Origin of the sequence: Methylobacterium sp. 391_Methyba4 (genome assembly GCF_029691625.1) — a bacterium.
GTDB classification, from domain to species: domain Bacteria; phylum Pseudomonadota; class Alphaproteobacteria; order Rhizobiales; family Beijerinckiaceae; genus Methylobacterium; species Methylobacterium fujisawaense.
This window is the reverse complement of the sequence record NZ_CP121475.1, coordinates 5657237-5712391: the sequence shown is the minus strand read 5'-3', so window position 1 is coordinate 5712391 and position 55155 is coordinate 5657237. Positions and strand designations below refer to the sequence as shown.

The window sequence follows — 55155 nt, the reverse complement described above, 5'->3', positions numbered from 1 at the left end:
GTTCTTGTCCTTGAACACGTCGAGGTCGATGATCGGCTTCTTCGCCGTCAGCAGCCAGCAGATCGCCCCGAACACGCCGAGGAAGCCGATCGTCGCCATGATCCGTATGAACGGCGAGCCGAGCCAGCCGTCGTCCTCGCCGCGGTCGAACACGATTTGCAGGCAGCCAATGCCGATCACGATGAGGGACAGGCCGATATAGTCGATGCCGCGCTTGGTCTTGCGCTTCTCCTGCTCGGAGGGCGGGTCCTGCACCAGGATGCTGTTGGCGATCACCGCCAGGATCCCGACGGGGACGTTGACGAAGAAGATCCAGCGCCAGTCCAGGTGCTCGATCAGGTAGCCGCCGAGCGTCGGCCCGAGCACGGGCGCCACCACGGTCGCCACGGCGGTCACCCCGAAGGCCGCCCCGCGCTTGGCGGGCGGGAACGTGTCGAGAATGATCGCCTGCTGGCTCGGCTGCAGGCCGCCGCCGAAGAAGCCCTGCATCAAGCGGAACACGATGATCTGGCCCAGGCTCTGCGAGATGCCGCACAGGAAGGACGACACCGTGAACATCGCGATGCAGATCAGGAAGTAGCGCTTGCGCCCGATCGTGTCGGAGAGCCAGCCGGCGATGGTCAGGACGATGCCGTTGGCGACGAGATAGGCGGTGAGCGTGTAGGTCGCCTCGTCGCTCGAGGCGGCGAGCGACCCCGCGATGTAGGGCAGCGCCACGTTGACGATCGTGGTGTCGAGGATCTCCATGAAGGCGGCGAGCGTCACCGTGATGGCGATCAGCCAGGGGTTGTAGGCGGGTTTCCAGCCTTGGTTCGGATCGCCGCTCATTTCAGCAGCACCGTCGGCTCGACGCTGACGCCGAGGGGCAGGGGCTCGTCCTTCTTCAGCCCGGAATCGATCACGATCTTCACCGGCACGCGCTGGACGATCTTGATGAAGTTGCCGGTGGCGTTCTCGGCCGGGAAGGCTGAGAACTTCGAGCCCGAGCCGCGCTGGACCGAGTCCACATGGCCATGCAAGTCGAGGTCGGGATAGGCGTCCACCGTGATGGTGACCTGCTGGCCGGGCCGCATGCCGTCCAGCTCGGTCTCCTTGAAGTTGGCCGTGATCCAGACGTCGGTGGTGACGAGCGACATCACCTGCTGGCCCGCCGTCAGGTAGTCGCCGGCATTGACGTTGCGCCGGGTGACCCAGCCGTCCTGGGGCGCGCGCACGACAGTCCACTCGACGTTGAGGACGGCTTGGTCCAGCTGGCCCTTGGCCTGCTCGGCCTGCCCCTGGAGCTGGTCGACCTGCTGCTCGGACTGGCCGATATTCTGCTGGACCGGCATCGCCTGGATGACCCGGGCCTCGGCCTGCTCGACCTGCGCCTTCGCCTGCTGGTAGTTCGCGGCGGTCGTATCCACATCCTGCTGGGTGGTGGCCAGCTTCGGCAGGCTCTTCTGCCGGTCGTAATTCGCCTGCTGCAGGGCGAGGTTGGCCTTGGCCGAGGCGAGGTTCGCCTGCGCCAGCGCCAGCGCGGCCGGGAAGTTCTTCTTGGCGATCTCGACGCCGAGTTTCTGATTGGCGATCTGCGCTTTGCTCGCGTCGAGCTGACCCTGGGCCTGCTCCTGTCGGTAGACGTATTGCCGGGCATCGATGCGGAACAGCGGGTCGCCCTTGTGGACGAACTGGTTGTCGGTGACATCGAGGGAGATCACCTGCCCGGCGACCTGGGGCGCAATGCTGACGATGTTGCCGTCGGTATAGGCATCGTCGGTCGAGGCCTTGCCGCGGGTCGACAACCAGAAATAGAGGCCGCCAGCCACCATCAGAAGGACCACGACCGCGCCGATGCCGATCACGAGCGGTCGGCGCTTGCTGCGCCGTTCAGCATCCTGATCCCGGCCGCCCTGTTCCGCATTGCCGGTCCGCCCATCGCGGCCCGATCCGTCCTGCCCGTCCGATCCTTTGCCGCGGGGGTGCTCTTCGTTCTGCTGACGCCCGCGGCGATCGGCATCGGCCGATCGATCCGCGTCCCGACGCCCGCGATCTCCTACGGATTCGCCTCCGTCATCGTCCTGATCGTCATCGGGATAATTGTCCTGCGCTTCGTCCCGGGCGCGGTCGGAGCTGCGGCGGCTCGTCTCGAACGCCACGGACCTTGCACCGTCCCACCGTTCCTCGCGGTCGGATGCGCGTGCCGCGCGGCGCCCGCGATCATCGGCTTCGGAGCCGAGATCGATATAGTCGCGGCGGTCGCGCGGGCGGCCACCGGAGCGCGATCGACGGTCAGTATCATCGTCGGCCATGAATCGGATTCGCAACCCTATCGACCGCGCAGCCGAAGGAACACTCGATCACGCGGCCCACTTGCCTTAGACGCGGTCAACATAACCGAACCCGGCGGTTCGGATGTGCGAGGGTGGACGGAGCGATGTCAAGCGCCGCAGAGGTCGATCAGAAGGCCGCGCGTGGGCCAATCCCGCGCGGGGCGCGGCGCCGCGCGGAGATTGCCCAGGCTGCCGAGAAGGTATTCCTCGAGCACGGTTTCGCTGAGACGACGATGCAGATGGTCGCTCTCGCGGCTGGGTCGTCCAAAGAAACGCTCTATCGGCATTTCGGCAGCAAGGAAGATCTGTTCATCGAAGTGGTGGACAACCGGAACAACGAAGTCCGACAAGTTCTCGACTCAACTCTGGAGAGCGATGGGCCCATTCCAATCGTCTTGCAATCGGTCGGCATCGCACTTTTGGAATGCATGTGCAGCCCCATGGTGGTCGCGCTGGCTCGCATGATCGTGAACGAGACTCACAGGCATCCGGCGCTCGGGGAGGCCTTCTACGCGATGGCGCCGGGCCGTACCCTGCAGAAGCTCACGGGCTACTTGGCCGAGGCCCGGACCCGCGGGGAATTCACCGGCGACGATCCGGCGCGGGCGGCGGAGATCTTCACCGGCAGCATCATGGGCAAATTCGTTCCGCTGATGCTGTTCACCCCGCACACCTTCGCCATCGATCCCGATCAGATCAAGGACCATGTCGCCGAGGCGGTCTCTGTGTTCGCGAAAACTTATGTCGCAAAGGATCGCTAGCGGAGAGATTGTTTTTTGAACCAAAAAATCCAAGATTATTTGAAATCAACAAAACTATAAAACATTTCATCTAACATTATATTCAAGTATTTTCCAGACCGACTAGAGATTTTTCGGAATGCGCTGAGTCGGACGGCTGGGGTTCACACCGGGCATTTGGGCTGATTCATTGCGCGCTCCCTGTGAGGAGCACGGCATGGGCCGACCCGACAGCCAGGATCTGCGTGAGCGGGTGGTTGACGCGGCAGGCGCGACCTCGCGCCGGCAAGCGGCCAAGCACTTCGAGGTGGGTGCTGCGACCGCGATCCGCTTTATGACGGCACTGGCCACGACCCGAACGGTGGCGACCCGTCCGCAAGGTCGGGCACGCCGCTGCAAGCTCGATCCGCACGAGGCGTTTCTGCGGGCCCTGATCGCCGAGCGGGATGACGTCACCCTGGAGGAGATGCAGGTCCGCTTGAAGGATGAGCACGACCGAACGGTTGGGCTGCGCACGCTGTGCAGTTTCCTGACGCGCGCGGCCTGACGTACACAAAAAGACAGCCCACGCCACGGAGCACGACCGTCCGGACGTGAAGGCCGCTCGCGAGGCGTGGTTCGAGGGCCAGCCCGATCTCGACTTCGCCCGCCTCGTGTTCCTCGACGAGACTTGGCCCTCGACCGACATGGCCCGCACCTGCGGCCCCCCCGCGGCAAACGGCTTCGCTCGAGCGTGCCGCACGGTCACTGGAAGACCACGACCTTCGTGGCGGGCCTGCGCCTGTCGGACCTCGCGGCGCCGTTCGTGCTGGACGGTTCGATCAACCGCGACGCCTTCCAGACTTCCGTCGAGCGCGTGCTCGTGCCCGAACTCGCTCCCGGCGACACCGTCGTGATGGACAACCTCGGCAGCCACACAGGGCCGGCCGGCGCGCGGCTGCTCTTCCTCCCGCCCGGCTCGCCCGACTTCAACCCGATCGAGATGGCCTTCTCAAAGCTCAAGGCGCTGCTGCGCAAGGCCGCCGAGCGCACTGTCGAGGGATTGTGGGCAGCCATCGGTCGGCTCATCGATACGATCACGCCCGATGAGTGTGCCAACTTCTGCGCCGCCGCAGGATATGAGCCAGATCAAATCGAAAACGCTCTAGCGAAATCCATCGCCCGCCGGAACACACGCATTGGATGCGAGAGGGCATCCTCCTGCCTCATGTCTCAGCAGTAGATGCGGTTCAGCCTGTACAGGAGCGCGGCGGGTTCCAGGCCTGCCACGATCGGATCGCGAGGCATCGAATTGCCAGGGCGAACAGTCCTTATTTATCGATGACGCACGCGCCTCAGCGATAAATTATGATGAGATCGTAGCCGGAAACGCGCCCAAAAACGAAAATCTATGGCGTGCGTCACGGGACGACTGGCGGAGAGGGGGGGATTCGAACCCCCGATGCCCTTGCAGGCATGCCGCATTTCGAGTGCGGTGCATTCAACCGCTCTGCCACCTCTCCGCAAGGTGCCTCGATGAGACCGGCGGTGCCTAGCACGCGCGGCGCAGCTTCACAAGCGAGACGTCGCCCGCCTGCGCCGGATCAGACCACCACCGTGATCGCCTGCGCGGCGCGGGTCAGGCCGGTGTAGAGCCAGCGCGCCCGGTGCTCGCGGAACGCGTAGGATTCGTCGAACAACGTTACCCGGTCCCATTGCGATCCCTGGGCCTTGTGCACCGTCAGCGCGTAGCCGTAGGTGAATTCGTCCGTCTCGCGCCGCAGGAACAGCGGGATCTCCTCGTCCGAGCCGGTGATCATCGCCCGCAGCACCTTGATGTCGGTGGGCTTCCGGCGCAGGGCCGGATCGTCCTCCGGCACCACGTCGAGCCGGATCAGATCCGGCCGCGGCGGTGCGCGCAGCGCCTGGACCGTCCAGGTCGAGCCGTTGAGCAGGCCCTTCACCCGATCGTTGCGCAGGCAGACCAGCTTCTCGCCGATCGCCGGCATCGGATCCGTGTGGCCGGCGAGTTCCCGGAGCCGGGCATTGTAGAGGCGGCGCGTCTTGTTGAGGCCGACCAGCACCTGGTCGCATTCGAGCACCTCGGCCGGATCCAGGGTGCGGCGCGACACGACCCGGCTCTGCCCATAGCTGCCGAGTTCCAGCCGCCCGCCCTCGCGGATCGTCATCGCCATCCGGACGATCGGGTCATCCTTGGCCTGCCGATGCACCTCGGTGAGCATCACGTCGGGCTCCGCCTCGGTGAAGAAGCCGCCGCCGCGCACCGGCGGCAACTGCGCCGGATCGCCCAGGACCAGCACCGGCCGCTCGAACGACAGAAGATCGTTGCCGAGATCGGAATCCACCATCGAGCACTCGTCGATGATGATCAGATCGGCCTTGGCGGCCGGCCCCGAGCGGTTCAGCGTGAAGGTCGGCCCGCCCTCCTCCGCCTCCTTGGTGCGGTAGATCAGCGAGTGGATCGTAGCGGCGTCGTAGCAGCCCTTCTGGCGCATCACCGAGGCCGCCTTGCCGGTGAAGGCCCCGTAGACCACCGTGCCGTCGACATCCTCGGCGATCCGGCGGGCGAGCGTGGTCTTGCCAGTGCCGGCATAGCCGAAGAGCCGGAACACCTGGGATCCCCCGTCCCGCCGCCACGCGGCGATCGCCTTCAGCGCCGCGTCCTGCTGCGGGGCGTAGGCGGCCGGCAGCCCCGCACTCACGGCCAGCGCACGGTCGGCGGCATCGAGGAGAGGATCGAGGCGACGTTGCCGCCGGTCTTCAGGCCGAAGATCGTGCCCCGGTCGTAGAGCAGGTTGAACTCGACGTAGCGGCCGCGCCGCACCTGCTGCTCGTGGCGGTCCGCCTCGGTCCAGGGCGTGGTGACGTTGTCGCGCACGATCTTCGGATAGGCCTCCAGGAAGGCCTGTCCGACGTCGCGGGTATAGGCGAGGTCGGCCTGCGGATCGCCGCTCCAGAGATAATCGTAGAAGATCCCGCCGATACCGCGCGGCTCGTTCCGATGCTTGAGGTGGAAATACTCGTCGCACCACGCCTTGTAGCGGGCGTGATCGATGCCGTGCGCCGTGCAGGCCCGCGCCAGGCAGGCGTGGAAATGGCGGCTGTCCGGATCGTCCTGATTGCGGCGCCGGTCGAGCACCGGCGTCAGATCGGCCCCGCCGCCGAACCACGCCCGCGTCGTCGCGACGAACCGGGTGTTCATGTGCACCGTCGGCACGTGCGGATTCCACGGATGGGCGATCAGCGAGATGCCGGTGGCGAAGAAGCGCGGATCCTCGGCGGCGCCGGGCATCTGGGCCCGGAATTCCGGCGCGAACTCGCCATGCACCGTCGAGATGTGCACCCCCGCCTTCTCGAAGACGCGGCCGCGCAGCATCGCCATGACGCCGCCGCCGCCGGGCCGGCCGGTATGGTCGGTCCGGTTCCACGGGGTCTTCTCGAAGGTTCCGGGGCCCTCGGGCGCATCGGGATGGAACGGGCCCGTCGCCTCAGCCTCGATGGCCTCCAAGGCCGCGAGGATGCGATCGCGCAGCGTCTCGAACCACGCCGCGGCCTCGGACTTCATGGCCGCCACGTCGGCCTCTGAGGGAGGCGCAGCCAGGGCTGCGCGCGCGTCATCCGGCATCGTCATGAGACAGGCTTTTCCACCGTGCCGGGCGCACGTCAATGCGGGCGCGGCCCGACGTGACCGCGCAGGCGTCCGGAGCCGCCACCCGCCGCGGCGGCGCGGGCGGCCTACGCCGGTCCCGGCCGCTCGCCGACGGGCTTGAGCAGCCCCGTGGCCGTCGCCACCAGATCCCCCGCCGCATCCCGGATCTCGGCCTCGCAGAAGATCACCGACCGCCCCGCCCGGGTCACCCGCCCCTCGGCGATCAGGACACCGCGCCCGGGGGCGAGGAAGCGGGTCTGCATGTCGAGGGTCACCACGGGGCGCCCCGCCTGCAGCCGGGCCGCCGTCCCGAGGGCGACGTCGAGCAACGTGCAGAGCGCGCCGCCATGGGCGATGCCGAGATTGTTGGCGTGCTCCGGCTGCAGGGCTAGGCGCAGGCGCGTCCGGCCGGCGCGCACGTCGAGGGCCTCGATGCCGCAATGATCCACGAACGGGATGGTGGCGCCGAAGACGGTGCCCGGTTCCGATTGCTGGTCCACGTCGATCGCCCCGGATCCCGTCTCACCCGGACGTTTATGGCCCAGATGCGCCCGAGGCCAGGACCGGCCACGCGCAGATCACGTGACAGTCCGGCCGAAACGTTCATCCCGCGTCGATGCGCTGACGGGACATCGCGGCGGGCCGCCGCGTGAAGTTCCGGGCGTCTCATCAGACCCGAAACGGATCTTCGCAGAGGAAGCCCGCCGCTAGATCGCGACAGAAGGCATAATCGGCGCCCGTCCGCAGGCCGCGGCCACATCCAACCTCGCCTCCGGCATGTCGGTTTGCTCGACCAACGATTTCAGCTCGACCCACGGCTTCAACAATATGCGTGTTCATGACCGGGGCATTGTGTAGGGAAATGCTCGACGACGACTTGATTTTGCTGCACAGACGTTAGAACCGTCTCACCACGGTCGGATAGAGGGAATCATCGATGGACGACACCGCCACTGAGCAGCAGCAGACCTTTATCGAGCAGGCGTCGGACATCGTCTCGGCGTATGTCTCGAACAATTCGGTGCCCATCAGCGAGTTGCCCGGTCTGCTCGCCGGCGTTCACGCCGCGCTGACGAAGCTTTCGGCCCCCGCGGCGACCGTGACCGAGACGGCCGACAAGCCGACGCCGGCCCAGATCCGCAAGTCGGTGACGCCGGACGCGCTGATCTCGTTCATCGACGGCAAGCCGTACAAGACGCTGAAGCGCCATCTGTCGCGCAACGGCCTGACGATCGAGCAGTATCGCGAGCGCTTCGGCCTGCCGCGCGACTACCCGTCGACGGCCGCGAGCTACTCGGCCCAGCGTTCGGAACTCGCCCGCAGCCTCGGCCAGCAGCGCCGCAAGTCCGCTGCTCCGGCGCCGGCGCCGGCTCCGGAGCCCGTCGCGGAGGTGGCCGAGAAGCCCAAGCGCGTGAGCCGCCCCCGCAAGGCCAAAGAAACGGCCTGAGCCCGGCCCCTCGGCCGGGCCCCTGGATCCCGGCCGGCCCGCAGCCCGCGTGCCGGCCGGATCACGCGAAGTCGGCGAGATCGTCGGCCACGTCGCCCGCAGCGACGTCCGTCTCGGCCCTGTGCCGCTCGACCGCTTCGGCCTCTTCGGCCGTCCCGGGTCGCGGCACCGGCCGCTCGGTCTCCGGATGCGCCTTGCCGGCCGCGTCGTCGGTGGATTGATCCGTCACCCGACCCGCCATGCTGCGCGCTCCCCGAACTTGAACTGGGAAGCAAAGCGCCAAAGCCCGTGCGTGTTCCGCCCCGCGAACACTCCCGCGAACACTGCGGGTGACCCCGCCGAAGCCCGGTCCGGCGCTCGTTCGCCTTCCTGAAGACGCTCTCCAGATCCCGTCGAAGGACGAGGCCGAGGGCCGCGACGGCACCGGCCTCGACGCGGCCCGTGCGGGCTGCGCCCGCGGGGGACGGATCGCGATGCGCCGCGTTGCACGTCCGGGCCGGCCGATCAGGAGCGGAATTTGGGCACTCGCTACGGGCTGGAGATCCGCGCTGCCGCGAGTCCCGACGCCGCCGGGCTCGCGGCCCTGTTGGGTGAGGCGGGGATCGCGGTCAGCGCCGCGGACCTCGCGACCCGGCTCGACGCCCTGCAACAGGACGGCGGCACCGCCCTCGTCGCCGTGGAATGGGGACCGCCGAGCGGCCTCATCACCATGTCCCCCGTCCGGACCCTCGAGGCGCCGCGGCCCTTCGGCCTGATCACCAGCCTCGCGGTCGCGATCGAATCCCGCCGCCGGGGCATCGGCCGGGTGCTGCTGAAGGCGGCCGGCCGGGCGGCGCGACAGGCGGGCTGCGACCGGCTGCTCCTGGCCGCGGCGCCGGACCAGGAGGCTTTGCGCGCCTTCTGCAGGGCGGCCGGCTTCACCGATGCGGGGCAAATGCTCGCGCGGCCGCTGCTGAAGCGCGGCGCCGGAGAGGCCTGAAAGCCGCGACATCCTGGCCGCAGCCGACCGGGCCCATCGGGCGTTGTGACCGGAGACTGGAGTCCCCCCGATGACGCTGCGATCCGAGACCCCGCCGCCCCCAGCGAACCTGCCCTGCGATCCGCCACCGGATTCCGACGCGCCGACCGCCGCGCAGCTCAAGGGTGACATCGACAGCGGCCGCACCGCCGACAAGACCCCGCACATGGATATCGGCGCGGCCCCGCTCGGGACCTGCGAGGAGGCCGGCGGGACGCCGCCGACGCCCCAGGAGGTCCGGATCGCCCGGCAGAACGAGCGTGCCCCCTCGGAGCGGGCGGCGAAGGGCTACGTGCACCAGCGGCAGCCCTGGGTCCTGCCGCTCTATGTCGGCATCATCGTCGCGGCGGCCTTGGGGCTCGGCCTCGTTCTCTGGCTGACGCGCTGAGGCCGAAGCGGGGCCGCGCGCGGGCCACCATGATGCAGGACGGCACGGTCGCGGCGGAGGCGGTTTAAAGGTCGATTCACGTCGATGCGGTTAGCGTGACCTTACTGCAGTCTTGCGTAACCGATCCTCCATGCCCCCATCCGTCGATGCTCCGCCGGACCTGTCCGGGCTCCTCGAACTCTCACGCATCGAGAATCTCGATCTCAAGCCGGTGATCCTCCGGGTTCAGACCGACCTGTTCGTCCGGGCGGCGGCCCGGGACAGGACCGAGATCGAGATCTTCGAATCGCTCGCCTGCGGCCTGATCCCCACGGTGGATGAGGAGACCGCCCGGGTGGTGGCCCGCAAGCTGGCCCCCTGCCCCGAGACGCCGCCGGCAGTGCTGGAGGCGCTCGCGCTGCGCGGCGGCGAGGCCCGCGACGCGGTGGTGGAACTGGCCCCGACCCTGAGCCATCGCCTGATCGAGGCGGCCCTGGCCGAGGGATCGGATATCGCCGCCCGCATCGCCGCCCGGGCCGGGTTGAGCCGCGAGGCGGTGGACGAGCTCTCCCGCGAGGGCCGCCCCGAGATCGACCGCGCGCTGGCCGCCAATCTCGGCCACACCCTGCGGGGGGCAGCCCTGGCGCGGCTCGTGAACCGCGGCCGCGGCGCCCCCGACCTCGCCCGGCTCCTCCTGGTCCGGCCCGACGTCTCGGCCGCCGACCTCGTGCCCCTGTACCTGCACGCCGATCCGATCCGCCGCACGGTGATCGGCCGGGCCGTCGAGGCGACCGCCGCCCTGCGCCCCTGCCCACCGGCGCCCCGCGGCCTCGGCGAGACCCTGACCGGCCTGTCCGCCGCCCGCGACGTGCCGGCCTTCATGGCGGCCCTGGCCGACGGTCTCGGCCTGCCGCGCGATTTCCTGACCGTGGTCGCCGACGCCAGCGCCCGCTACGACCTCCTGACCCTGGGTTTGCGGGCTGCCGGCCTGCACGAGGAGGAGGCGGTCTACATCTTCCTGACCCTCAACCAGGGTGTCGCGCGCTCGGCCGAGCGGGTGGCCGACCTCGTCCGGCTGTTCCGCACCGTGAGCCGGCCAGCCTCCCGGGACCTGATCGCCGCGATCCTCGACCGGCCCCTCGCCGAGCGCGGGCGCGGCGAGGCCCATCAGCCGCTGCACGGCCCGGAGGCGAAGCTGCGCCAGGGCGCAGAGCGCGTCGCCGCGCAGCGCCCCTCCCTGCCGGTGCGCGCCCGGGCGGCGGGCGGCGGGGAGCCGGCCTGACGGGCCGGACGTCAGCGGGGATCCACGGGCGGATCGCGCTGCGGATCGGCGCCCCGCCAAGCAGGCTGCCGATCGGTCTCCTCGAGGGTGTCGGTTGAGGCCGTCGGCTCCGCGGCGCGGCGGCTCAGTTCGGCCATCAGGCCGCGGGCCAGGACGGCGCGCACCGCCCGCTCGCGGGCCTCGGCTGGCACCGCGTCAAGGGCCGCCGGCAGCGCCGCCTGGGCGCTGGGCACCGCGTCGGCGAGCCGTCTCGCCTCGGCGGCCGGATCCGTCCCGGCTCGCAGCAAGGCAAAGTAGGAGAGCACGCCGATCACCAGCGCGGCGCGCAGCAGGACGGTCATGAGACGATTCCTCCGCTCGAGATCAAGCGGAAGCATTCGACGGATTTCCTCAACCGGGCCTCAACCGACCCGAGCTTTTCCGCGCGATGGTGAATGAAGCTTGTCCGCAATCGGCTGGTTACCTCGCGGAAAGCATCCCGATCAATCGGACAAGTCCCGCAACACTCGTTTAAGCCGGCTCTGCGACCGTCCGGAAGTCGTTCGAAGTCGAACCGGAGGCGCGACGGATGCGGGAACGCATTCTGCGCGGCGCGTGCCAACCTTGACCATTAAGACTGTCCTGACGTCGTTGATCGACGACCGGCTCGCGGGTCTCGTCCACGAATCCGTGGCCGACAATGCGCCGGCCCGTGCGCGCCACCAGCGCTTCCTGGTGTCGCGGCTGGCGACCGGCGCCGTCATGATGGTCGGTCTGCCGCCCTATCTGCTCTGGCGCGGGGTGCCGTCCGGCTTCGAGGTCCTGGCGATCGCGAGCCTGCTGCTGCCGGTCTTCGCCGCCGTCCTGCTCGCCCGCACCGGGTCCCTCTGGATCGCCCACGCGGTCTCCTCGGCGGGCCTGACCGGCCTCGTCGTCGCCCTGGCGGGCGTCACCGGCGGCGCCACCTCGCCCGCCGCGGTCTGGCTGGTGGCGATCCCCCTGGAGGCGCTGGTCTCCGGCTCGCTCCGCGCGACGATCGCGGCCTCCGTCATGGCGGTTCTCGGCGTGCTGACCGTGGTGGCCCTCGGCGCCTGGGCCGGCGCCCTGCCGGTCATGGACATCTCGGCGGGGATCGCGCTCCCGGCCTTCGCGATCACCGCGATCGGCCATGTCGCCGCCCAGGCTCTGGAGCACATGCGCAACGAAGGCGTCTGGCGCGAGCGGCTGCGCGACAACGAGGCCCGCGACCGGCTGCTGCTCTCGGCGATCGACGATCTCGTGACCTGGCACGACCGCAACGGCCGCGTGCTGGAAGCCTCGGTCTCGGCCACGCGGCTGCTCGGCAGCGATCCGGCCCGGCTGCGCGGCCATGGGCTGCTGGAGCGGGTCCATGTCGCCGACCGGCCGGCCTTCCTCAAGGCGGTGAGCGACGTGGCGGCGACCGGGCGGCCCGCGACCCTGCCCCTGCGCCTGCACGTCGAGGCCGAGGCCGGCCGGCCCGACGGCGTGAGCCTGATCCACGCCGAGATGCGCGCCCACCGGATCGAGCACGGGCCGCACGAGGCCGCCATGGCGGTGGTGGCGGTCACCCGCGACATGACCGAGCACCACCGGCATGCCGTGGAGCTGGAGCGCGCCCGCGCCGAGGCCGAACGCGCCGACGCGATCAAGGGCCGGTTCCTGGCCAACGTGACCCACGAGCTGCGCACGCCGCTCAATGCGATCATCGGCTTCTCCGAGGTCCTGGCGGGCCAAGGCGCCGTCAGCCTCGGCCCGGACCAGGCGCGGGAATATGCCGGCATTATCGGCGCCTCCGGCCACCATCTGCTCGGCGTGGTCAACACGCTGCTCGACATGAGCCGGATCCAGAGCGGCAATTTCGACTGCGCCCCCGAATGCTTCGACATCGCAGGCCTGCTTCGGGCCTGCTGCGACCTGATGCGCCTGAAGGCCGACGCCGCCGGCATCGTCCTCACCGTCGCCCCGTCGGGCCCGGTGGAGATCACCGCCGATCCCGCCGCCTGCCGGCAGGTTCTGATCAATCTCATCTCGAACGCGGTGAAGTTCACCCCGCGCGGCGGCCGGGTCGACCTGTCCCTGCGCCGCGGCGCGGGCAGCCTGGACATCGTCGTGGCCGATACCGGCGTCGGCATCGGTACGGACGACCTGCCCAAGCTCGGGACCCCGTTCTTCCAGGCGGGCAGCGGCGGCTACAAGCGCCAGCACGAGGGGACCGGCCTCGGACTCTCGGTGGTGCAGGGCCTGGTCGGCTTGCACGGCGGCGCCCTGCTGATCGAGAGCGCCCCGCAGGCCGGGACCGTCGTGACCGTAACCCTGCCCCTCGTCTGCCCGGCTCCGGCGGCCGACCATGGGCCGGCCCCGATCCGCACCGCCGTGCGGGGCGCCCCGGTGTCGCGCCGCGTGGTGCGCCTGCCGCTCGGCCTGTTCGACGCGGAGCCGAGCGCCGCCTCGGTCCCGGCCGACCCGGTCCTGCGCCGCACCGCCTGATCGGCAGATCCCCCGGAAGGAGACATGATGTCAGGCTACCGCGAGATCACCGTACCGGGCGAACCCAGCCGCGCACGCCGTCCCGCGCCGCGCCGCGCCGCCGTCCAGGGCGACTGGCGTGCCGTCCTCGTCGGCGCGCTGAAGGCGACGGGCGCCACCTGCCGGACCAGCCCCGGCACCGTTCTCGGCAGCCTCGCGGCCCTCTGCGCGGCGGGCTTCGTCTGCGTCAACGCCCTCGGCTACCAGACCGGGCGCCATCCGGCGCCGATCCTGCCCAAGCTCGCCCAGAAGGCGCCTGCCGCGCGCGAGGCGGCCCCGGCCGCCAAGGAGCCCGTCCGGGAGGCGGCCCGGGATCCGGTGCGCGTCATCGATCCCGAACGCGTCGCCGCGCCGGCGCCCGCCAAGCCGGCGGCCCGGGACGCGATCGGCGAGCTGATCCGATCCGATGAGACCACCGCCTCGGTTACCCCGAAGGCGTCGCCGGTCCGCCCGGCCGCGAAGCCGGCTCCGAAGGAGACGAAGGACGCCGCCAAGACCGCCAAGCCCGAGAAGGACGGTGATCCGGTGATGCGGGCCCAGAAGGCGCTGTCGAAGCTCGGCTACGCGGTGAAGCCCGACGGCGCGATGGGACCGGGCACGCGGGCGGCGATCGAGAAGTTCGAGCGCAGCGCCAAGCTGCCGGTCACCGGCGAGGCGACGGGCCGGACCCTGCGCGAGCTGATGGCCCGGGCCGGCCACGGTTAGCGAGACAGGGCGGCACCCCCGCCGCGCTTGCGGCGCGGGTGCCGATCGGCGTGAGAGCGCGGAGGCGGGCCCTTAGTATTGCGTGCCGGTGAACCGGCAGATCGTCTTGCAGCGTGGACCGCCATTGGCCTGCCAGGACTTCGCGTGTCCGATCGATCCGGTCATGTCCTGCGTGGGATTACCCCCGGGTCGATGCACGACGATGTTGCAGCGATCCTGCGGCGTCCGCTGGTAGCGCGGGCAGGATGCGGAATCGCGGTTGCCCAGTAAATCCATGAGCGTCTCCGGACGGGCGTGGGCCGACGGCACAACACCGCACAGGCCGGCGACGATCAGCGCCGCAAGCGAGGTCATTCTCCACATCGGAGTGCTCCTTAAATCATCGTGAGATGCAAATTCGGGCGCCCTTTGCTCAGATAATCAGCGAACAATACTATAGATGTGCGTTGTCGCACATCGATCAATTCTATTTTAATCCCGATAAATACTCGATTTTCTGAAGGAATATTCCGCCGCCTGAACCGTTATGGAGATGCCGGGCCGTGCACCGGCGGTTGCCCGGACCGGCGCTTTCGCGCATGGCGGAGGACGCGCCACCCGGCGCTCGCAGGGTTCCGGATCCGGCTGATCCGCCGGGACACAGGCCCTGCGGCGAACGGATCCTCACAGGGCTACAGACGCATGCGCCTGCGCTCCGATTTCTGGGTTTCGGCCCATCTGCGGCGTCTGGATGTCGCCGGCATCCCGGCCGTGCTGCGGCGGCGCGGGTCCGCGGAGGCGGGTGCGATCTTCGTGAAGGTCGATCGGCTCGACGGCAGCGCCGACCTCTACGGACCGGCGCCGCAGGCCCTGTTCGAGGCCGAGGAGAGCGGCGACCGCCGTTTCGCCGGGATCGTCACCGGCGGCAGCCCGCTCGACGTGGAGGAGCGCCTGACAAAGGAGATCCGGTTCGATTCCGATCTCTGGATCATCGAGATCGACGACCGCCAGGGGCGGCATTTCCTGGACTTGGCGGAGTGATGGAGGGCCGCGCCCGGTCGGGCTGCGCCTGACGGAGGGCCCTCCCACACATCGCCCGCATCCTGAGGTGCTGCGCAGCGGCCTCGAAAGAGCCCTCCGGGGATCGCGCGGCTGGCTGTAACCCTCCTTCGAGGCCTCTGCTGCGCTCCGGCCCCTCAGGATGAGGGGAGGGCCGGAATGACCGAAGGCCAGAACGCCGTGTCCCGTGACGCGAGGCGCTCCGGGGGAGCGGCTCCAGCGCCCGCTCGCCGTCGTTGCGAACGCAGCGAAGCAATCCAGCGACGCCACGGCCGCCGATGTCGCGCGACCTCAATCGCTTCGCTGCGCCCGTGATACCGGGGCGGAGCGAAGCGACGGCGCCCGTCAGCCCTCGATGATGCGCTCGTCGAGCTTGCGGTCGACGGTCTCGACGGTGCGGTCGATCTCGGCGTTCGGATCACCGAGCTGGTGCGAGATCAGCTTCACCAGCAGGTCGACGCGCTCGATGTAGGGCGCACCGTTGGCGACCGCGCGCGCCGCCGAGGACGGCTTCAGCAGGCTCTCGGCCGCCTTGGCGTATTTCTCGAACGGCACCTGATCGGCCGGATCGGCGCCGAGCTTCCGGGCGATCCCGTCGACATGGTCGTAGATCGCCCGCGAGCGCGCGAGGTCGCCGTGGACGGCGTCGTGGATCGATTGCGGCGCGCCCGGGGTGATGCACCGGTAATTGCCGGTGAGCAGCATCGACCACTTGGCCAGCGGCACGAACAGCGAGTCGAACACCTTCAGCTTCACCGGCACGTCGTGCCCGTCGAGGCGCACGGCGTCGATGTCGGCCTCCAGCTCGCGGAGAAGCGTGTTGTGCGCCTCGTCGGCGAAGGTCGCGGCCTTGAAGTTGGTCGGCAGGCCGACATGGAGGACGTTGGCCTCCTCCTCCGGCGGCCGGAAGGCCTGCGGGTCGGGGGAGCAGAGCGACACCAGCCCCGGCTCGAACCGGTCCCAGACGCCGGCATTGGTGTAGGCATCCTCAAGATCCATGGCGGCGAGCGCCGGGATCCGCTTGAGGTAGGGCAGCGGCGGCATGTTCATGATCGACAGGCACGGCAGCTTCGCCGCCGCGATCTTGATCATCAGGACGCGGATCGTGTGGTTGTTGTACTGCGGCTCCTGCATGGCGAGGCCGACGAGGTCGTAGCGCGACACGTCGACGTCTTCCGGCGGCATGGCGTCGACCTTGCCGGGCAGGTCGCGCGAGTGGATCGCGCGGTGCTCCTTCTCGTCGCGGAGCTTGATGCGGACCTCGGTGCCCTCGCGGTTGATCAGGTCGGCGGTCTTCCTGCGGCAGACCAGGGTCACGTTGTGACCGGCCATCAGGAGCTTGGTCCCCAGGAGCGAGCCGTAGGAGGCCCCCAGGATCAGGATGTTTCTGGCCACGTCGTTCCTCCCCAGCATTGAAGACTGCTGTTGTGTTGTCTGGCTGCGGGGAACAGCGCGTCCACGCCACGGCCCCATCGCACCGCCGATGGATGGCAGCCGGGCGGGCGGAACGCAAGCCTTCTGGTATACCTAATCCCAAACCCGTTGTGACGCCCCGCCGGTGACAGGCGAGGCGAATCCTATCCCCACAGCTCCGGCGTGGGCGGGTGCATCAGGCTACCGTCGTAGCGGAGCGGCGGGTCGCGGTCGCGGGCGAGCAGCAGCGGCCCGTCGAGATCGACGAAGTCGGCCCCCTCGGCGAGGAGCGCCGCCGGCGCCATGCCCAGCGAGGTGCCGAGCATGCAGCCGACCATGATCGCGAGCCCCCTCCCCTTCGCCTCGCGGGCGAGCAGCACCGCCTCGGTCAGGCCGCCGGTCTTGTCGAGCTTGATGTTGATCGCGTCGTAGCGCCCGGCGAGCGCGTCGAGGCCGGCGCGGTCGTGCAGGCTCTCGTCGGCGCAGACCGGGACCGGATGCGCGATCTCGGCGAGCAGGGCATCGGCGTCGGCCGGCAGCGGCTGCTCGATCAGCGCGACGCCGGCCTTCAGGCAGGCGGCGAGGTTGGCCTCGATGGTCTCGGGCCGCCACGCCTCGTTGGCGTCGACGATCAGCCGGGAATCGGGCGCGCCGGCCCGGACGGCGGCGATGCGCTCCGGATCCCCTACCCCGCCGAGCTTGACCTTGAGCAGGGGCCGGTGGGCCGCCTTGCGGGCGGCCTCTTCCATGCTCTCCGGCGTGCCGAGGCTCAGCGTGTAGGCGGTGATGACCGGCTGCGGCGCCGGCAGACCGGCGATCGCCCAGGCGGGGCGGCCCTGGAGCTTCGCCTCGAGGTCGAACAGCGCGCAGTCCAGGGCGTTGCGCGCCGCCCCCGCTTTCATGCGGGTCATCAGCGCATCGCGCCCGATCCCGGCCGCGATCGCCTCCGCCTGCCCTTCGATCAGCGCGCTGACGCTCTCGACGCTCTCGCCGTAGCGCGGATAGGGCACGCACTCGCCGCGCCCGACCGTGTCGCCGTCCGTGAGCGTCGCCACCACGACGGCGATCTCGGTGCGGCTGCCGCGGGAGATCGTGAAGGCGCCGGCGATCGGGAAGCGCTCGACGGCGAGGCTCAGGCGACGGGCCATGTCAGATCTCCGGGAACTCGGCGACGATCCGGTCGACCAGCCCGTCGACGCCGAAGCGCACCGGGTCGGTGGCGGGCAGGTCGTGCTCGGACGCGAGCGTCTCGAGGAGCGCCCGCGCCTCGCCCTCGGCAAGCGCCTGGGTGTTGACCGCGATGCCCACCGGCCTGATCGCCGGGTTGGTCAGGCTGCCGAGCTGGACGGTCAGGTCGATCACCTGGCGGATGGTGGGGAGCGGGTGCTTCACGCCGCGCATCGTGGTGCGGGTCGGCTCGTGGCAGACCACGAAGGCGTCGGCCTGGGCGCCGTGCAGCAGGCCGAGGCTCACCCCCGCGAAGGACGGGTGGTAGAGCGAGCCCTGGCCCTCGATCAGGTCCCAGTGGTTGGAGGCCGCCTCCGGCGAGATCGTCTCGACGGCGCCGGAGATGAAGTCGGCCACCACGGCGTCGATGGCGACGCCCCGGCCGGAGATGAACACGCCGGTCTGGCCGGTGGCGCAGAAATCGGCGTCGAGGCCGCGTTCGCGCATGCCGCGCTCCAGGGCGAGCACGGTGTACTTCTTGCCGACGGAGCAGTCGGTGCCGACGGTGAGCAGGCGCCGGCCCGACCGCTTGGTGCCCTTGCCGGTGGGGAAGCGCTCGTCGGTGTGGCGGACGTCGTGGAGCTGGCGGTTACGCCGCGCGGCGGCCTCCGCGATGGCCGGAATCGTACCGAGCTTGACGTGCAGGCCGCTCGCCACGTCGAGCCCGGCCTCGATCGCCGCGACGATCTCCTTGACCCAGTGATCCGGCAGCACGCCGCCGGCATTGACGACGCCGATCACAAGGGTCCGGCAGCCCTTCGCCAGGGCCTCGGGCAGTGTCATGTCGGGGATGCCGAGATCGGCGGCGCAGCCCGGCAGGCGCATCTGGCCGACGCACCATTCGGGGCGCCAGTCCTTGATGCCGTAGGCGGTCTTGGCCGCCAGCGTGTCGGGCACGTCGCCCAGGAACATCAGGTAGGGCGTGGCGATCTGCATCGGTCGAGCAACCTTCTCCGGGAGGCCGGCGGACCGTCTATGCGGGATCGCGGGCGCCGGGCGCAATGCACGAGACCGGCCAAGCGGGTGGACGCGGCCGCCGTCGCGGGCATGACCGGGTTGCGCCATCCGGAAGGGACGCCCCTCCGACCCTCTCCGCAACCCGAGGTGCCGCAGCGCAGGGAGGCCGCGAAGGAGGCCTCCAGGGCTCGCGCGGCTGGCTCGAGGGCTCCTTCGAGGCCCGCTCACGCGGGCACCTCGGGATGAAATCGCGTTGGGGAAAGCCGATCTCACCCCTGCGGCGCCTGGTGTCCCCGTTCAGGCGGCGCGTCGTCGCGCCACCCCCGCCTCGTTGGCCACCGCGCCCACCGGCGACTGCACGCCGGTCGCCCGGACCATCCCCTCGACGCCCGCCAGAGCGCCCGCGCGCAGCTCGAGACCGAGGAAGCGCTCGCGCTCGAACGGCCCCGGCAGGGTCAGGCCCTCCGCGAGCGCCCGGTCGAAGCCGAAGCGGGCGTAGTAGGGCGCGTCGCCGACCAGCAGCACGGCGCCGTGGCCGAGGGCCTCCGCCCGGCCGAGGGCCGCCTGCATCATCACCGAGCCGAGCCCCTGCCCCTGGATCGCCGGATCGACGGCGAGCGGGCCGAGCAGCAGTGCCGGGCGAGCGAGCCCGGCCTCGACGTGCCACAGCCGCAGGGTGCCGACGAGGCGGCCGCCCCGAATCGCCGCGAAGGCGAGGCCGCGGGCCGGCCGACGGCCTTCGCGCAGGCGCTCCGAGGTCTTGGCATGGCGGTTGCCGGGAAAGCACGCGTCGAGCAGGCGCTCGCGCGCCGGGACGTCGTGGACATGCTCCGCGCGGATCTCGATCATGGCTGTGCCCTCCCCGGGCCGGCAAGCGGGAGAAGCGGTGGGTTCCGACGGACGGCCGAAGGCGATCCGTCGATGCGACAGCGGGAGATCGCCCCCGGCAGCGACACGCTGCCGGGAGGTTCTGCAGCAGGTCAGATGACGATCTGCTGAAGGGGCGGGAAGCCGTTGAAGGCCACCGCCGCGTAGGTGGTGGTGTAGGCGCCCGCACCCTCGATCAGCACCTTGTCGCCGATCGAGAGCGAGACCGGCAGCGGATAGAGCTGCCGCTCGTAGAGCACGTCCACCGAGTCGCAGGTCGGCCCGGCGATGACGCAGGGCTCGGTCGCGTCGCCGTCCCGGGCGGTGCGGATCGGGTAGCGGATCGCCTCGTCCATGGTCTCGGCCAGCCCGCCGAACTTGCCGATGTCGAGGTAGACCCACCGGACCTCGTCGGCGTCCGCGGACTTCTTCGACACGAGCACGACCTCGGCCTCGATCAGGCCGGCATTGCCGACCATGCCGCGGCCCGGCTCGATGATCGTCTCGGGGATCTGGTTGCCGAAATGCTTGGTCAGGCCCCGGAAGATCGCCTCGCCGTAGCTCTCCACGCCCGGCACCGCCTTGAGGTACTTGGTCGGGAAGCCGCCGCCGAGATTGACCATCGACAGGCCGATCCCGCGCTCCGCGCACTCGCGGAAGATCGCCGCCGCGGAGCCGAGCGCCCCGTCCCAGGCCTCGGTGTTGCCCTGCTGCGAGCCGACATGGAACGAGATGCCGTAGGCCTCCAGCCCCTGGCGATGGGCGTGCTCCAGCACGTCCGCGGCCATCTCGGGCACGCAGCCGAACTTGCGCGAGAGCGGCCAGTCGGCGCCCGCGCCGTCGCACAGGATGCGGCAGAACACCCGGATCTCGCCGGTCGGCACGTCCGTGGCCACGGCGGCCCGGGCGATCTTCTCGACCTCGGCCTGGCAGTCGACCGCGAACAGGCGGATGCCGAGCTTCAGGGCGCGGCCGATGCAGCGCTCCTTCTTGATCGTGTTGCCGAAGGAGATCCGGTCGGCGGTGGCGCCGGCGGCCAGCACCATCTCCATCTCGGCGACAGAGGCGGTGTCGAAGCAGGAGCCCATCTCGGCGAGCAGCCGCAGCACCTCGGGGGCCGGGTTCGCCTTCACGGCGTAGAACACGCGGGTGTCCGGCAGGGAGCGCGCGAAGGCGGTGTAGTTGTCACGCACGACGTCGAGATCGAGGACCATCACGGGGCCCTCGTCCTGACCGAGGTCGCGGCGCACGCGCAGGAAGTCACGGATGCGGTCGGTCATAGTCGTCTCCCGGCACGGGTTCGCGAGCGCCCTACGCGGGGCGCGCTGTCGAAGATGACGGCCAGGACTGGCCGTCGGCGTCAGGGGGCGATGCGTCGCGCGGACCCACGCGCTTTGGAGACGCGTGCGTCAGTGCGGGCGCAGAGCACCCGGAAGCTGCCGTGGATTGGAAGGGATGACCCCCACCGCACGCCGGGCAAAGAGAAACAAGCCTCTTCGGTGCCGGCCTGTGGAGGGCCGACGAGACCAAAAAAGCCCGTTCGTCGTTGCTTTAAGCTGCGTCCCCCGTGGAGAGCGGGGTTCGCCGGTTTCGCCTCCGGCTGCCGGTTGTTGTCGGGGTCCGGTGTTGCCACCTGGATGCCGGCCGTAGGGATCCACCCTTGCGACCATCGATCCTTTAAGACCCCTGGCGGCTGTCCGGCAGTTGACCGGATGCCCACCAACCGACACGCGGCCACAGGCACGTGCGAAATTGGGCACGGCGCATATACGGAGACAGGCCCGGCCCGGCAAGGGGAAGACGCCCCGGACCGCCCGCTTTTCCGCCCGGAATCCACACCCCGTGCGGCCCGTTGCAAAAACGACGCAGCCCGACCGGGCCGAAGGCGCCGTGCGGGCTTCCCAAGCGGGGCGGAAGCGGGCATCTGACCGGAGCGGGCAGAACACGCAGGTAAGCAAGCGATGGCCGGGCCGACCAGATCCACCGCGACGGCGCGGGCGTGAGCGCCCCCCTGCGCAACCCGGTCGGCGACGGGCTCCCCGAGCCGACGATCCGGACCGCCACGCTCGCCGATCTCGACGCCCTGGTCGCCCTGGAGCACGCCGCCTTCGCCACAGACCGGGCGGAGCGCCGGGCGATCCGCCACGCGATCCTGTCGCCCACCATGGACGTGCTGGCGGCGCTGATCGACGCGCCGGATGCGGACCCGACGCCGGTCCTCGTCGGCGCCGCGGTGCTGGAGCGGCGGCGCAGCAGCCGGATCGCCCGGCTGGCGTCGATCGCGGTGGCGCCGAATCGCGGCGGCCTCGGCCTCGGCGGCCGACTCCTCGACGCGGCGGAGGCGCAGGCCCGCAGCCAGGGCTGCGACCGGCTCCGGCTGGAGGTGCGCGCCGACAACGGCGCCGGCATCCGCCTCTACGAGCGCCGGGGCTATACCCGCTTCGCCGTGCGGCCGGACTATTACGAGGACGGGATGGAAGCCTGGCGCTACGAGCGCGGGCTGTAGGCGTCGCGCAGGGCTGCCGCCGATACGCGGGCCGCCTGCGGGCCGGCAGCCATCACGTTGACATCCGGATGCGATCGAAGCCGTCCCCTCCCGCGGCCCTGTTCGTCATCACGAGGGGACGCGGCGGCCCGACGGGCAGGACACCGAGCAGGACGCCGAGCAGGCGAGCGCCGCCCGAGACTGCTTCACCGCACGCTCCCGCAGGGCGCCGGCAGGCCGGCCGCGCTCGGCCTCGGGCCGTTCGCGGATGCGACCGCAGGGCGCCAGATCCGCCTCGCGCCGTTCGACCGCGGGGAGCAGCCCCGCCGCGCCGCCCAGGCCACGCTGATTTCAGCGCCCATAAATTCGGCACAACCCCCGTAAATTGACTCGCCCCTCAATCAAATTCGCGTTCTATTATAAAATCTGAATGAAAATATCATTATAAAATCGCAAGTATTCAACATATCATCAGACGATTGCCTGAAGAAACCTAACGTTTTAAGACAAAGCATCGCAGACCTTGAGACTTTACCCATGATTCGCTGGCTGGGGCGCTTCTCGATCCGGACGTTGTTGTCCCTGGTGATCGTCATCATGGCCTGCATGGCGCTGGTCAATGCCGTCAGGACCCTCGTCGACGAGCGGGCGCAGGCGATGGGTGCGGTCAGGGCGGTGACCTTGACGCAGGCGAGCCAGGGACTCCTCCGGACCATCCTGCCGCTGCGGCTGGAGCGCGGATCGACCCTCGCCCTCGGGGGTGAGGCGCCCGCGGACGCGAAGACCCTGTCGACCATCGCGGGCAGCCGGCAGGCGCTGATCGAGAATTACCGCCAGGCTCAGCGCAGCCTGAGCGATCTGGCCGAGCCGACGGTCAGCGCGACGCTCGATCGCCTGAACGCGGCCCAGGAGGCGATGGCGGCCCTGCGCCCCCGCATCGACGCGGCCCTCAGGCTGCCGAAGGCCCGTCGTGAGCCGGCGCTGCGGGACGCCGCGATGGCCGCCTTCCAGGACCTGCTCGAGGCCCTGACGGCCACGCTGAAGGCGGTCGACGCGGCCATTCCCCGGTCCGATCCCGTCCTGGAGCGCTATCTCGCCCTCAAACAGGCGGCCTGGGACACGCGCGTCGCCAGCGGCAACGTCGCGGTGCGGGTGCAGACCTCCCTGATCGCCGGAACGTCGTGGTCCCTGCCCGAGACCGTCGCGGCGGCTGAGGAGCGGACCGAACTTCTGTCCGCGTGGCGGCGCACGACCGAGGCCGCGACCGACGTCTCGGAGACGGTGCGGGCCGCGTTCGTGCGGGCGAAGGCCGACAATTTCGAGGGCGACACCAAGGCCATCGCGCAGGCGGTCTTCGACGCGCTCAGCACGCACACGCCCCCGCGCCACACCTTCGCGGAGCTGCGCGACCGCAACACCGAGAACCAGCGCTCCCTCGTGGCCCTCTGCGACGCGGCCCTCGACGCGATGGTGGCGCGCGCCGAGACTCTCGCCGACGCGGCCCGGACCGACGTCGTGCACAGCGTCGCGGCGCTGCTGGCGGTGATCCTGCTGGTGGGCCTCGGCCTGTGGACCCTGTTCGGCGGCGTGCTGCGCCCGCTCCGGGCGCTGACGGCGACGATGCAGGCGCTGGCGGACGGGGACGCCTCCGCCACGGTCCCGGCGCGCGCCTACCGCAACGAGATCGGCGCGATGGCGCGGGCCGTCCAGGTGTTCAAGGACAACCTGATCCGCAGCCGCCAGCTCGAAGCCGAGGCCGCCGAGGCGCGGCTGGCGGCGGAGGCGCGGCGCCGGTCCGACCTGCGGGCGATGGCCGAGCGCTTCGAGCAGACGGTCGGCGGCATCATCGCTCAGGTCTCGGACTCGGCCACCGCCCTGCAGGGTACGGCCCAGACCATGACGGCCACCGCGACCCAGACCGCGAGCCAGTCCAGCACCGTGGCGGCCGCCGCCGAGGAGGCCGCCGCCAACGTCAACACGGTGGCGGCGGCGGCCGAGGAACTCGGGGCCTCCGTGGAGGAGATCGGCCGGCAGGTCGAGGGATCGACCAAGCTCGCCCAAGGGGCCGTCTCGGAGGCGGGACAGACGGGCACGCTGGTCCGGGACCTGAGCGGCGCGGTCGCGCGGATCGGCGACGTCATCGGGCTGATCGCGGCGATCGCCGGGCAGACCAATCTGCTGGCGCTCAACGCGACGATCGAGGCCGCCCGCGCCGGCGAGGCCGGCCGGGGCTTCGCGGTCGTCGCCAGCGAGGTGAAGGCGCTGGCGGCGCAGACCGCGCGGGCGACCGAGGAGATCGCCGGCCAGATCGCTGGCATCCAGGGCGTGACCGGCCGGGCCGTCACGGCGATCGGCGCGATCACGGGGCGGATCGAGGAGATCAGCGGCGTGGCGAACGCGATCGCCGCGGCGGTGGAGGAGCAGGGATCGGCCACCCGGGAGATCGTCCGGAACGTCGGGCAGGCGGCCGTCGGCACCGGTGCGGTGACCAGCACCATCCTGGGCGTCGCCGGGGCCGCCGAGGAGACCGGCCGGGCCGCCGACGCGGTGCTGGCGGCGGCGTCCGCGCTGTCGCGCCAATCCGCGACGCTCACGGCCGAAGTCACGCGCTTCCTCGACACCGTCCGGGCCGCCTGACCGGACGGTGTCGGAGGCCCCGCGGGTCTCCGCCCCGATCTCGCCCGGTTAGGGGAGTCTTACGGCTCGCGCGCTACAGCGCGGGAACGGGCGGGGCGACCCCGCCGCGCATGAGACGCCGTCCATGGCCGTGATCGCCGCCTTCGTCATCAATGCGGGGCTCAACTTCGTCCTCGGCCTGCTGATCGCCAAGCTGCTGGGGCCGGCCGATTTCGGCCGGTTCGCCCTCGCGACCACCGGCGCCATCGTGCTGAACACGGTGCTGTTCGAGTGGCTGCGCCTCTCGGCGACGCGGTTCTACTCGGGACGGGTGCGCGTCGACGAGCCGTGGATCCGCCACGGGCTCGACCGGGCCTATCTGCGCATCGGCCTGCTGCTTCTGGCCGCCGCCGCCCTGTGCGGGGCCTTCGGCTTCGCCGGCGGCGCGGACGGGCGCGAGGCGGTGCTGTGCGGAACCGGCCTCGCGGCGCTCGGCATCGGCGTGTTCGACTACCACGCGGCCCTCGCCCGGGCCCGGTTCGACGGCAAGCTCTATCTCGGCCTCGTCGCGGTGAAGAACGTCCTGTCCTTCGCCCTGATGGCGGCGGCGGCGTGGTGGCTGCCCCAGCCGGCCTGGGTGCTGGCGGCGGCGGGGCTCAGCCAGCTCCTCGCGGTGCTCCTGCTGCGCCACCCCCTGCGCGACCCGCACACGCCCTTCGAACGGCCGCGCCTGTCGGCGACCTGGCGGGTCTTCGCCCGCTACGGCCTGCCGCTCATCGCCGCCAACACCGCCTATCAGTGCCTCGCCTTCGTGAACCGGGGCGCCATCGCCAGCCATGCCGGCTTCGCCGAGGCCGGCTACTTCGCGCTGGCCGCCGACGTCACCGCGCGCGCGATGACGACGCTCGGCACCGCCCTCGACCTGCTCCTGTTCCAGCTCGCCGTGCAGGCGGAGGAGCAGAGCGGCCGCGCCGCCGCCGAGGCGCAGGTCGCCGCCAATGCCGGCACGGTGTTCGCCCTGCTGGCACCCTGCGCGGTCGGTTTCTGGGCGGTGCTGCCGGCCCTCCAGGGACTGGTCGTGCCGGACGCCTATCGCGGGCCGTTCGAGACCTACAGCACCGTGCTGATGCCGGGCCTCTTCTGCCTGTCGATGATGTTCTACGCCCTCAACCCGGTCTTCCAGATCCGCCGCCGGACCCTGCCGGTGGTCGCCGCCGCCCTGGTCGGCCTCGCGGTGAACGGCGCCGGCCTTCTGATCCTGCCGGACCGGATGGGCGGGATCGGCGTCGCCCTGGCGCAGACCGCCGGGCTCGCCGCCGCGGGATTGTGGCTCGGCTGGCGCGCCCTCACCGGCGCCGAGCGGATCGTGCTGCCCTGGGGGGAGATCGGCGTCGCGGCCCTCGCCTGCGCGGCGATGGGCCTCGCGCTCGCCCCCTTCCGGCACCTGCCGCCCGCCACCGCGCTGGCGGTCCTGGTCCCGGCCGGGACGGCCCTCTACGGGGCGCTGGTCTGGATCTTCGACATCGCCGGCCTGCGCCGTCAGGTCCTGGCGCGTCTGCGTCCCGCGGGGACCCTGGCGGCGGAGCAGGGTTCCAGGCCCCAGGCAGGCGCCTTCGCGGCAGCCCCGCACAGGAAACCCGCCCGCTGAAACCCCGCGACTCCACCTCCGCTTGAATCCGCCGCCGGATCCGGCGACACCCGTCCTGGAATGGATACAAACAGGACCGGGACGGAAACGATGGGCGTGTACGAGCCCGGCACCGAGGCGGAGGCCGGGGAGATCGTGCGGGCGGCCGCCGGGCGCGGCGAGCGCCTGCGGCTCGCGGGCGGCGGCACCGCCGCGGGGCTCGGTCGGCCCGCGCAGGACAGCGCGACGCTCTCCGCGAAGGCGCTGACCGGCGTCACGCTCTACGAACCCGCCGAGATGGTGGTGGCGGCCCGGGCCGGCACGCCGCTGGCCGAGGTCGAGGCGCTGCTCGCCTCCCGGGGCCAGATGCTGCCCTTCGAGCCGATGGACCTGCGCGGCCTCTACGGCAGCTCCGGCGCGCCGACCCTCGGCGCGGTGGCGGCGATCAACAATGCCGGCCCGCGCCGCATCAATGCCGGGGCGGCCCGGGACAGCCTGATCGGCGTGCGCTTCGTCAACGGGCGGGGCGAGGCGATCAAGTCGGGCGGGCGGGTGATGAAGAACGTCACCGGGCTCGACCTCGTGAAGCTGATGGCCGGCGCGCACGGGACGCTGGGCCTGCTCACCGAGGTCACCTTCAAGGTGCTGCCGGCCTGCGAGCGCGTGGCGACCCTCGTCTTCTCCGGGCTGGACGATGCCCGGGCGGTGACGGCCCTTTCGGAGGCCCTCGGCTCGCCCTTCGAACTCACCGGCGCCGCGCATCTGCCGGCGGGGATCGGCGCCCCGGAGGCGCGGACCCTGATGCGTCTCGAAGGCTTTTCCGACTCCATCGACTACCGCACGGGCGAGCTGCGCCGCCTGCTCAAGCGCTACGGCCAGCCCGAGATCGTGGACGGCGAGGCCGGCGCCGCCCTCTGGCGGTCCGTGCGGGACGCCGCGCCCCTGGCCGAGCCCCGGGACGCCGCCCTCTGGCGGATCTCCACCGCGCCGACCCACGGGCCGGCCCTGGCGGCGGCGGTGGCGGCGGAGCGCGCCGCGCGTTGGTTCTTCGACTGGGGCGGCGGCCTGATCTGGCTCGCCACCGGTGCCGAGGGCGATGCCGGCGCCGATGCGGTGCGCCGGGCCGTGAAGACCCAGGGCGGCCACGCCACGCTGGTCCGCGCCCCCGACGCCGTGCGCGCCGCCGTGCCGGTGTTCCAGCCGCTGGCCGAGCCGCTGATGCGGCTCACCGCCGGCATCAAGGCGGCGCACGATCCCGCCGGGGTGCTCAACCCCGGCCGGATGTACGCGCAGGTTTGAGGTTCATCCCCTCCCCCCGCGGGGAGGGGCCAGGAACGGGGCGGCTGAGGACCGGGCGCAACGGTGCCTCCTGCGCCACCCCCACGCGGGATCCGCGATCCCGGAACTCCGCCCCGCAAGGGGGGCGGAGAGCAGGCAGGAAGAGACCGTGCAGACCAATTTTGCCCCCGCCCAGCTCGCCGATCCCGCCATGGCGGCCTCGGAGAAGATCCTGCGGACCTGCGTGCATTGCGGCTTCTGCACGGCGACCTGCCCGACTTACCTGCTGCTCGGCGACGAGCTCGATTCGCCGCGCGGCCGCATCTACCTGATCAAGGACATGCTGGAGGGCGGCAAGCCGGCCTCGCAGGAGGTGGTCAAGCATATCGACCGCTGCCTCTCCTGCCTGTCGTGCATGACCACTTGCCCGTCCGGGGTGCACTACATGCACCTCGTGGACCATGCCCGGGCCCATATCGAGAAGACCTACGCGCGGCCGGCCGGCGACCGGTTCCTGCGGACGCTGCTCGCCCAGGTCCTGCCGTACCCGAACCGGTTCCGCCTCGCCCTCGCCGCCGCCAAGCTCGGAAGCCCGGTCCGCGGGCTGGTGGCGCGGCTGCCGCGGGTCGGCAACCGCCTCGCCGCCATGCTCGACCTGGCGCCCGCCGGGATGCCGCCCCGCGAGCCGACCAACCGGCCGGGCCGGTTCCCGCCGACGGGCGGCCCGGCGACCAAGCGCGTCGCCCTGCTGCGCGGCTGCGCCCAGAGCGTGTTGCGGCCGGACTTCAACGCGGCGGCGATCCGGCTGCTCAACCGGCACGGGATCGAGGTGGTGCACGCCAACGAGGGCTGCTGCGGGGCGCTGACCCACCACATGGGCAAGGAGGATTCCGCCCACGCCCATGCCAAGCAGACGATCGACGCCTGGGACGCCGAGATCGCCAAGGGCCTCGACGCGATCTTGGTCACCGCGTCCGGATGCGGCACGACCATCAAGGATTACGGCTTCATGTTCCGCGACGACCCCGCCTATGCCGAGAAGGCGCGGCGCGTGTCGTCCTTGGCCAAGGACGTCACCGAGTATCTGGCGTTGCTCGATCTCGCTCCGGTGGCCGAGAACGACCTCGTGGTGGCCTACCACTCCGCCTGCTCGATGCAGCACGGCCAGGGCATCCGGCTGGAGCCGAAGACGCTGCTCAAGCGGGCGGGCTTCACCGTGAAGGACGTGCCCGAGGGCCATATCTGCTGCGGCTCGGCGGGGACCTACAACATCCTGCAGCCGGAGCTGGCTGCGAAGCTGCGCGCCCGCAAGGTCGCCAACATCGAGCGCGTGCGCCCCGACGTGATCGCCACCGGCAACATCGGCTGCGCCACGCAGATCGGGAAGGGCACCGGCATCCCGATCGTCCACACGGTCGAGCTGCTCGACTGGGCGACCGGCGGCCCGAAGCCCGCCGCGCTCGCCGGGGTGGCACCGCGGATCGCGGCGGCGGAATAGGATCCTCCCGGCCGGATCGCCGCCCCGGCATCGCGCGCACGCACCGGGCCCCGGGGATGCGCCACGACGGAGGACCGCGCACGCAGGGACGGCGGCGGCGCCCTCGCGCGCCATGACAGCCCCGTGACATCTATTCACGCTTGACCCTTGCCAAATCCGCACAGCGGTCTGTAATGATGAGGACCCCTCTCCGGTCCCGCCGGTCGCCGCAACGGCCCGCGGACGTGACCGAATTCCTTGCGAAAACGGTCGCGGTGTCGCGGCGGGCCGTTTCGGTCCGTCTGACGGCGACGGGTGTCGCCCGTGATCGGGCAGGTGTCACACGACGCGGCGGAGCTTCTCCGCCGCACCCCAGAATTCACGGCCGATCCCCATCGGCCGAGATTGTTTCGCGAGGTCGGGACCACGATGGACGGACGCACGGCCCAGCATAGAGCTGCGCGTGCCCCGGAGGCGCAAGAGGCGCGTCGCACCGGTCCGTCCCTCCTCCCGGCCTGTTTCAACCCCAGGCGCCCAGGGCGCCGAACGGCGGTTGACGGCAATTTCCCCTCGAACCCATCCGCCTCGGCGACGAGGCCGGCACCCCACCCGACAGGTTTGACGTCGGGCGAGGCGCCGCCGGGACCACGGGCACGGAGAACGACGTCGGCCGCCATGCCGAGAGTCCGACATGGCCAACAAAATGCTGATCGACGCGATGCACCCGGAGGAGACCCGGGTCGTCACGGTCCACGGGTCTAGGGTCGAGGAGTTCGATTTCGAAGCCGCCAACCGGCGTCAGCTGCGCGGCAACATCTATCTCGCCAAGGTGACCCGGGTGGAGCCGTCGCTCCAGGCGGCGTTCGTGGAGTATGGCGGCAACCGCCACGGCTTCCTGGCCTTCAACGAGATCCACCCCGACTATTACCAGATCCCGCTCGCCGACCGGCAGGCGCTCCTCGAGGAGGACGCCCGCGACGCCGAGGAGCACCGCGAGCGTGAGGAGCGCCGCCGCCGGTCGCCGCGCCGCTCCCGCGGCCGCCGCGCCGAGGCCCGCGCCCGCGGCGCCGACGAGACCGTGAGCGCCGAGGACGGGCACGAGGCGTCCCAGACCGAGGATCAGGCCGAGATCCGGACGGAAGCCGGTTTCGATCCGGCCGCCGAGCCCGATACGCTCGCCGAGCATCCCGAGGCCGTGCGGGAGGCCCTCGCCTCCGAGACCGCCGCCGGCGACATTCCCGTGGCGCAGGACGAGCCGGCACGGGACGAGCCGGCGCAGGCCGCCGAGCCGGCGGCCGAGGCGCCGTTCGGGACCGCTCCCGTCGAGGCCGCCCCTGCCGAGTCGCAGGCGGCGCCCGACATGGCCGGACCGGTCGCTGACGACGCCGCCGAGCAGGACGCCCCGGTCGAGGCCGAGGCCCGCATCGCCGTGGCGGGGGCGCTGACCGTCGCCGAAGCGCCGGCCGAGTCCCTCGCGGAGGAGACCGCCGAGCCGGCGGACGCCGATGAGGCGGATGACGCGTCCGACGAGGACGACGAGGAATCCGACGACGAGGATGAGGATGAGGACGAGTCGGAGGACGACGAGGACGAGTCCGACGAGGATGAGGACGAGTCGGACGAGGATTCCGACGATCCCGACGCCGAGCCCAAGATCGCCCAGGTCGGCGGCAACGGCGACGCCCTGGCCGAGATCCCCGAGCGGCCCCGCCACTACCGCCGCCAGTACAAGATCCAGGAGGTGATCAAGCGCCGCCAGATCATCCTGGTTCAGGTGGTCAAGGAGGAGCGCGGCACGAAGGGCGCGGCGCTCACCACCTACCTGTCGCTCGCCGGCCGCTACTCGGTGCTGATGCCCAATACCGGTCGCGGCGGCGGCATCTCCCGGAAGATCACCTCGGCGGCCGACCGCAAGCGCCTCAAGGAGGTCGTGCAGGATCTGGAGGTGCCCGAAGGGATGGGCGTCATCCTGCGCACCGCCGGCGCCTCGCGCTCCAAGCCCGAGATCGCCCGCGACTTCGAGTACCTGATGCGGCTGTGGGAGTCGGTCCGCGAGCTGACGCTGACCTCGATGGCGCCCGCGCTGGTCTACGAGGAAGGCTCGCTGATCAAGCGCGCCATCCGCGACCTGTACAACAAGGATCTGGACGAGGTTCTGGTCGCCGGCGAGGACGCCTACCGCGAGGCCAAGGACTTCATGCGGATGCTGATGCCCGGCCAGTCCAAGGTCGTGAAGCCCTACCGCGACCCGACGCCGATCTTCGCCCGCTTCGGCGTCGAGCAGCAGCTCGACGCGATGTTCTCCAGCCACGTCTCGCTGAAGTCCGGCGGCTATCTGGTGATCAACCCGACCGAGGCCCTGGTCTCGATCGACGTGAACTCGGGCCGCGCCACCCGCGAGCACGACATCGAGGACACCGCCCTCAAGACGAACCTGGAGGCCGCCGAGGAGGTTGCCCGCCAGCTGCGCCTGCGCGACCTCGCGGGCCTGATCGTCATCGACTTCATCGACATGGAGGAGAAGCGCAACAACCGCGCCGTCGAGAAGAAGCTGAACGAGTGCCTGAAGAACGACCGCGCCCGCATCCAGGTCGGCCGGATCTCGCCCTTCGGCCTCATGGAGATGAGCCGCCAGCGCATCCGCACGGGCGTGCTCGAATCCTCCTCGATCCCCTGCGCCCATTGCGGCGGCTCGGGCTTCGTGCGCGCCACCGCCTCGGTGGCCCTGCACATCCTGCGCTCCATCGAGGAGGCGCTGCTCAAGTCGGCGAGCCACAACCTCGTGCTGCGGACCCGCACCGAGGTCGCCCTCTACATCCTCAACCAGAAGCGCGGGCACCTGCGCGAGCTGGAGATGCGCTTCGGCGTGACCATCACGATCGCGGCCGACGAGCGGCTGGCCGCCACCGCGGCCTTCCAGCTCGACCGCGGCGAGCCGGCTCAGCGCGCCGAGGGTCCGGTGACGGGCGTGCGCGCCCAGGCGATCTCGCCCACCACGGAGTTCGAGGACGAGGACGAGGAGGCCGACGAGGTCGAGGCCGAGGTCGAGGCGGATGCCGAGGGCGAGGCCGAGGAGGGCCGCGCCGAGACGCGCGAGGAGGCGACGCGCGAGGAGGGTGAAGGCCGCCGCCGGCGCCGCCGCCGCCGCCGCCGGGGCGGGCGTCAGGACGGTCGCGCCGAGGAGGATCGCGGCGACGATGATCGCCAGGAGGGCGAGCGTTCGGACGAGGACGGTCGGGACGAGGACTGGGACGGCGAGGAGCCGGCCGCAGCCGAGGCGCCGGCCGAGGCCGTCGCAGCCGAGGCCGGGGAGACCGACGAGGCCGTGGCCGGCCCCGACGAGGCGGCCCGCGCCGAGGACGAGGGCGGACGCCGCCGCCGCCGCGGACGCCGCGGCGGTCGCGGACGGAGCGAGGGCCGCACGCGGGACGCCGCCGAGACGGAGGATGCTCCCGAGGCGGTGGGCGAGACGGTGGCCCTGTCGGCGGAAGAGCCGGTGAGCGCCCAGGCGGTGGCGGAGGCGGTCGAGGCCGCCCCGGCGGCCGGCCGCACCGAGACCGCCGTGGATCTGCCGGTGGCGGAAGCCGAAGCCCCTGTGCCGGCCGACCGGGAGCCCGCCGCTGCGCCGGACGCCGCGACCGCTGCCCCGGCGGAGGTCCCCGCGGAGCCCGTGGCGGTGGTTCTGACGCCGCCCGCCGATCCGGACCGTCCCAAGCGCGCGGGCTGGTGGTCGCGCACCAAGGCCGCTCTGACGGGCGAATGAAGCATTGCGCCTCCAGATAGATCCATATCTGGAGGCGCAACCTCTGGCAGCGCCGCCGATTGCACTTCCGCAGAGTGCTATATCGGCGGCGGGCAGATCCGGTTATCCTTCACCATTGATTGAAGGTTCTGTGCGAGGGTCCGCTTCGATTCGGATATCGGAGTGTCCCGCATGTTCAGTTTGCGTCGGCAGCGTCACGTTTCTGACGCGGTCGCAACCCCGGTCATAACGCCTGCGCCGTCCACGATTCCGGCGGCGGCGCTGGTCGTGGAACCTCTGCGTCCCGAACCCGAATTGACCGTCGATCGCGAGTGGCTGTCGCTCCTGGCGCGCCTGTCCGCCTCCGCCTCCGACGCCGGGACCTCCATCGGCTGGATGACCCACGACGCCTCCGGCACCGCCGAGCAGGCCCGTCTGATCGCGGCAGCGAGCGAGGAACTCGCCGCGACGACGGGGGAGATCGCCGCCCGCTCCTCCTCGGCGGCCGAGACTGCCGAGACGGCCCGGGCCGGTATCGTCACCTGCGTGGGCGACCTTCACCGCGCCACCGAGGGCATGCGCGGGATCGAAGAGGGGACTGAAGAGATCGGCAGCCGGCTCGACAGCTTCTCGACCGCCGCCCTGCGGATCGAGGAGATGGCCGGCACCATCGCGGCGATCTCGGCCCAGACCAATCTGCTGGCGCTCAACGCCACCATCGAGGCGGCACGGGCCGGCGAGGCCGGCCGCGGCTTCGCGGTGGTCGCCGCGGAGGTCAAGACGCTGTCGGCGCAGACCGCCAAGGCGACCGACGAGATCCGGGCGCGGGTCAGCGGCCTGCGCGAGGAGATGGCGGCGATGCAGGCCGCGGTGACCCGCAGCCGCAACGCGGTCGAGGCCGGCGCCTCCGCGATGATGCGGGCCAATGCCCGCGTCGAGGCCGAGAGTGGCGCCGTGGCGAATGTGGCGGCGCAGATGCGCGAGGCCTCGGAGATCCTCGGCCAGCAGATGCAGGCCACCGGCGACATCGCCCAGAATGTCGGCCGCATCGCGGAAGGCACCGACAAGGCGCGCCGGGAGATCGGTGACGCCCTGGCGCAGTTGAGTCGGATCGAGGATCTGGGGCGTACCCTGCTCGATCGCCAGATCGGGACCAGCGCGGATCAACAAGTGATCCGCCTTTCGGCGGATTGCGCGGCCTGGCGCCGCGCGATCGCGGCGACCCTGGTCGGGATGCGCTCGACCGACACGCCGCCGGAGGGGATCCCCGCCGATTCGACGCGCGCCACCGCCATCGAGCGGCCGCTGGCGCAGGCCCGCGAACAGGCAGCCGCCCTGATCCGCCACGTGCGCAGCCAGGCCTGGGATCAGGCGACCACGGCCTTCGTCGCCTTCGAGGCGGCCGTGAAGGAGGCCCGGTCGGCGATCGAGGCCTGAGACCCGGGCCGGTTCCGCGACCGCCGCGTCGTGGGTCGTCTCACGGCGTGATCAGGCGGTCCAGGCGCATCCGGGTGATCTGGGCGACCTCCTCCAACGCGGTCGCTTCCTCGACCGCCGGATCCCGGCCGAGACGAGCCTCGAAGATGGACCGGATCTCGGCCCGTCCCCGGCCTCGCACGGCGATGATGAACGGGAAGCCGAAGCGCGCCCGGTAGGCGGCATTCAGGCGGTCGAAGACTTGCGCGTCGGCCTCGCCCATGCGGTCGAGGCCCGCACTCCCCTGCTCGCTCGCGGAATCCGCGGTGAGGCTGCGGGCGCGGGCCTCGGGCCCGGCGAGTTCCGGATGGCCGTTCAGGAAGGCGCGGCGGGTTTCGACGGGGGCGGCACGCACCGCCGCCATCATCGCCGCGTGCAGATCCGCGATGTCGGCGAAGGGCCGCCGGGCCCAGGCGGCCCGAGCCACCCAGGGCGCATGCTCGAAGACGCTGCCGAGGAGCGCCTCGAAGGCCGGCGCATCCATGTCGTTCAGGGCGGCGAGACCGGTCACGCGACCGGTCCTGCGTTGGCACCGGGCCGGGCTCGGGCAGCGGGGACGGAGGGCTTCAACGGGGGCTCCTGTCGCACGGGTGAGCGGACGGCCCGTTGCGGTGGAGACCGGGCCTTCGGGGCCGAAGGTTTCTCACGGCGCGCGACCGCGCAAGGCCCAGCCCAGATCGCGCCCTGCGCGTTGCACGGCCATGCGGGCGATCCCCCGCGACCTTGTGGTGGTCCTCCGCCGATCTCGCACAAGCCGGCCCCGCCGACCAGATGCCGCGCCCCGGGGGCTGTCATCCCGCGCCGCCTGGTCGATGGCGGATGATGCCCCGGTCTCGCTAGACCGCCGCTCAGGCCGGCGGCGAACCGGATGCCGGATGGTTCGGCCGATCCGCGCTCTTCCGGCGCTCCCGCTCCTTGCGCAATTCCCGCTCGGCCAGCAGCCAGAACTCGATCTCGAAACCCTCCGGCCGGTGGTTGCGCTCCCAGAGTTCGTAGGCCCGCTCGCGGATCTGCTCGAACGTGAGGGCATCGGGCGACCGGGCCGGAGGCTGGGTTACAGCGTCGTCGGATCCGGACGAGGGCCCGGGCTCGACCGACGGCGTCGCCGCCGCCGGAAGCTCCGGGGGCGGTCGGAAATCGGGGGGCACGTCCACGATGCCACCGCGCTCAGGAGGCCGGCTTGTCGAGATAGGCGGCCACGCTCGTGATCCGGCTTCCAACCATGGTCACAGCCTTGCGCAGCCGCTCCTCGCTGACGCCGAAGCGCTGTGCCCACTCCTCGCGGATGGCGCGGTCATAGATGTCGATATGCGTCTTGCCTCTGAATTCGGTGGACATTCTGTGCCCGCTCCGGTTCGCCGTGAGCCGCGGACATGCCGGGCTCTCCGCAAGGACAACCGGGGTCGAAGCCTTCGGTTGCGGCCGGTCGCACGGCGAGCGCCGAGGGCTCGCGGACCGCGTATCCCGTACCGGGTGGACGAGGCCCTGTGACGGGCCGGAGCGGCCAGACGCCGGAGCGGGCGGGCTGTTCGGCGCCTGGGCATCGACCCCGTCGCCTGCTGCTTCAGCTGAAACAGGCCGGGATCGCGACCTTCACCGCGCGTCCGCTCCACGCCCCTCCGCCACCGCCTCACAGGCGAAGGGTGACGGCGGCGCCTCGACGCCGCGCCAGCGGCCATAGGCCCAGGGGCGGTACCACGCCGATCCCGCGGGCAGCTGCTCCGGCACGAGATCGATCCCGTGGGTTCCGAACGGGCCGCAGCGGCAGATCCGGGCGACGCCCATCCAGCCGCCGGGCCAGACCCCGTGTCGGGCGATGGCCGTATCGGTGTATTCGGAGCAGCTCGGCCAATGACGGCACTGGCGGCCGATCAGACCCGACAGGGTGAGCTGATACAGGCGGATCGCCCAATGGGCGGCGCGCCGGACCATGCCCTCAGGCGGCCCGTCGCTTGGCGGCGATCTGATCGAGGGCGTCCACCACCGCGTCGAAGGTCAGGAGCGTCGAGGCATGGCGCGCCTTGAACGCCCGCACCGGCTCCAGCACCGCGAGGTCCGCCCAGGCGCCATCGGGCGCAGGCCCGTTCTCCTTGAGCATCGCCCGCATGGTCTCGCGGACGCCGCGCAGCTCCTCCGCCGTGGTACCGACCACGTGCCGGCCCATCAGCGACGAGGAGGCCTGCCCCAAGGCGCAGGCCCTCACCTCGTGGGCGAAATCCGTCACCCGGCCGTCCTCGCCGAGGACGAGGTCGACCGTCACGGTCGAGCCGCACAGGCGGGAATGGGCGGTGGCGCTGGCATCCGGGTTCTCCAGCCGACCGAGCCGGGGGATATCGGCGGCGAGTTCCAGGATACGGCGGTTGTAGATATCGTCGAGCATCGGGTCCTCAACCGGAGGCGTCAATCCCATCGGGACTCTGCCGCGTGCATCGCGCATTGCGCGTTGCCCCGCGAACGATGATATAGGCGCCGTACGGTCGCTTCGCGAGGAGGCGGGCCGTCGACCAGGGTCGCGCCCACGGCCACGGTGGTGCTCACGGCTTTAGACCATCCCGGGGCGCCGGCTTGAAACCTTTTCGAGCCCGGGAACTTCCCTCGAACGCCCGACCCGATCCGACGATGTACGCAAAGCCCGACAGCACCCCGATGAAGTCCCGCATCGCGCGGGCCGGAGATGCCATGGATGCCGCGCTCAAATCCTTGTCCTACCAGGGCGATGGCCAGGGTTTCGGCCGGAACGGGAGTGATGGGCAAGGGCTGAACGGCATGCGCAATGACAATCGGCCGGTGGATGACGGGCGTCCCATCGAGGTCGCGCCCGAGCCGGCTTCCGCCACCCGCGTCCCGGACGGGATCGAGACCGGCCGCCCGAGCCGCGCCGAGGCCGAGGCCGCCGTGCGCACGCTCCTGCGCTGGGCCGGCGACGATCCGACCCGCGAGGGCCTGCTCGACACGCCGGCCCGGGTGACCAAGGCCTACGAGCAGCTGTTCGGCGGCTATGGGGTCGATGCCGAGAAGCTCCTCGAACGCGTCTTCGAGGAGGTCGAGGGCTACTCGGACATCGTGCTGGTGCGCGACATCCCGTTCCACTCCCATTGCGAGCACCACATGGTGCCGTTCATGGGCCTCGCCCACATCGCCTACTACCCGACCCGGGGCGTGGTCGGCCTGTCGAAGCTCGCCCGCGTGGTCGACACCTTCGCCCGCCGCCTGCAGACCCAGGAGACGATGACCGCCCAGATCGCCGACGTGATCGAGAGCATCCTCAAGCCCCGCGGCGTCGCCGTGATGGTGGAGGCCGAGCATCTCTGCATGGCGATGCGCGGCGTCCAGAAGGCCGGCGTCTCGACCATCACCAGCCAGTTCCGCGGCGTCTTCAAGGACAATGCCAACGAGCAGGTCCGCTTCCTGACCCTGGTGCGCGGCGGCGCCAAGTAGCCTCAGGCGACGACCTGCCCATGACTGCCCGCGACATCGCTTTCGCTCCCCCCGGCACCCGCGCCGAGGTCGAGGAAGGTACGGCCCTCACGCCCCGATTCGACCGCGACGGGCTCGTCGCCTGCATCGCGGTGGACGCGCAAGACGGGCGGGTGCTGATGCTCGCCCACATGAACGCCGAATCGCTGGCGCGCACGCTCGAGACCGGCGAGGCTTGGTACTGGTCGCGCTCGCGGGGCGAACTCTGGCACAAGGGGGCGACCAGCGGTCAGATCCAGCGCGTGGTCGAGATGCGGGTCGATTGCGACCAGGACGCCCTGCTGATCCGCGTCGAGGTCGGGGGCGACGGCGGCTGCTGCCACACCGGCCGGCGGGACTGCTTCTACCGCAGCGTCGTCCGTGAGGCGGACGGCCAGGTCGTCCTGAAGGCCGCCGGGCGATGAACCACCCTCTTGCCACACGGTGGCAAGACGAATCCGCCGATCCCCATTTCCTTCCCGGAACCGTCGAGCCGGTCCGGCCGTCGCCGAGTGCCGGACCGCGGGTCGGGCTCGCGCTCGGCGGCGGCTCGGCCCGGGGCTGGGCGCATATCGGGGTGATCCGTGCCCTCGAGGAAGCCGGCATCCATCCGACCGTTGTGGCGGGCTGCTCCATCGGCGCGGTGGTCGGCGCCTGCTACGCGGCCGGGCGCCTCGACCGGCTCGAAGCCTTCGCCCGGGCGCTGACCCGGCGCCGCGTCGTCGGGCTCATCGATCCCCGTCTGCCGGGCTCCGGCCTGATCGCCGGCAACCGCCTGCGCCAGCGCCTCGCCGCGGATCTCGGCACGCGCCGCATCGAGACGCTGCCCATCCGCTTCGGCTGCGTCGCCACCGAGTACGGCACCGGCGACGAGATCAGCCTCACCGAGGGCCCGGCGGTGGATGCGGTGCGCGCCTCCTACGCGATTCCCGGCCTGTTCCCACCGGTGGCCCACGCGGGCCGCGTGCTGATGGACGGGACTCTGGTCAACCCGGTGCCGGTGGCGTTGGCCCGGGCGCTGGGTGCCGACCTGGTCATCTGCGTGAACCTCAACGGCGATACCGGCGGTCCGGTGGTGCGCGAGGCGCCGCATCCGCCCCCGCGCCGGGGCCTTCTGCAGGTGGTGCGCGGACGCCTGCCGGGTTTCGACCGTCCCGAGCCCGAGCTCGCCGTACCGGGCATCGCCCGGGTGGTGCTCGACGCCTTCAACACCACCCAGGATCGGATCTCGCGGGCGCGGCTGGAACGCGACCCGCCGGACGTCGCCATCGGCCCGGATCTCGGCGCCTTCGGGCTGTTCGATTTCCACCGCGCCGCGGAGGGCATTGCTCTGGGGCACCGCGCCGCCCGGGCCGCCCTGCCCCGGATCCGCACTATGCTGGAAGGTGCCGCGGCTCGGGCGTGAGGCTGTCGGGCCCCGATCCAGCCCGCCTGCGTGCTTGCCCGTCATCCGGCTGTCGCGACCGCCTGCGATGGGCGCCCTGCATACTGGAGGGCTTCCAATGTATACGAGTCGCCGTCAGATCCTGCTGTCCGGGGGCGCGAGCCTCGTCGGGCTGGCCTCCGGCCTCGGGCGCCCCGGCCTGAGCCGTGCCGCCGACCGGCCGGTCCTCACACACGGCCTGCAATCGGGCGATGTCGGCACCGACTCGGCGGTCGTCTGGGCGCGCTCCGACCGGCCCGCCCGGGCGATCGTCGAATGGGCGACCACCGAGAGCTTTTCCGACATCCGCGGCGGCGTCTTCGCCGACGCCCTGCCCGAGACCGATGGCACCGTGAAGGTGGCCCTGACCGGGCTGCCGGCCGGCCAGGACGTGTTCTACCGGGTCCGCCTCCAGGACATCGCCGCCCCGACGATTGTCGGACCGGCTCAGATCGGCCGGTTCCGTACCGCGCCGGCGGACAGGCGCACGGTGTCGTTCTGCTGGTCGGGCGACACGGCGGGCCAGGGCTGGGGCATCGACGAGGCCCGCGGCGGCATGACGATCTACTCGGCCATCCTGAAGAACCGGCCGGACTTCTTCATCCATTCCGGCGACACGATCTACGCCGACGGGCCGATCCAGTCCGAGGTGAAGCTCCCCGACGGCAGCCTGTGGCGCAACCGGGTCACCGAGGAGGTGGCCAAGCCCGCCGAGACGCTCGCGGAGTTCCGGGGCCGGCACAAGTACAACCTCACCGACCGGAACGTGCTGGCGATGAACGCCGCCGTGCCGATCCTGGCGCAGTGGGACGACCACGAGGTCACCAACAACTGGTGGCCGGGTGAACCCCTCACCCGGGCCGAGCACCTCAAGAAGAAATACTCCGACCCGAACGTCCTGGCCCTGCAGCTGCGGGCGGCCAAGGCGTTTCACGAGTACATGCCGATGCGCTTCGAGCCGGCGGAACCCGGCCGGGTCTACCGCAAGATCGCCTATGGCCCGCTGGTCGACGTGTTCATGCTCGACATGCGCTCCTACCGGGGCCCGAACGGCGAGAACAAGCAGACGGAGTACGGCCCCGAATCCCACTTCCTCGGGCCGCAGCAACTCGCGTGGCTGAAGCAGGCGCTGCTCGACTCCCGCGCGACCTGGAAGGTGATCGCCGCCGACATGCCCCTTGGCCTCGTGGTGACCTACGACGTCGACCGGAATTTCGGCTCGGAGGCGGTGGCGCAGGGCGACGGGCCGCCCCTGGGGCGCGAACTGGAGATCGCCGACCTCCTGCGCTTCATCAAGAGCGCGGGGATCCGCAACACGGTCTGGCTCACGGCCGACGTGCACTACACGGCCGCCCACTACTACGACCCCAACAAGGCGCAGTTCCAGGATTTCGACCCGTTCTGGGAGTTCGTCTCCGGCCCGCTGCACGCGGGCACCTTCGGGCCGAACGCCCTGGACAACACGTTCGGGCCGCAGCTGCGCTTCGTGAAGGCGCCCGACAAGGGTCAGGTGAACCTGTCGCCGGCCGCCGGCTACCAGTTCTTCGGCCACGTGGCGGTGGACGGTCGGACCGAGCAGATGACCGTGACCCTCAAGGACGCGGCCGACACCGACCTCTGGCACGTCACCCTCGATCCCATGAAGGCGTGAAACGGACCGCGGGCGATCATGGGCTTGAGCTGTCGGCCCGCTCGTCCGTCGACGCGGAGGCGCGCAGGTCCCCTCTCCCATGCGGGAGAGGGCGCGCGTCGCGCTCCGGCACCGCCGGCCTGCTCTGAACCGGTGAAGCCCGGGGGCCGGAGGGCGCGAGAGACGTGAGGCTTCGCGCCCCTACGCCATCGTGATGTAGTCGCGCAGGGCCTGCTGCTCGGCCTCGACGGAGGCGATCTTGCGCGCCACCACGTCGCCGATCGAGACCAGGCCGATCAGCCGCCCGTCCTCGCAGACCGGCACGTGGCGGAAGCGCCCGTCGGTCATCAGCGCCATGACCTCCTCGATCGTGGTGCTCCGACCGCAAGTCGTGACCGCGGTGGTCATATGGGCCGAGACCGGCGCGTCGAAGGCCGAGCCTCCGTGCCGGGCCAGCGCACGCATGATGTCCCGCTCGGAAATGATGCCCGCCACCGTCCCGTCGGCATGGGCGGCCACCAGGGCACCGATCCGCTTATCGGCGAGGATCTGGATCACGTCCTCCAGGGTCTTGTCGGGGCTCACGGTGACGACGGAGCTTCCCTTCTCGGCGAGGATGCGTGCGACGGTCATGGCTCTCTCCCTTGTGACGCGTCCGGTACGCCGTCAGCCCGCGGCGCCCTGATTGCGTTCTCGGCCGGGTTGGGCCCGGCGCGTTCACATTGTGGCGAGTGTGTGACCGATCCGGCCGGATGGCAAGGTGCTCAGTGCCGCCGCGGCTCCCGAGGGTCGACGAGGGGGAACAGGAAGAAGCCCGCGATGAAGCCGCCGAGATGCGCGTCCCAGGCGATGGCGGCGTTCTCGCCGACCAGCGGCATGCTGACGAGGCCAAAGAGCAGGTTGGTCAGGAGCCAGATCACCAGGAACGACACGGCCGTCCGGTTGCGCAGCAATTCGGGGATCGTCTCGGCGGGCCGGGCCGGCGGCACCTGCCAGGCCGGCGCGCCGTAGCCGGAGACCGGCGGCTGGAACACGAAGCGGGCGGCGGCCGCCATCAGGGCCGAGATCCCCGCCGAGGCGCCGACCAGCGGCCCGGCGCCCAGGGGATCGATCAGGATGTGGAACAGGCCCCCGGCCGCGGTGCCGGCAAGGGCGAGGACGCACCAGCGCAGGGCGCCGCAGCGGCGCGCCACCGGGGCGCCGAAGGCCGCGAGCCAGACGCTGTTGAAGATCACGTGCATCCACGAGCCGTGCAGCAGCGCGTAGGTGACGAGCGTCCAGGGCTGGAGGGCGTGCTCGCCCACGATGTAGCGGGCGAAGGCCTCGCGGGCCGCCTCAAGGCTGGGATCGCCCGTATCGGCGGCCGCGCGGATCACCTCGGTGGCTTGGCCGGGATCGAACCAGAGGGTCCAGCGCGCCGGGATCAGCGCCAGATCGAGGACGAGGCGGATGTCCCAGGTGTCCGGCAGCAGGAACTCGCGCACCGCCTGGATCGCCAGAAGAAGCCCGATCGCGAGGGTGACAACCCCCGGCATGTTGAACACGGGCACGCGGCTCTGCCGCGGAAAGTCGGGGGAGGCATCCATCGCGGCACCATGTCGGGGCGCGGCGCGACTGGGCAAGCCCCGGCGACGTATTGAAGCTCGCAAAGACGCAGAGGATACCAGTCCATCACACGGCGCCCATCTGTCTTCGCACCGGTTCCGCCCCGGATGACGGCTGAGCGCCGCGCGGGGTGCGACGATTGTGTCGCCGGCCCTGACGCGCTAACCCCCGGGCCGCGCGTCGCCGGTCGGTCCAGCGATGCGCGGACGCACCGGGCCGGCACGGCCCATGCGCCCAGACGCGGTGAGCGCCCGGATCGGCCCGTCACACCCGCGCGGATGTGCCAGAGTGATCCGGGGATGAACCACAGGCGTTGAGAATCGGGACACCGATGAAACATCCCACCAGCCGCATGCTCCACGCCTACTGGGAGCGCCTGCGCGGAGAGCGGGCTGCTCCGGAGCGCGCCGAGATCGAGCCGGGCGAGATCCGGCACCTTCTCGCCGACAGCCTGATTTTGGAACTCGACATGCTCGCCCGTTCCGCGACGATCCGGCTCGCAGGGACGCGGGTCTGCGCCCTGTATGGCCGTGAACTGAAGGGTGAGCCCTTCGCCCGGCTCTGGGGCTCCCGGGCCCCGGATCCCTGGCGGATCGTCGAGATCGTCGCCAGCGACACGCTCGGCGTCGTGGCGGGCCTGCGCGGCACGAATGCGGCCGGCGAGGCGGCGGACCTCGAACTCCTGCTCCTGCCCCTGCGCCACCGCGGCCGGACCCAGGTCCGCGCCCTCGGCACCCTGAGCCTCGACGGTGCGCCGCACTGGCTCGGCCTGCGCCCGCTGATGGAAGCCGAGACAACCTCCCTACGCATCCTGCCCAGCCGCCGTCCCGAGGCGGGGCCGCCCGCCCGCACCGCCGTGCGCACGAGCGCCACCTATCCCGGACCGGTGCGCCACGGTCACCTCCTCGTCCACGCCGGCGGACGCGCCTGAGGATTGTATTCATTCGAAGATTCACTGGGATGACGCTCGCTGCCACGAGCGGATCCGCGCGGGAATCCGAGAACACCGTCACGGCGAAAGTCGATCGCGCCCGTCGAGGCAACGTCCGATAGTGAATGCTTCTACAGGGCCGAAACACGCAGAAGCAGGAAAAAAGGGTTTCGTAACAGTCCGAGCTTAGTCTGTACCGGCCTTTATCTCGGCGTAGGACCTATCTCGGAATGATCGCGGTCGCGGCCACCGCCGGAACAGATCGACGCGGGGCGCCCCCCGAGCCGGCGCGCGGTGCGGCCGACCAGCGCCGGCACCAGCGCGTGCGGGTCGCCGTGCTCGGCCGCTACATGCTGGCCGATCGTCGGGAGTACCCCTGCCAGACGGTGGACATGTCGCCGGGCGGCGTGCGGCTGACCTGCGCGGTGCAGGGCGAAGTCGGCGAACGCGTGGTGCTCTACCTGGAGCATATCGGCCGGATCGAAGGCGTGATCGCCCGCCCCTGCGCGGACGGCTTTGCGGTCCAGCTCAACGCCACGCCGCGCAAGCGGGACAAGCTCGCCTCCCAGCTCACCTGGCTGGCCAACCGGGAGATGCTGGGGCTGCCGGAGGGGCGCTCGCACGAGCGTCTCGTCCCGACCAACACGGCCGTGATCCTGCGCGTCGAGAGCGGCCGCGAGATCAGGGCACGCCTCATCGACATCTCGATGTCGGGCGTGGCGATCTCCTGCCCGGTGCCGCTGCCTCTCGGCGCCGCCGTCACGGTGGGCAGCACGCCGGGGCGGCTGGTCCGCTATTTCGAGGGCGGCTTCGGCGTGCAGTTCCTGCTGCCCCTCTCCCCCGACCGCTTCCATGCCGGGATGACGCTGTAGCGCGTCCCCGGCCGGACCACCCCGCGCTCAGATCTTCCTGGCGAGCTGCGCAGCGACCTCGTCGGCCGGCCGGGTCAGGTCGAGGGCGCCGAGGAAGTGGTTCTGCGCGTCCATGATGTACACCAGGGCGGTATGCTCCATCGTGTAGTCGCCGTCCTTGGCCGGCACCTTGCGGGCATAGGCCCGGTACGCCTTCTCGGTGGCGGTGACCTGCTCGGGGGTCCCGGTGAGGCCGGTGATGCGCGGATCGAAACTCGACAGGTAGGTCTTCAGGCTCGCCGGATCGTCCCGCTCGGGATCCACCGTGATGAAGGCGACCCGCATCGCCTGGCCCTTCGGCCCGAGGGCGGCCAGCACGGCGGAGATCTGCTGCAGGGTGGTCGGGCAGACATCCGGGCAGTGGGTGAAGCCGAAGAACACGAGATGGGTGGCCCCGGCGAAATCGCGCTCGGTGACGGTGCGTCCGTCCTGGTTCACGAGGGTGAACGGGCCGCCGACGCCGGGTACGCCCACCGGCGCCTTGTCGGGCAGGAACGCGAACACCGCCGCCCCGGTGAGGCCCACGAGGCCGAGGCAGAAGGCGAGAAGCGGGACGAGGGCGCGGCGCATGGGACGGGTTCCGACCTCCGGGGGAGGCCGGCACAGCACACAACGGCGCGCGGAGGCAAGCCAGCGCGGTGCCGCCGGCCGCCCGGCCCCGCGCCGTCGGCGCGGTCAGGGCTTCTGCGCCGGCTCCCCCGCGGGGCTCGCCGGAGCGGCGCCCTTCGGCGGCTCCTTGCCGAGATAGACGTATTCCGGCGCCGCCCGGAGCTGGTCCTTGGTCGTGTCGATCCGTGCCTGAAGGGTCTTGCCGTCGGTGCGGTCGAGCTTGAGCACGGACGGGTCGACCGCGACGTATTTCGAGCCGATCCCCAGGAAGCCGCCGACCCCGATGATCCAGGCCTTCACGGCGCCCTTCTGGTCGAGGACGAAATCGGCGATCTGCCCGATCGTCTCGTTGGCGCCGTTGACGACGCTGGAGCCGATCAGCTTGCTGGCGACCATGTCGTCGGGGGTCTGAGCCACGAAGGTCGGGCGCAGGTTGTCGGCCATGGTGGCGGGTGCGCCGGGAACCGGGGTCGCGGCGCTGCCGCCGTCCGGCTTGGTGCCGTCGGTCTGCGCCGAGGCGGTGGCGAGGCCGGCCAGCAGGAGGGCCGAAGCGAGGAGCGGGGTGCGCATCGGAGCAGGTCTTTCAGACGGGGGCCGAACATGGGGTGGCGCCGCCTCAAGGTTCTGGCGGGGCTTAAGTTCCGCCCGGTCTCGGCGTCGGCGGGGGCCGCCGCGGCGGTTTGCCGGCTGTGCGTCGTCGGCGCGGGCCTTTGACGGCGCGGGCCCCACCCCGCACAAGGCGGGCGCCATGCTCCGCCTCGCCCTCTACCAGCCCGACATTCCCCAGAACACCGGCACGATGCTGCGCATGGCCGCCTGCCTGGGGCTCGCGGTGGAGATCGTGGAACCCGCGGGCTTCGATGTCTCCGACCGGCACCTGCGCCGCTCCGGGCTCGACTACCTCGACCACGTGGCGATCACGCGGCACCGCTCCTTCGCGGCCTTCGCGGCGTGGCGGGCCGAGGCCGGGATCCGGCTCGTCCTCGCAACCACGGCGGGCGCCCTACCCTACACGGACTTCGCCTTCCGCCCGGACGATTGCGTGATGGTGGGACGCGAATCCGCCGGCGTACCGGAGGCGGTGCACGGGGCGGCCGATGCCCGGATCGTGGTGCCGATCCGGCCCGGCCTACGCTCGCTCAACGTCGCGGTTGCGGCCGCGATGATCGCCGGCGAGGCCCTGCGGCAGGTGGGCGGGCCATCGCGGGCGGGCGTCTAGAATCTGAACGCGGCCGGATTGGCCGCGCGAACGGCTGCGTTCGACCCATGTCGTCACTCAGCGGACTGTGACGCCATCCCTTAGGCGGACCGTGCGGGCTGCGCGGGGCCGTCGGCAGAGTGATCCGCCCCCCCGTGAAGGGGCAGTCCTTTTGGCGCTGCAGCTTGCCGCGCTCCGGGGGATCGCTTCGGGCGGCCCTCACCGACATCCCACCGGATCGCCGTGCCGTTGCCGATCAGGCCCGTCCCGCAGGCATCGGTCGGACGAGGGGGGCGCCTGCGCCAGGTGCCGCCGCTTGCAGGCCACCAGGAGTCGGCCGTCTCGCCGACATGACTTGCGGATGTAGAGATGGCCCCCTCGGCGGCGCGGCGGTCCGCCGAGCGCCGGTCGATGCTGCGAAACGGGGCGGCGAAGTCGGGCGGGCCTCGGCCGCGCGCCCGACCGGCGGCCGCGGCCCAGATCTGGCCTCTGGAGTTCGAGCGAAATCAGAATTTCGGAACTGGCAGGATAGGTGAATGTTCTGATAGACGCTGAATAATGTAGTTTCAGGCCGACGCAGCGACTCGCCTGCACGGCCGTGAGGTTCGTCCATGTCCGGATTTGCACTGCGGACGATTGTGTTCGCCGCCGCCGCCGCGGGGAGCATCACCGCCGCGGCGGCGCAGGGCGCGCCGGTGCCGAACGTGAACGACTGCACCTTCATCCGCGACCCGACGGCCCTCCGGGACTGCATCGAACTCTACGAGGGGCAGCGCCTCGCGCCCGGCCCGCGACCGGCTGCGTTTCAGCGGGCGCCGGTGATCGACCGGTCCCTGCTTGAGGCGGCGGGCCCAATCCCGGCGGCGGGGGCATCACGGCGCGGGAAGCGGCGCAGGCTTCGGCAGAGCCGCCAGCCGACCACGCCCGCCCAGGCGGTCCGGATCGAGCAGCTCGCGCCCCCTCAGTAGACCGCCTGGACGAGGCAGGTGCGGCCTTCGCCGTTCAGGACCGCGCAGAGGGCCTGCTCGGAGCGCGGCTGCGGGCTCCGTGCCGACGGGCGCTGGGGCCTCGTCCTGGCGGAGCGCGCCGTCGACGACACGGGCCCGTCGCGCAAGACCGGCTCGGTCCCCAGCAGGGACGCAGGACGCAGGAGCGGGTCGGCGCGGCCGGCCCAGGCAGAGCCGAGACTGCGCGGGGCGAGGAAGGCCAGCGCCGTCCCCGGCAGGGACCGGCCGCTCTGCAGGGCCCACTCCTCCAGGGGGCGGCCCGTGATGCGGATCACGTAGTCGCGCGTCTCGGCGGGCATGCCCGAACGGCCGTCGAGCCATCCGCGCACGCGCTGAGGGCCGGCATTGTACGCGGCGGCCGCCAAACCGAGATTGCCGAAGCGCGCGCGGTGCTCGCGCAGGAGTTCGGCGGATTTCGGAATCGCCTCCACGGGATCGAACGGGTTTCGCAGGCCGCGCTCGGCGGCGGTCCCGGGCATGAACTGGGCGATTCCCTGTGCGCCGACCGGACTGACCGCATAGGGATTGAGGCCGCTCTCCTGACGCAGAAGGCGCAGGAAGAAGTCGGGCGGCAGGTCGTTGGCCGCGGCCGCGGTCGCGATCAGCCGGTCCAGGTCGCCATCACCCCGCGAGAACAGCAGCGACGCGGCATCGATCGGCTGGAACGCGCCCCGATCCAGGACCAGAAGGTCGGCCATGGCCGGACTGATCGCCGGACTGATCGCCGGCCACCGGACCAAGCTGGCCACCGGCCCAATCGGCGGCGGCGCACTCTGCGCGAAGGGTGTGAGGTCGGCCGCATCCGGCGCCATCGGGGCACGCGCGGTGCTCGATGCCCGGGGCGCGATGATCGGGGTCAGGGCGGCGGCCAGCACGAGACAGAGGGCGAGCGGCCCCCGCACGCCCCTGCGGCGGTGGCCGAACTGGAGCGGGCGTGCGACGGGCTCCAGCATGGCGGTTCAGGACTTGACCACCACGGGCCCCACCGGCGCCTCTGCGGCCGGAACCTCGAGCGGCGTCGGCTTGTCGCGGGCGAGGTACGCGTCGACCAAGCGCGTCCCGAGCACCGGGTCCCGGAAGCGCCAGAGCTTCTTGCGCGTGCCTTCCATGATCGTCGCGTAGACGGCGAGGTCGATCGCCTCGCGGACGGCCATCTGGGTCGGCTCGTTGCGGGTCACACCCGCCTCGACCTGCAGCAGCTTGGCCACCGCCACGTAGCGGTACGCGTTGGCGTTGAGGGCGACCGAGTAGATCGTCTTCGTCACCGTGACGCTGTTGAGCACCTCGCCGCTCTGCACGGAGACGATGCGCATCGCCACCGTCACCTCGTCGCGCCGGTATTTGGTGTCGCCGCCGATGCCCAGAAGGTTGGCGCCGGCGCCGCCCGTGACGGTGTTGGCATCGTAGCCGATGATGCCGCCCTCCACGATCAGGCCGGCGAACCGGATCGGCGGCAGCGGCTTGGCCTCCACGCCCTCGAATTCCTGGCGCGTGGCCCGGATGAGCTGCCGCTCCTGAAGCAGATTGGCGAGACCGGTGCGCTCCACCACCGAGAACCACTGGCCGCGGCCGGCGCGCCGCAGGGCGTCGACCACGAAGGCGCCCCCGCCCTGCGTGACCGCGCGGGAATATTCCGCGATGTTGTCGTTCGGCTTGTTCTGACCGGTGAGGTCCGGGAAGCTGTAGATCGCGATGTCGACCCGGCGGGTCGGCGGCGGCAGCGTCTCCAGATTGAGGTCGGTGGGCGACGGCGGCGTCACCACCGGGGCCTGGGCGAGCAGCTCCCGCTCCCAGGGGGCGCAGGCGGCGAGGCCCGCACACAGGATGACGGCGCCGACCAGGCTGTTCAGAAGGCTACGCACGGGCAACGCCGTCTCCGTTCCGGTCCGCATGCCGGTCCGCCGCGTCCGCTCGCGCGGCACAGGTCGGCGAAGCCGGCCGCCAAGGATGATCGGTTTCCATCGTCCTGCGCCCGGCTTCAGGGCGCGCCCGAGAGCGGCGTCGTGGCGATCGCGCTGCCGCCGGCCGCCGCCGTCGCCGGGACGACGATGGTAGTGGTCGACTGGCCGTCGAAGATCTGGAGCTGGATGTTGGTCCCCAGACGCTGGAACGTGACCTGGGATCCGCCGAAGCTGTAGCTGCCGCTCTGCTGGGCGTTCTCGCCGAAGAGGGCCTGGGTGATCTGGTTCGCCAGCGAGCTGTAGATCTGCGTCTGCAACTGCTGGGCGAAGATCTGACCGGGGGTCTTGGTGTTGGCGTTGCTCTGGGCCGCCGAGAACAGCTGCTGGTCGCGCTGGGCGGACCGTTGCGCGTCGTTCTGGGCGGCGGCCTCGGCCTGCAGCCAGGCGCCGTTCAGGGGGCTTCCCCCGAAGGACGGGTTGATCGGCTGGTAGACGAGGCTGCTGGCCTGCGCCTCTACGCCCGCAAGGAGAGCCGTGCCGCAGACGAGCGGCCCGAGGAGACGGGACAAGCGCATGGGGTTACCTCCGGGTGACCGAGACGTTGGCGCCGTTGCCGACTTGCGTGATGCTGATCGGCAGGGCGTTGTTGCCCTGCTGCTGCGCCGAGATGGCGTTGTTGTCGCCGCGGACCGTGATCGTCGCGGCCGCGCCGCTGCCGTCCTGCCGGGTACCGACGGTGTTGGAATCGCCGAAGACCGAGACTGTCGACTGATTGTAGGAGCCTGTCTGCTGCTGCGTCACCGTATTGCGCGCGCCGATGATGCTCTGGACCGCGACATTCCCGTAGCCCGACATGTCGATCGTGGAGATGTTGCCTGTTCCGACCTGAAGGGCCCGGGCTTGATTGGCTGCCGGCTGGGGCGGGAGGCTCGGGCTGAGCAGCAGGATGCCGGACTGATTGCCCAGGATGTAGTCGCTCTCCTGGATCGCCCGCCCCGGAGCACCGGCCGCGGCGCGTTGGGCTAGGGCTTGGATCTGTTCGATCGCGACGCGATCCTGGGCCGCCGCCGAGCCGGCCATGAGCGGGAGGACGAAGAGCAGCACTTGACCTGCGGTCCGGCTGCGGCGCGTGCGGCGCATCATCTGTCCCCCCTGCTTGTTTGGCCCACCTTAAATCAGTGCTATTCGATAACGTACAGCAAAATATCTTATCCACACGGCTTCTAAGCCGGCGTGTGGTGACTATGGCACAATGAATTCTGATAAGAATCGACCCGCTGTCGCCGTTGGCAGCCCATGTCAATGAATCGACGGATAATTTCCCGATAACGAAAAAGTGGTATGTCAACCGACTGACATCGGCGATTATCGATCGGCCGATCAAAGATCGTATATGCTGATATGGCCGCAGTTGATCTTGCGCCCGTCGATCAGCACGGACGCGTCGATCCGGAGCTGGCCGTTCGGCAGGACGCTGACGGTCAGATTGCCGACATCCCGGGTTTCGCCGGGGGCGAGGTCGAAGCCACCGCCCTGCTGCATCGTCGCGGTGCCTGCCGGATCCGATTTCCGCACGACCAGGCTGTACCGCCCTGCGGTGCCGCGGAGCGCCTCGACGCGAAGAGCCAGACGCGTCGTTTCGGCCGAGCGGCTCTCGACCACGCGACAGAGGACGGGCGGATCGACGGTGAGGCTGGGCATGATCGAGACTGCGCCTGCGATCGAAGACGCTGGGATGGCGAGAGAAGGGACGCTCCCGCAGGAGCGCCCCTTCCAGGACACGTCAGACTGGGGATGGGCCTCAGCCCGATCCATTAGTGCTGGCGGATCGTCACGCTGTTGAAGCCGCCGATCTGCGCGAAAGCAGCATTGGCCGAGTTCGCCGACTGCGTGATGGATCCATAATTGCCGAAGCCGTTCTGATAGCCGAAGGCGCCGACAGACGATCCGGTCTGCGTGATCGACGCCTCGTTGCCTCGGCCGATCTGGAGCAGGGCGGCGTAGTTGGTGTTGCCGTTCTGGCTGATGTTGCCTACGTTATAGTCGCCGGACTGGACGATCGCGGCATAGGCGTTGTCAGCCCTGTAGTCTTGCGTGATGCGGGCCCTGTTGTTGTCGCCGTTGAACTGGAAAATGCCCGCGTAGGTGTTCTTCGATCCGGCCTCGGCGGTGATCCACGCCTTGTTCTTGTCGCCGTTCTGCTGGAACTGCGCCACGCCGTTGGTCCCGAGCTGATTCGAGTCGACGGAGTTGGCGATGCCTTGCTGGAACGAGCCGTTGGCGACGCCGATCGTCGGATTGCCGTAGCGATTGCCGGCGATCGTGCTCACGGTGTTGTTCGAGCCGCCCTGCGTGACCTTCAGTTCGTTGAACGCACCATTCTGCAGAATGGTCTGGGCGCCGTTCGAGACGCCGTTCAGGTTGCTCTCCGACAGATTCGGGACTGACAGGTCGACATTGGTCGAGAGCTTGCCGGCCTTATTGTTCGTTCCGGTCTGATCGACAGCCGCGGAGTTCGATAGACCGCGTTGGACGACGAAGGCTTCGTTCGCGGTAGTTCCAGCGCCCATGACGGGGGTCTGGGACTGCGCCGAGGCGCCTGTCGCAAAGGCCGTCAGACCGGCGACCGCCACGGACGCCAGAACAACTGACTTGAACATAGATACACTCCCATTTTTATTTATGTGTCCTCTCGAACACAATCTATGCCATTGCAGTCGCTCTATCGTTACAGCGATTTAACGGCTTGTTAAGCGTATCCATAAGCCGATGATGGGTGTCAAGCGTGAGTTAGGCAAAAATCTACAATCTTTACAATTTTCTGGATTCCTTTTTCAGATGAAAGTGCCGTGAATTCAGTATGGATGGCGCGTCGAAAGACGAACATTCTCAACTGTTTAAAGTGGCCCTGCCGCGATCGCTGACTTAGAATCCATTCCACGGGATAGGCAGTCTTCGTTAGTGCCATCACAGGTCGGTATAGGCGTGTTAAATTGGTCACATCAGTTATGGCTGAAAGTGGTATGTTGCTGGCCAAGCAAGAATGCTCCGAAAGGTGATGTGGGACGGGTCTCACAGGGCCATGCCGCCGTCGCCGCTTAGGATCCGTCGACTGTGCTTGAGCCGAAAGGTTTTCGCGGACGACGAAGAGATCGAATTCACCGCAAGACGAAAAATCGTCTGCGATACGCGTTGAGTGGGAGGCTACGATGAGGCAGCGCGGCCGATCGCTGATGCAGGTCCTGCTCGCCACCGCGACCCTGGGGTCTGTCGGCGCCAACTCGGCCGAGGCTCAGCCCGCGGCCCCGGCCCCGCCGGCAGCCTCACCACAGACACCGCCCGCGCAGCAGCCAGCCTCCGCCAGGGCCGCGTCGACGCAACCGGCGCCCGCCCCCGCGGGCTGCGATGCCACCTGCGTGCGCGCCAACAACGAGGTCGCGTCCCAGATCTGCGCGCCGCGGATCGAGGCGCAGGCGCCGACGGATTTCGAATGGGTCTCGCGGCCCTTCGCCAAGATCTTCCAGCAGGCGGAGGCGCCCGAGGGCGCCGCCACGGTGGTGCGCTATCGGGGGGATTCGATCCGCTTCCTCAGCCCCGCGAAGGAATGGGTACGCGTGACCTACGAGTGCGGGTTCGATGCGGCCAACCGTTCGGTCGCGTATGTGCGGGTGCGGCTCGGCCGGCTCGACCAGGCGGACGCGCCCGCACAGCCGCCGCAGCAGGTCCGGGCCAATGCTCCGTCCCCGCAGCCGATGGCGCCCCAGGCGCAGCAGCAGGCTGGCCGCGTCGGGGCGCCGGTCCCACGCAGGCTGCTTCCGTCGGAGCCGAGCGAGGTCGAGATCCGGCAGGTCAACCCGCGGATCCGGCAGGCGCAGCCATGATCCCGACCCGGTCCCGGCAAGCCAGGTCCCGGCAAGCCAAGGCCGTCCTGGCCCTGCTGGCCGGCCTCGGTGCGGCCCCCGCCGCCGCGCAGCCGAGCCCGCTCTCGGTGAACGATTGCACCTTGCTGCCGGACCCGGGCGCCCTGCGGCGCTGCCTCGATCAGGCGGAGGGACGCGTGGTGGCGCCCCTGCCGCCGGTCGCGGGGCCGGCCACGTCCGAGCGCCCCGAACAGGTGGTGCAGGCCGCGCGCGGCGCCCCGGTCGCCAAGCCCGGCGCCAAGCCCGGCGCCCTGCCGCCGACGGACTTCCTCGGCAACAGGCGGGAGCCCGCACCGCGGGCCCATCCGTCGGGGCGGACGGTCATCGATCTCCAGTGACGCCTGCACGGCGTCGATCCGGCGTCGATCCGGCGACGATCTGGCCGTCACGGCCGCCGGAACGCGGCCTCGAGCGCGTCCGAGACGCTCGACAGGGTCGCGGCGCGGGCGGCGGCGTCGGAGCCGATATGCGGGTCGTGCTGCACGCACGGGGCGGTATAGGTGAACGGCGTGGCGTTCGGGCCCTCCACGAGGGCGCCGTCCTCCGCCTCGCGGATCGCGCAGGCGCGGACCGTCTGCGCGCCCTTGGCGACCACGGGGTGGGCCGGCCCGTTCGGGTTGTCGAAGACGTGCTGCGCGCCGGGATAGACGGTCAGGCCGACATCGGCGCCGGCCGCCTTCAGTCGCTCGGCGTAGGCGGCGCAGGTCGCGGCCGGATTGTAATCGTCGCCGCTGCCCCCGAACATCCGGATCGGCCGGTCCACCAGGGCGGTGTCGTCCCGGAATCGGATCGCGCAGTCGGGATAGACCGGCAGGTACAGGGCGGGGGTGACGCCGGAGCGGTTCCAGGCCGCGTCGAAGCGCTTGAGGCTGGCATACAGCGCAGCCTGGCCGCCGCGCGAGAAGCCCATCACGGCGATGCGCGCCGGATCGACCCGCGGATGCTGGGCCAGCACGCCCAGCGCCCGGTAGATGTCGAGGATCAGGTTCGTGCGCGCGAGGAGACTTTGATCGGTGTTGACGCTGGTCAGGCCCCGGCCGGTGAAGCCGTCGATGGCGAAGGTCGAGATCCCCCGCGCCGCCAGCGCCCGCTGCCAGAACTCGATGTTGCCGCCGAGGCCCCCGGAGCCGTGCATCAGGATCACGGTCGGCAACCGCTCCGACCCCGGCTTGGCGATGCGCAGGAGCCCGGCGACCGTGACGGGCTTCGCACCCTCGGACGTGCCGGTCAGGAACTGCCGGTCGGTCAGCGTCAGGCTCTCGAAGGGATGCATCTCCACGCGGGCGGCATAGCTGCCGAGATCGGCGACGCCGTCCTGCGCCGGCTCGGCGGAGGCCGCACGCGGGCTGCAGGCCAGGAGGCCGGCCGTCAGGAACAGGATTGATCGCCGCATCGAAACGCTCCACAGCCGCGCGATACCGTATCAGCGGCGCGGCGGCCCTGTCGCGGCGCGCCAGGACGGAACCGGTTTCCCTTCGGCGCCCGGTGTCACGCCCTGGGGCTCCGGCGGTGGGCACCTGGATGCCGACGGAAACGGGACGCTTCGGAGCCGCCGCAGGCCCCTGTCACCGGGCCGTGTCCTTCAACTTCTGTTCCACGGACTGCCTTGCATCGCCCGGAAGCCGCCGCCTACAAGTTTGCCGACTTAAGGCTCGGCCGCGATCGAGCGAGGACATGACGGCGCCGGCCCGAGGCACGGCTCCGCAGGGAGGATACCGCGTGACATTCGCCCGATACGGCGCAGCCCTGGCGCTGCTCTGCGGCTTCGGTTCCCTGTCGCCCGTCAGGGCCGACGCGTGTCCCAACCGCGGCCAGCTCGACGATGCCTATTGCGACGCCGACAAGGATCTCGTCGCCGACGTCCCGGCCAAGACCCGTGACCCGAGCGTCATCGTCTTCGCCTACACGCCGGTGGAGGATCCCGCGGTCTACGAGAACTCGTTCAAGCCGTTCACGACCTACCTCAGCCAGTGCACGGGCAAGCGGGTCGTCTACTATCCGGTCCAGTCGAACTCCGCCGAGATCGAGGCGATGCGCTCCGGCCGGCTCACGGTGGCGGGCTTCTCGACCGGGCCCCTCGGCTTCGCCGTCAACATGGCCGGCGCGGTCCCGTTCGCCGCCAAGGGCACCGAGAAGGGGTCTGAGGGCTACAACCTGATCGTCGTGGTGAAGGCGAGCAGCCCGTACAAGACGCTGGCCGACCTGAAGGGCAAGCGCGTGGCCCACACGGCGCCGTCGTCGAATTCCGGCAACCTCGCCCCCAAGGCCCTCTTCCCCGAGCAGGGGCTGAAGCCCGGCGAGGATTACAAGCTGAT

The 55155-nt window shown here is 70.6% G+C and carries 55 protein-coding genes, 1 tRNA gene and 1 pseudogene (2 of these 57 only partly in view); 27 read left to right on the top strand and 30 right to left on the bottom strand.

Annotated elements, in window-relative coordinates:
- Both P9K36_RS26865 and P9K36_RS26860 read right to left on the bottom strand, forming a co-directional pair.
- Positions 1-828, bottom strand: the 5' portion of a protein-coding gene (locus P9K36_RS26865) for a DHA2 family efflux MFS transporter permease subunit (RefSeq protein ID WP_043388087.1). The gene continues 747 nt to the left of window position 1, outside the view; the window shows 828 of its 1575 coding nt (coding positions 1-828); the start codon lies at positions 826-828; the stop codon falls past the left edge of the window.
- On the bottom strand, positions 825-1844 hold the full coding sequence (locus P9K36_RS26860) for an HlyD family secretion protein (RefSeq protein ID WP_236961860.1): 1020 nt from the start codon (positions 1842-1844) through the stop codon (positions 825-827). Before P9K36_RS26860 ends, P9K36_RS26865 begins: the two co-directional genes overlap by 4 nt.
- Before the next feature lie 572 nt (positions 1845-2416).
- On the opposite strand from P9K36_RS26860, the gene P9K36_RS26855 reads away from it, so the two are divergent.
- Positions 2417-3073, top strand: a complete 657-nt coding sequence (locus P9K36_RS26855; RefSeq protein WP_051976314.1) for a TetR/AcrR family transcriptional regulator — start codon at positions 2417-2419, stop codon at positions 3071-3073.
- A gap of 196 nt (positions 3074-3269) precedes the next feature.
- A pseudogene (locus P9K36_RS26850) lies at positions 3270-4181 on the top strand (IS630 family transposase); the annotation flags it as partial.
- Positions 4182-4464: 283 nt separating this feature from the next.
- Here P9K36_RS26850 and P9K36_RS26845 read toward each other — a convergent pair.
- The 4 genes from P9K36_RS26845 to P9K36_RS26830 form a co-directional block, all read right to left on the bottom strand.
- Positions 4465-4554, bottom strand: a tRNA-Ser gene (locus P9K36_RS26845).
- A gap of 81 nt (positions 4555-4635) precedes the next feature.
- Positions 4636-5754 carry an AAA family ATPase gene (locus tag P9K36_RS26840; protein ID WP_043379141.1) on the bottom strand — a complete coding sequence of 373 codons (1119 nt, stop codon included), beginning with the start codon at positions 5752-5754 and terminating at the stop codon, positions 4636-4638.
- Positions 5751-6683 carry an oxygen-dependent coproporphyrinogen oxidase gene (gene hemF, locus P9K36_RS26835; protein WP_043759901.1) on the bottom strand — a complete coding sequence of 311 codons (933 nt, stop codon included), beginning with the start codon at positions 6681-6683 and terminating at the stop codon, positions 5751-5753. The genes P9K36_RS26840 and hemF overlap by 4 nt, the downstream gene beginning before the upstream one ends.
- Positions 6684-6787: 104 nt before the next feature.
- On the bottom strand, positions 6788-7201 hold the full coding sequence (locus tag P9K36_RS26830; protein WP_043379135.1) for a PaaI family thioesterase: 414 nt from the start codon (positions 7199-7201) through the stop codon (positions 6788-6790).
- A 437-nt stretch (positions 7202-7638) separates the two neighbouring features.
- Here P9K36_RS26830 and P9K36_RS26825 point away from each other — a divergent pair, with 437 nt between their 5' ends.
- A complete protein-coding gene (locus P9K36_RS26825; RefSeq protein ID WP_278306238.1) occupies positions 7639-8148 on the top strand; it encodes a MucR family transcriptional regulator in 510 nt (169 codons plus the stop codon).
- 61 nt (positions 8149-8209) lie between these two features.
- Here P9K36_RS26825 and P9K36_RS26820 read toward each other — a convergent pair whose 3' ends face one another.
- Positions 8210-8389: a hypothetical protein gene (locus P9K36_RS26820; protein WP_043355407.1), complete on the bottom strand. Its 180-nt coding sequence runs from the start codon at positions 8387-8389 to the stop codon at positions 8210-8212.
- Between the two features lie 276 nt (positions 8390-8665).
- On the opposite strand from P9K36_RS26820, the gene P9K36_RS26815 reads away from it, so the two are divergent.
- The 3 genes from P9K36_RS26815 to P9K36_RS26805 all read left to right on the top strand — a co-directional run bounded on the left by P9K36_RS26815 (position 8666) and on the right by P9K36_RS26805 (position 10815).
- Complete coding sequence (locus P9K36_RS26815; RefSeq protein ID WP_278306237.1) at positions 8666-9127, top strand: GNAT family N-acetyltransferase; 462 nt, start codon at positions 8666-8668, stop codon at positions 9125-9127.
- Positions 9128-9197: 70 nt separating this feature from the next.
- Entirely contained in the window at positions 9198-9554 is a 357-nt protein-coding gene (locus P9K36_RS26810; protein WP_043759899.1) for a hypothetical protein, read from the top strand.
- Positions 9555-9684: 130 nt separating this feature from the next.
- Positions 9685-10815 (top strand): DUF2336 domain-containing protein, encoded by a 1131-nt coding sequence (locus P9K36_RS26805; RefSeq protein ID WP_043759897.1) that lies wholly within the window; start codon positions 9685-9687, stop codon positions 10813-10815.
- An 11-nt stretch (positions 10816-10826) separates the two neighbouring features.
- Here the strand turns inward: P9K36_RS26805 and P9K36_RS26800 are convergent, their stop codons facing one another.
- Complete coding sequence (locus P9K36_RS26800; RefSeq protein ID WP_043355398.1) at positions 10827-11156, bottom strand: hypothetical protein; 330 nt, start codon at positions 11154-11156, stop codon at positions 10827-10829.
- 253 nt (positions 11157-11409) lie between these two features.
- Between P9K36_RS26800 and P9K36_RS26795 the strand changes: the two genes are divergently transcribed.
- Both P9K36_RS26795 and P9K36_RS26790 read left to right on the top strand, forming a co-directional pair.
- Entirely contained in the window at positions 11410-13302 is a 1893-nt protein-coding gene (locus tag P9K36_RS26795; RefSeq protein ID WP_043759894.1) for a PAS domain-containing sensor histidine kinase, read from the top strand.
- 27 nt (positions 13303-13329) lie between these two features.
- Positions 13330-14046: a peptidoglycan-binding domain-containing protein gene (locus P9K36_RS26790; RefSeq protein WP_043355396.1), complete on the top strand. Its 717-nt coding sequence runs from the start codon at positions 13330-13332 to the stop codon at positions 14044-14046.
- A gap of 72 nt (positions 14047-14118) precedes the next feature.
- Here the strand turns inward: P9K36_RS26790 and P9K36_RS26785 are convergent, their stop codons facing one another.
- Positions 14119-14409 carry a hypothetical protein gene (locus P9K36_RS26785; protein WP_043355394.1) on the bottom strand — a complete coding sequence of 97 codons (291 nt, stop codon included), beginning with the start codon at positions 14407-14409 and terminating at the stop codon, positions 14119-14121.
- A gap of 318 nt (positions 14410-14727) precedes the next feature.
- On the opposite strand from P9K36_RS26785, the gene P9K36_RS26780 reads away from it, so the two are divergent.
- A complete protein-coding gene (locus P9K36_RS26780; protein ID WP_043355392.1) occupies positions 14728-15066 on the top strand; it encodes a DUF1491 family protein in 339 nt (112 codons plus the stop codon).
- A gap of 363 nt (positions 15067-15429) precedes the next feature.
- On the opposite strand, the gene P9K36_RS26775 is transcribed toward P9K36_RS26780, so the two are convergent.
- The 5 genes from P9K36_RS26775 to P9K36_RS26755 form a co-directional block, all read right to left on the bottom strand.
- The gene (locus tag P9K36_RS26775) at positions 15430-16479 is read right to left on the bottom strand and encodes a 2-dehydropantoate 2-reductase N-terminal domain-containing protein (protein WP_043355391.1); all 1050 of its coding nucleotides are present in this window, start codon (positions 16477-16479) and stop codon (positions 15430-15432) included.
- 182 nt (positions 16480-16661) lie between these two features.
- A complete protein-coding gene (gene dgcA, locus P9K36_RS26770; protein ID WP_043759890.1) occupies positions 16662-17645 on the bottom strand; it encodes an N-acetyl-D-Glu racemase DgcA in 984 nt (327 codons plus the stop codon).
- A gap of 1 nt (position 17646) precedes the next feature.
- Positions 17647-18660 carry an N-acetyltransferase DgcN gene (gene dgcN, locus P9K36_RS26765; RefSeq protein ID WP_043355388.1) on the bottom strand — a complete coding sequence of 338 codons (1014 nt, stop codon included), beginning with the start codon at positions 18658-18660 and terminating at the stop codon, positions 17647-17649.
- A 318-nt stretch (positions 18661-18978) separates the two neighbouring features.
- Entirely contained in the window at positions 18979-19530 is a 552-nt protein-coding gene (locus P9K36_RS26760) for an N-acetyltransferase (protein ID WP_043379117.1), read from the bottom strand.
- 131 nt (positions 19531-19661) lie between these two features.
- Complete coding sequence (locus P9K36_RS26755) at positions 19662-20828, bottom strand: type III PLP-dependent enzyme (RefSeq protein WP_043355385.1); 1167 nt, start codon at positions 20826-20828, stop codon at positions 19662-19664.
- 719 nt (positions 20829-21547) lie between these two features.
- Between P9K36_RS26755 and P9K36_RS26750 the strand changes: the two genes are divergently transcribed.
- From P9K36_RS26750 to P9K36_RS26720, 7 genes are all read left to right on the top strand, one after another.
- Positions 21548-22054, top strand: coding sequence for an N-acetyltransferase (locus P9K36_RS26750; protein ID WP_043355384.1), 507 nt, complete (start codon positions 21548-21550; stop codon positions 22052-22054).
- A gap of 516 nt (positions 22055-22570) precedes the next feature.
- Positions 22571-24670, top strand: coding sequence for a methyl-accepting chemotaxis protein (locus tag P9K36_RS26745; RefSeq protein WP_043759887.1), 2100 nt, complete (start codon positions 22571-22573; stop codon positions 24668-24670).
- 124 nt (positions 24671-24794) lie between these two features.
- The gene (locus tag P9K36_RS26740; protein ID WP_278306236.1) at positions 24795-26297 is read left to right on the top strand and encodes a polysaccharide biosynthesis C-terminal domain-containing protein; all 1503 of its coding nucleotides are present in this window, start codon (positions 24795-24797) and stop codon (positions 26295-26297) included.
- 90 nt (positions 26298-26387) lie between these two features.
- The gene (locus P9K36_RS26735; protein WP_043759885.1) at positions 26388-27575 is read left to right on the top strand and encodes an FAD-binding protein; all 1188 of its coding nucleotides are present in this window, start codon (positions 26388-26390) and stop codon (positions 27573-27575) included.
- A 148-nt stretch (positions 27576-27723) separates the two neighbouring features.
- The gene (gene glcF, locus P9K36_RS26730) at positions 27724-29052 is read left to right on the top strand and encodes a glycolate oxidase subunit GlcF (protein ID WP_043379110.1); all 1329 of its coding nucleotides are present in this window, start codon (positions 27724-27726) and stop codon (positions 29050-29052) included.
- A 670-nt stretch (positions 29053-29722) separates the two neighbouring features.
- Positions 29723-32794, top strand: a complete 3072-nt coding sequence (locus P9K36_RS26725) for a ribonuclease E/G (protein WP_278306235.1) — start codon at positions 29723-29725, stop codon at positions 32792-32794.
- Between the two features lie 294 nt (positions 32795-33088).
- A complete protein-coding gene (locus P9K36_RS26720) occupies positions 33089-34210 on the top strand; it encodes a methyl-accepting chemotaxis protein (protein ID WP_278306234.1) in 1122 nt (373 codons plus the stop codon).
- A gap of 40 nt (positions 34211-34250) precedes the next feature.
- Here P9K36_RS26720 and uraD read toward each other — a convergent pair whose 3' ends face one another.
- From uraD to P9K36_RS26695, 5 genes are all read right to left on the bottom strand, one after another.
- On the bottom strand, positions 34251-34760 hold the full coding sequence (gene uraD / locus P9K36_RS26715; protein WP_278306233.1) for a 2-oxo-4-hydroxy-4-carboxy-5-ureidoimidazoline decarboxylase: 510 nt from the start codon (positions 34758-34760) through the stop codon (positions 34251-34253).
- Between the two features lie 337 nt (positions 34761-35097).
- Positions 35098-35403 (bottom strand): DUF2934 domain-containing protein, encoded by a 306-nt coding sequence (locus P9K36_RS31055; protein WP_043759875.1) that lies wholly within the window; start codon positions 35401-35403, stop codon positions 35098-35100.
- A 13-nt stretch (positions 35404-35416) separates the two neighbouring features.
- A complete protein-coding gene (locus P9K36_RS26705; RefSeq protein WP_075381142.1) occupies positions 35417-35587 on the bottom strand; it encodes a DUF3606 domain-containing protein in 171 nt (56 codons plus the stop codon).
- Positions 35588-35842: 255 nt separating this feature from the next.
- Positions 35843-36181, bottom strand: coding sequence for a membrane protein insertion efficiency factor YidD (yidD, locus tag P9K36_RS26700; RefSeq protein WP_043355364.1), 339 nt, complete (start codon positions 36179-36181; stop codon positions 35843-35845).
- A gap of 4 nt (positions 36182-36185) precedes the next feature.
- Positions 36186-36629: an iron-sulfur cluster assembly scaffold protein gene (locus P9K36_RS26695; RefSeq protein ID WP_043355362.1), complete on the bottom strand. Its 444-nt coding sequence runs from the start codon at positions 36627-36629 to the stop codon at positions 36186-36188.
- A 239-nt stretch (positions 36630-36868) separates the two neighbouring features.
- Here P9K36_RS26695 and folE point away from each other — a divergent pair, with 239 nt between their 5' ends.
- The 4 genes from folE (at position 36869) to P9K36_RS26675 (ending at position 40779) form a co-directional block, all read left to right on the top strand.
- Complete coding sequence (gene folE, locus P9K36_RS26690) at positions 36869-37687, top strand: GTP cyclohydrolase I FolE (RefSeq protein ID WP_043379097.1); 819 nt, start codon at positions 36869-36871, stop codon at positions 37685-37687.
- 20 nt (positions 37688-37707) lie between these two features.
- Entirely contained in the window at positions 37708-38130 is a 423-nt protein-coding gene (hisI, locus tag P9K36_RS26685) for a phosphoribosyl-AMP cyclohydrolase (RefSeq protein WP_043355359.1), read from the top strand.
- Positions 38127-39110: a patatin-like phospholipase family protein gene (locus P9K36_RS26680; RefSeq protein ID WP_043759870.1), complete on the top strand. Its 984-nt coding sequence runs from the start codon at positions 38127-38129 to the stop codon at positions 39108-39110. Before hisI ends, P9K36_RS26680 begins: the two co-directional genes overlap by 4 nt.
- Before the next feature lie 97 nt (positions 39111-39207).
- The gene (locus tag P9K36_RS26675; RefSeq protein ID WP_043355355.1) at positions 39208-40779 is read left to right on the top strand and encodes an alkaline phosphatase D family protein; all 1572 of its coding nucleotides are present in this window, start codon (positions 39208-39210) and stop codon (positions 40777-40779) included.
- Between the two features lie 180 nt (positions 40780-40959).
- Here the strand turns inward: P9K36_RS26675 and P9K36_RS26670 are convergent, their stop codons facing one another.
- Complete coding sequence (locus P9K36_RS26670) at positions 40960-41391, bottom strand: CBS domain-containing protein (protein ID WP_043355353.1); 432 nt, start codon at positions 41389-41391, stop codon at positions 40960-40962.
- Positions 41392-41522: 131 nt separating this feature from the next.
- Positions 41523-42344: a rhomboid family intramembrane serine protease gene (locus P9K36_RS26665; protein WP_043355351.1), complete on the bottom strand. Its 822-nt coding sequence runs from the start codon at positions 42342-42344 to the stop codon at positions 41523-41525.
- Positions 42345-42694: 350 nt separating this feature from the next.
- On the opposite strand from P9K36_RS26665, the gene P9K36_RS26660 reads away from it, so the two are divergent.
- Positions 42695-43294, top strand: coding sequence for a PAS domain-containing protein (locus tag P9K36_RS26660; protein ID WP_043379090.1), 600 nt, complete (start codon positions 42695-42697; stop codon positions 43292-43294).
- Positions 43295-43524: 230 nt separating this feature from the next.
- Entirely contained in the window at positions 43525-44166 is a 642-nt protein-coding gene (locus tag P9K36_RS26655) for a PilZ domain-containing protein (RefSeq protein WP_043355343.1), read from the top strand.
- 27 nt (positions 44167-44193) lie between these two features.
- On the opposite strand, the gene P9K36_RS26650 is transcribed toward P9K36_RS26655, so the two are convergent.
- Together P9K36_RS26650 and P9K36_RS26645 are read right to left on the bottom strand one after the other, a co-directional pair.
- On the bottom strand, positions 44194-44775 hold the full coding sequence (locus P9K36_RS26650) for an SCO family protein (RefSeq protein ID WP_043355341.1): 582 nt from the start codon (positions 44773-44775) through the stop codon (positions 44194-44196).
- A gap of 105 nt (positions 44776-44880) precedes the next feature.
- Entirely contained in the window at positions 44881-45384 is a 504-nt protein-coding gene (locus P9K36_RS26645; RefSeq protein WP_043355339.1) for a PRC-barrel domain-containing protein, read from the bottom strand.
- A 178-nt stretch (positions 45385-45562) separates the two neighbouring features.
- Between P9K36_RS26645 and P9K36_RS26640 the strand changes: the two genes are divergently transcribed.
- Both P9K36_RS26640 and P9K36_RS26635 read left to right on the top strand, forming a co-directional pair.
- Complete coding sequence (locus P9K36_RS26640; RefSeq protein ID WP_043759866.1) at positions 45563-46033, top strand: tRNA (cytidine(34)-2'-O)-methyltransferase; 471 nt, start codon at positions 45563-45565, stop codon at positions 46031-46033.
- A 590-nt stretch (positions 46034-46623) separates the two neighbouring features.
- Complete coding sequence (locus P9K36_RS26635; RefSeq protein ID WP_043355336.1) at positions 46624-46980, top strand: hypothetical protein; 357 nt, start codon at positions 46624-46626, stop codon at positions 46978-46980.
- On the opposite strand, the gene P9K36_RS26630 is transcribed toward P9K36_RS26635, so the two are convergent.
- The 6 genes from P9K36_RS26630 to P9K36_RS26605 all read right to left on the bottom strand — a co-directional run bounded on the left by P9K36_RS26630 (position 46974) and on the right by P9K36_RS26605 (position 51580).
- Positions 46974-47972, bottom strand: a complete 999-nt coding sequence (locus P9K36_RS26630) for a lytic transglycosylase domain-containing protein (RefSeq protein WP_111473504.1) — start codon at positions 47970-47972, stop codon at positions 46974-46976. The genes P9K36_RS26635 and P9K36_RS26630 overlap by 7 nt on opposite strands.
- A 6-nt stretch (positions 47973-47978) precedes the next feature.
- Complete coding sequence (locus P9K36_RS26625) at positions 47979-48881, bottom strand: CsgG/HfaB family protein (RefSeq protein WP_111474318.1); 903 nt, start codon at positions 48879-48881, stop codon at positions 47979-47981.
- A gap of 116 nt (positions 48882-48997) precedes the next feature.
- Positions 48998-49495 (bottom strand): curli assembly protein CsgF, encoded by a 498-nt coding sequence (locus P9K36_RS26620; RefSeq protein ID WP_043355333.1) that lies wholly within the window; start codon positions 49493-49495, stop codon positions 48998-49000.
- A 4-nt stretch (positions 49496-49499) separates the two neighbouring features.
- Positions 49500-50063, bottom strand: a complete 564-nt coding sequence (locus tag P9K36_RS26615) for a hypothetical protein (RefSeq protein WP_236961864.1) — start codon at positions 50061-50063, stop codon at positions 49500-49502.
- A 237-nt stretch (positions 50064-50300) separates the two neighbouring features.
- The gene (csgH, locus tag P9K36_RS26610) at positions 50301-50621 is read right to left on the bottom strand and encodes a curli-like amyloid fiber formation chaperone CsgH (RefSeq protein ID WP_043759861.1); all 321 of its coding nucleotides are present in this window, start codon (positions 50619-50621) and stop codon (positions 50301-50303) included.
- Between the two features lie 113 nt (positions 50622-50734).
- Positions 50735-51580: a hypothetical protein gene (locus P9K36_RS26605; RefSeq protein WP_043759859.1), complete on the bottom strand. Its 846-nt coding sequence runs from the start codon at positions 51578-51580 to the stop codon at positions 50735-50737.
- Between the two features lie 549 nt (positions 51581-52129).
- On the opposite strand from P9K36_RS26605, the gene P9K36_RS26600 reads away from it, so the two are divergent.
- Positions 52130-52801, top strand: coding sequence for a hypothetical protein (locus P9K36_RS26600; RefSeq protein WP_148311268.1), 672 nt, complete (start codon positions 52130-52132; stop codon positions 52799-52801).
- Positions 52798-53178, top strand: coding sequence for a hypothetical protein (locus P9K36_RS26595; RefSeq protein WP_043379074.1), 381 nt, complete (start codon positions 52798-52800; stop codon positions 53176-53178). Before P9K36_RS26600 ends, P9K36_RS26595 begins: the two co-directional genes overlap by 4 nt.
- Positions 53179-53225: 47 nt before the next feature.
- Here the strand turns inward: P9K36_RS26595 and P9K36_RS26590 are convergent, their stop codons facing one another.
- Positions 53226-54233, bottom strand: coding sequence for a dienelactone hydrolase family protein (locus P9K36_RS26590; protein WP_043759855.1), 1008 nt, complete (start codon positions 54231-54233; stop codon positions 53226-53228).
- A 326-nt stretch (positions 54234-54559) separates the two neighbouring features.
- On the opposite strand from P9K36_RS26590, the gene phnD reads away from it, so the two are divergent.
- On the top strand, positions 54560-55155 hold the 5' portion of the coding sequence (gene phnD, locus P9K36_RS26585; protein ID WP_043353999.1) for a phosphate/phosphite/phosphonate ABC transporter substrate-binding protein. Its footprint extends 427 nt past the window's final position; only the first 596 of its 1023 coding nucleotides appear in the window; it begins with the start codon at positions 54560-54562; its stop codon lies beyond the right edge, outside the window.

What these genes read in the sequence shown, in the direction of transcription:
- P9K36_RS26855 (WP_051976314.1), top strand. Translation starts at nt 2,417, where the DNA reads ATGTCAAGCGCCGCAGAGGTCGATCAGAAGGCCGCGCGTGGGCCAATC.
- hemF (WP_043759901.1), bottom strand. Translation starts at nt 6,683, where the DNA reads ATGACGATGCCGGATGACGCGCGCGCAGCCCTGGCTGCGCCTCCCTCA.
- P9K36_RS26825 (WP_278306238.1), top strand. Translation starts at nt 7,639, where the DNA reads ATGGACGACACCGCCACTGAGCAGCAGCAGACCTTTATCGAGCAGGCG.
- P9K36_RS26820 (WP_043355407.1), bottom strand. Translation starts at nt 8,389, where the DNA reads ATGGCGGGTCGGGTGACGGATCAATCCACCGACGACGCGGCCGGCAAG.
- P9K36_RS26810 (WP_043759899.1), top strand. Translation starts at nt 9,198, where the DNA reads ATGACGCTGCGATCCGAGACCCCGCCGCCCCCAGCGAACCTGCCCTGC.
- P9K36_RS26805 (WP_043759897.1), top strand. Translation starts at nt 9,685, where the DNA reads ATGCCCCCATCCGTCGATGCTCCGCCGGACCTGTCCGGGCTCCTCGAA.
- P9K36_RS26800 (WP_043355398.1), bottom strand. Translation starts at nt 11,156, where the DNA reads ATGACCGTCCTGCTGCGCGCCGCGCTGGTGATCGGCGTGCTCTCCTAC.
- P9K36_RS26790 (WP_043355396.1), top strand. Translation starts at nt 13,330, where the DNA reads ATGTCAGGCTACCGCGAGATCACCGTACCGGGCGAACCCAGCCGCGCA.
- P9K36_RS26785 (WP_043355394.1), bottom strand. Translation starts at nt 14,409, where the DNA reads ATGTGGAGAATGACCTCGCTTGCGGCGCTGATCGTCGCCGGCCTGTGC.
- P9K36_RS26780 (WP_043355392.1), top strand. Translation starts at nt 14,728, where the DNA reads ATGCGCCTGCGCTCCGATTTCTGGGTTTCGGCCCATCTGCGGCGTCTG.
- dgcA (WP_043759890.1), bottom strand. Translation starts at nt 17,645, where the DNA reads ATGGCCCGTCGCCTGAGCCTCGCCGTCGAGCGCTTCCCGATCGCCGGC.
- dgcN (WP_043355388.1), bottom strand. Translation starts at nt 18,660, where the DNA reads ATGCAGATCGCCACGCCCTACCTGATGTTCCTGGGCGACGTGCCCGAC.
- P9K36_RS26760 (WP_043379117.1), bottom strand. Translation starts at nt 19,530, where the DNA reads ATGATCGAGATCCGCGCGGAGCATGTCCACGACGTCCCGGCGCGCGAG.
- P9K36_RS26755 (WP_043355385.1), bottom strand. Translation starts at nt 20,828, where the DNA reads ATGACCGACCGCATCCGTGACTTCCTGCGCGTGCGCCGCGACCTCGGT.
- P9K36_RS26745 (WP_043759887.1), top strand. Translation starts at nt 22,571, where the DNA reads ATGATTCGCTGGCTGGGGCGCTTCTCGATCCGGACGTTGTTGTCCCTG.
- P9K36_RS26740 (WP_278306236.1), top strand. Translation starts at nt 24,795, where the DNA reads ATGGCCGTGATCGCCGCCTTCGTCATCAATGCGGGGCTCAACTTCGTC.
- P9K36_RS26735 (WP_043759885.1), top strand. Translation starts at nt 26,388, where the DNA reads ATGGGCGTGTACGAGCCCGGCACCGAGGCGGAGGCCGGGGAGATCGTG.
- P9K36_RS26725 (WP_278306235.1), top strand. Translation starts at nt 29,723, where the DNA reads ATGGCCAACAAAATGCTGATCGACGCGATGCACCCGGAGGAGACCCGG.
- P9K36_RS26705 (WP_075381142.1), bottom strand. Translation starts at nt 35,587, where the DNA reads ATGTCCACCGAATTCAGAGGCAAGACGCATATCGACATCTATGACCGC.
- yidD (WP_043355364.1), bottom strand. Translation starts at nt 36,181, where the DNA reads ATGGTCCGGCGCGCCGCCCATTGGGCGATCCGCCTGTATCAGCTCACC.
- P9K36_RS26695 (WP_043355362.1), bottom strand. Translation starts at nt 36,629, where the DNA reads ATGCTCGACGATATCTACAACCGCCGTATCCTGGAACTCGCCGCCGAT.
- folE (WP_043379097.1), top strand. Translation starts at nt 36,869, where the DNA reads ATGTACGCAAAGCCCGACAGCACCCCGATGAAGTCCCGCATCGCGCGG.
- hisI (WP_043355359.1), top strand. Translation starts at nt 37,708, where the DNA reads ATGACTGCCCGCGACATCGCTTTCGCTCCCCCCGGCACCCGCGCCGAG.
- P9K36_RS26680 (WP_043759870.1), top strand. Translation starts at nt 38,127, where the DNA reads ATGAACCACCCTCTTGCCACACGGTGGCAAGACGAATCCGCCGATCCC.
- P9K36_RS26675 (WP_043355355.1), top strand. Translation starts at nt 39,208, where the DNA reads ATGTATACGAGTCGCCGTCAGATCCTGCTGTCCGGGGGCGCGAGCCTC.
- P9K36_RS26670 (WP_043355353.1), bottom strand. Translation starts at nt 41,391, where the DNA reads ATGACCGTCGCACGCATCCTCGCCGAGAAGGGAAGCTCCGTCGTCACC.
- P9K36_RS26665 (WP_043355351.1), bottom strand. Translation starts at nt 42,344, where the DNA reads ATGGATGCCTCCCCCGACTTTCCGCGGCAGAGCCGCGTGCCCGTGTTC.
- P9K36_RS26660 (WP_043379090.1), top strand. Translation starts at nt 42,695, where the DNA reads ATGAAACATCCCACCAGCCGCATGCTCCACGCCTACTGGGAGCGCCTG.
- P9K36_RS26655 (WP_043355343.1), top strand. Translation starts at nt 43,525, where the DNA reads ATGATCGCGGTCGCGGCCACCGCCGGAACAGATCGACGCGGGGCGCCC.
- P9K36_RS26650 (WP_043355341.1), bottom strand. Translation starts at nt 44,775, where the DNA reads ATGCGCCGCGCCCTCGTCCCGCTTCTCGCCTTCTGCCTCGGCCTCGTG.
- P9K36_RS26645 (WP_043355339.1), bottom strand. Translation starts at nt 45,384, where the DNA reads ATGCGCACCCCGCTCCTCGCTTCGGCCCTCCTGCTGGCCGGCCTCGCC.
- P9K36_RS26640 (WP_043759866.1), top strand. Translation starts at nt 45,563, where the DNA reads ATGCTCCGCCTCGCCCTCTACCAGCCCGACATTCCCCAGAACACCGGC.
- P9K36_RS26635 (WP_043355336.1), top strand. Translation starts at nt 46,624, where the DNA reads ATGTCCGGATTTGCACTGCGGACGATTGTGTTCGCCGCCGCCGCCGCG.
- P9K36_RS26630 (WP_111473504.1), bottom strand. Translation starts at nt 47,972, where the DNA reads ATGCTGGAGCCCGTCGCACGCCCGCTCCAGTTCGGCCACCGCCGCAGG.
- P9K36_RS26620 (WP_043355333.1), bottom strand. Translation starts at nt 49,495, where the DNA reads ATGCGCTTGTCCCGTCTCCTCGGGCCGCTCGTCTGCGGCACGGCTCTC.
- P9K36_RS26615 (WP_236961864.1), bottom strand. Translation starts at nt 50,063, where the DNA reads ATGATGCGCCGCACGCGCCGCAGCCGGACCGCAGGTCAAGTGCTGCTC.
- csgH (WP_043759861.1), bottom strand. Translation starts at nt 50,621, where the DNA reads ATGCCCAGCCTCACCGTCGATCCGCCCGTCCTCTGTCGCGTGGTCGAG.
- P9K36_RS26605 (WP_043759859.1), bottom strand. Translation starts at nt 51,580, where the DNA reads ATGTTCAAGTCAGTTGTTCTGGCGTCCGTGGCGGTCGCCGGTCTGACG.
- P9K36_RS26600 (WP_148311268.1), top strand. Translation starts at nt 52,130, where the DNA reads ATGAGGCAGCGCGGCCGATCGCTGATGCAGGTCCTGCTCGCCACCGCG.
- P9K36_RS26595 (WP_043379074.1), top strand. Translation starts at nt 52,798, where the DNA reads ATGATCCCGACCCGGTCCCGGCAAGCCAGGTCCCGGCAAGCCAAGGCC.
- P9K36_RS26590 (WP_043759855.1), bottom strand. Translation starts at nt 54,233, where the DNA reads ATGCGGCGATCAATCCTGTTCCTGACGGCCGGCCTCCTGGCCTGCAGC.